51 protein-coding genes, 2 riboswitches and 1 other annotated feature (1 of these 54 running past the window's edge) are annotated in these 57671 nt (G+C 40.7%); of the genes, 42 read left to right on the top strand and 9 right to left on the bottom strand.

The window, feature by feature from the left end; translation table 11 throughout:
- The 14 genes from infC to EDD71_RS06830 all read left to right on the top strand — a co-directional run.
- Positions 1–58 carry the end of a translation initiation factor IF-3 gene (infC, locus tag EDD71_RS06895; protein ID WP_133628015.1) on the top strand. The gene continues 461 nt to the left of window position 1, outside the view, so 58 of the gene's 519 nt are visible here — the last part of the coding sequence; its start codon lies off the left edge, out of view; its stop codon occupies positions 56–58.
- Between the two features lie 25 nt (positions 59–83).
- Positions 84–281 (top strand): 50S ribosomal protein L35, encoded by a 198-nt coding sequence (gene rpmI / locus EDD71_RS06890; RefSeq protein ID WP_133628014.1) that lies wholly within the window; start codon positions 84–86, stop codon positions 279–281.
- Between the two features lie 29 nt (positions 282–310).
- Positions 311–670 carry a 50S ribosomal protein L20 gene (rplT, locus tag EDD71_RS06885; RefSeq protein WP_133628013.1) on the top strand — a complete coding sequence of 120 codons (360 nt, stop codon included), beginning with the start codon at positions 311–313 and terminating at the stop codon, positions 668–670.
- Between the two features lie 137 nt (positions 671–807).
- Entirely contained in the window at positions 808–2169 is a 1362-nt protein-coding gene (locus EDD71_RS06880) for a TrkH family potassium uptake protein (RefSeq protein ID WP_133628012.1), read from the top strand.
- 26 nt (positions 2170–2195) lie between these two features.
- A complete protein-coding gene (locus tag EDD71_RS06875; protein WP_133628011.1) occupies positions 2196–2858 on the top strand; it encodes a potassium channel family protein in 663 nt (220 codons plus the stop codon).
- 11 nt (positions 2859–2869) lie between these two features.
- Positions 2870–3640: a TrmH family RNA methyltransferase gene (locus tag EDD71_RS06870; protein WP_133628010.1), complete on the top strand. Its 771-nt coding sequence runs from the start codon at positions 2870–2872 to the stop codon at positions 3638–3640.
- Positions 3641–3738: 98 nt separating this feature from the next.
- Positions 3739–3999 (top strand) — a binding site (T-box leader).
- A gap of 45 nt (positions 4000–4044) precedes the next feature.
- Complete coding sequence (gene pheS / locus EDD71_RS06865; RefSeq protein WP_133628009.1) at positions 4045–5064, top strand: phenylalanine--tRNA ligase subunit alpha; 1020 nt, start codon at positions 4045–4047, stop codon at positions 5062–5064.
- 16 nt (positions 5065–5080) lie between these two features.
- Positions 5081–7447, top strand: a complete 2367-nt coding sequence (gene pheT / locus EDD71_RS06860; protein ID WP_133628008.1) for a phenylalanine--tRNA ligase subunit beta — start codon at positions 5081–5083, stop codon at positions 7445–7447.
- Positions 7448–8014: 567 nt separating this feature from the next.
- Positions 8015–8626, top strand: coding sequence for a cell division protein ZapA (gene zapA / locus EDD71_RS06855; protein WP_166636377.1), 612 nt, complete (start codon positions 8015–8017; stop codon positions 8624–8626).
- 71 nt (positions 8627–8697) lie between these two features.
- A complete protein-coding gene (locus EDD71_RS06850; RefSeq protein ID WP_133628006.1) occupies positions 8698–9612 on the top strand; it encodes a hypothetical protein in 915 nt (304 codons plus the stop codon).
- A 117-nt stretch (positions 9613–9729) separates the two neighbouring features.
- Positions 9730–10158: a hypothetical protein gene (locus tag EDD71_RS06845; RefSeq protein WP_133628005.1), complete on the top strand. Its 429-nt coding sequence runs from the start codon at positions 9730–9732 to the stop codon at positions 10156–10158.
- Between the two features lie 75 nt (positions 10159–10233).
- Positions 10234–10980 (top strand): hypothetical protein, encoded by a 747-nt coding sequence (locus tag EDD71_RS06840; RefSeq protein WP_133628004.1) that lies wholly within the window; start codon positions 10234–10236, stop codon positions 10978–10980.
- A 389-nt stretch (positions 10981–11369) separates the two neighbouring features.
- Complete coding sequence (locus tag EDD71_RS06835) at positions 11370–13748, top strand: U32 family peptidase (protein WP_133628003.1); 2379 nt, start codon at positions 11370–11372, stop codon at positions 13746–13748.
- 16 nt (positions 13749–13764) lie between these two features.
- Positions 13765–16137, top strand: a complete 2373-nt coding sequence (locus EDD71_RS06830) for an endonuclease MutS2 (protein WP_133628002.1) — start codon at positions 13765–13767, stop codon at positions 16135–16137.
- 142 nt (positions 16138–16279) lie between these two features.
- On the opposite strand, the gene EDD71_RS06825 is transcribed toward EDD71_RS06830, so the two are convergent.
- Positions 16280–18082 (bottom strand): glycosyltransferase, encoded by a 1803-nt coding sequence (locus EDD71_RS06825; protein WP_166636376.1) that lies wholly within the window; start codon positions 18080–18082, stop codon positions 16280–16282.
- A gap of 170 nt (positions 18083–18252) precedes the next feature.
- Between EDD71_RS06825 and EDD71_RS06820 the strand changes: the two genes are divergently transcribed.
- From EDD71_RS06820 to EDD71_RS06755, 14 genes are all read left to right on the top strand, one after another.
- A complete protein-coding gene (locus EDD71_RS06820; RefSeq protein WP_133628000.1) occupies positions 18253–19533 on the top strand; it encodes a glycosyltransferase family 4 protein in 1281 nt (426 codons plus the stop codon).
- Positions 19523–20950, top strand: a complete 1428-nt coding sequence (locus EDD71_RS06815) for a glycosyltransferase family 2 protein (RefSeq protein ID WP_133627999.1) — start codon at positions 19523–19525, stop codon at positions 20948–20950. Before EDD71_RS06820 ends, EDD71_RS06815 begins: the two co-directional genes overlap by 11 nt.
- An 86-nt stretch (positions 20951–21036) precedes the next feature.
- Positions 21037–21816 carry a glucose-1-phosphate cytidylyltransferase gene (gene rfbF, locus EDD71_RS06810; RefSeq protein ID WP_133627998.1) on the top strand — a complete coding sequence of 260 codons (780 nt, stop codon included), beginning with the start codon at positions 21037–21039 and terminating at the stop codon, positions 21814–21816.
- Positions 21809–22912 carry a CDP-glucose 4,6-dehydratase gene (rfbG, locus tag EDD71_RS06805; protein ID WP_133627997.1) on the top strand — a complete coding sequence of 368 codons (1104 nt, stop codon included), beginning with the start codon at positions 21809–21811 and terminating at the stop codon, positions 22910–22912. Before rfbF ends, rfbG begins: the two co-directional genes overlap by 8 nt.
- Positions 22905–23849, top strand: a complete 945-nt coding sequence (locus EDD71_RS06800; protein WP_133627996.1) for an NAD-dependent epimerase/dehydratase family protein — start codon at positions 22905–22907, stop codon at positions 23847–23849. The genes rfbG and EDD71_RS06800 overlap by 8 nt, the downstream gene beginning before the upstream one ends.
- The gene (locus tag EDD71_RS06795; protein ID WP_133627995.1) at positions 23850–24668 is read left to right on the top strand and encodes a transketolase; all 819 of its coding nucleotides are present in this window, start codon (positions 23850–23852) and stop codon (positions 24666–24668) included. It abuts the gene before it with no gap.
- Positions 24669–25595, top strand: a complete 927-nt coding sequence (locus EDD71_RS06790; protein WP_133627994.1) for a transketolase family protein — start codon at positions 24669–24671, stop codon at positions 25593–25595.
- Between the two features lie 151 nt (positions 25596–25746).
- Positions 25747–27066, top strand: coding sequence for a lipopolysaccharide biosynthesis protein RfbH (gene rfbH / locus EDD71_RS06785; protein ID WP_133627993.1), 1320 nt, complete (start codon positions 25747–25749; stop codon positions 27064–27066).
- 118 nt (positions 27067–27184) lie between these two features.
- The gene (locus tag EDD71_RS15515) at positions 27185–29203 is read left to right on the top strand and encodes a glycosyltransferase family protein (protein ID WP_207669297.1); all 2019 of its coding nucleotides are present in this window, start codon (positions 27185–27187) and stop codon (positions 29201–29203) included.
- Between the two features lie 28 nt (positions 29204–29231).
- On the top strand, positions 29232–30257 hold the full coding sequence (gene gmd, locus EDD71_RS06770; RefSeq protein ID WP_133627992.1) for a GDP-mannose 4,6-dehydratase: 1026 nt from the start codon (positions 29232–29234) through the stop codon (positions 30255–30257).
- Positions 30258–30309: 52 nt separating this feature from the next.
- Positions 30310–31242 carry a GDP-L-fucose synthase family protein gene (locus tag EDD71_RS06765; protein ID WP_133627991.1) on the top strand — a complete coding sequence of 311 codons (933 nt, stop codon included), beginning with the start codon at positions 30310–30312 and terminating at the stop codon, positions 31240–31242.
- Between the two features lie 21 nt (positions 31243–31263).
- Positions 31264–32454 carry a DegT/DnrJ/EryC1/StrS family aminotransferase gene (locus EDD71_RS06760; protein WP_133627990.1) on the top strand — a complete coding sequence of 397 codons (1191 nt, stop codon included), beginning with the start codon at positions 31264–31266 and terminating at the stop codon, positions 32452–32454.
- Between the two features lie 369 nt (positions 32455–32823).
- Positions 32824–33552, top strand: coding sequence for a DUF6385 domain-containing protein (locus tag EDD71_RS15265; protein WP_166636374.1), 729 nt, complete (start codon positions 32824–32826; stop codon positions 33550–33552).
- A 61-nt stretch (positions 33553–33613) separates the two neighbouring features.
- Positions 33614–35419 (top strand): TPR domain-containing glycosyltransferase, encoded by a 1806-nt coding sequence (locus EDD71_RS06755; protein WP_166636373.1) that lies wholly within the window; start codon positions 33614–33616, stop codon positions 35417–35419.
- Between the two features lie 47 nt (positions 35420–35466).
- Here EDD71_RS06755 and EDD71_RS06750 read toward each other — a convergent pair whose 3' ends face one another.
- A complete protein-coding gene (locus EDD71_RS06750) occupies positions 35467–35823 on the bottom strand; it encodes a DUF6385 domain-containing protein (RefSeq protein ID WP_243116418.1) in 357 nt (118 codons plus the stop codon).
- Between the two features lie 118 nt (positions 35824–35941).
- Entirely contained in the window at positions 35942–36781 is an 840-nt protein-coding gene (locus EDD71_RS06745) for a DNRLRE domain-containing protein (protein WP_133627987.1), read from the bottom strand.
- Positions 36782–37136: 355 nt separating this feature from the next.
- Here EDD71_RS06745 and EDD71_RS06740 point away from each other — a divergent pair, with 355 nt between their 5' ends.
- Both EDD71_RS06740 and EDD71_RS06735 read left to right on the top strand, forming a co-directional pair.
- Entirely contained in the window at positions 37137–37580 is a 444-nt protein-coding gene (locus tag EDD71_RS06740) for a 2-thiouracil desulfurase family protein (RefSeq protein WP_133627986.1), read from the top strand.
- A 137-nt stretch (positions 37581–37717) separates the two neighbouring features.
- Complete coding sequence (locus EDD71_RS06735) at positions 37718–38716, top strand: M42 family metallopeptidase (protein ID WP_133627985.1); 999 nt, start codon at positions 37718–37720, stop codon at positions 38714–38716.
- A gap of 40 nt (positions 38717–38756) precedes the next feature.
- On the opposite strand, the gene EDD71_RS06730 is transcribed toward EDD71_RS06735, so the two are convergent.
- Genes EDD71_RS06730 through EDD71_RS06720 form a run of 3 tightly spaced genes read right to left on the bottom strand, consistent with a single transcriptional unit; the run spans position 38757 to position 41304 of the window.
- On the bottom strand, positions 38757–39584 hold the full coding sequence (locus EDD71_RS06730; protein WP_133627984.1) for a MetQ/NlpA family ABC transporter substrate-binding protein: 828 nt from the start codon (positions 39582–39584) through the stop codon (positions 38757–38759).
- Between the two features lie 12 nt (positions 39585–39596).
- Positions 39597–40277, bottom strand: a complete 681-nt coding sequence (locus EDD71_RS06725) for a methionine ABC transporter permease (RefSeq protein ID WP_133627983.1) — start codon at positions 40275–40277, stop codon at positions 39597–39599.
- Positions 40225–41304 (bottom strand): methionine ABC transporter ATP-binding protein, encoded by a 1080-nt coding sequence (locus tag EDD71_RS06720; protein ID WP_133627982.1) that lies wholly within the window; start codon positions 41302–41304, stop codon positions 40225–40227. Before EDD71_RS06720 ends, EDD71_RS06725 begins: the two co-directional genes overlap by 53 nt.
- A 168-nt stretch (positions 41305–41472) precedes the next feature.
- A riboswitch (SAM riboswitch) is annotated at positions 41473–41577 on the bottom strand.
- 180 nt (positions 41578–41757) lie between these two features.
- A riboswitch (SAM riboswitch) is annotated at positions 41758–41862 on the top strand.
- Positions 41863–41986: 124 nt separating this feature from the next.
- Between EDD71_RS06720 and EDD71_RS06715 the strand changes: the two genes are divergently transcribed.
- From EDD71_RS06715 to pflA, 6 genes are all read left to right on the top strand, one after another.
- Entirely contained in the window at positions 41987–43204 is a 1218-nt protein-coding gene (locus EDD71_RS06715) for a M20 family metallopeptidase (RefSeq protein WP_133627981.1), read from the top strand.
- A 127-nt stretch (positions 43205–43331) separates the two neighbouring features.
- The gene (locus tag EDD71_RS06710) at positions 43332–43853 is read left to right on the top strand and encodes a GNAT family N-acetyltransferase (protein ID WP_133627980.1); all 522 of its coding nucleotides are present in this window, start codon (positions 43332–43334) and stop codon (positions 43851–43853) included.
- Positions 43850–44398 carry a phosphodiesterase gene (yfcE, locus tag EDD71_RS06705; RefSeq protein ID WP_133627979.1) on the top strand — a complete coding sequence of 183 codons (549 nt, stop codon included), beginning with the start codon at positions 43850–43852 and terminating at the stop codon, positions 44396–44398. Before EDD71_RS06710 ends, yfcE begins: the two co-directional genes overlap by 4 nt.
- A gap of 91 nt (positions 44399–44489) precedes the next feature.
- Positions 44490–45506, top strand: a complete 1017-nt coding sequence (locus EDD71_RS06700; RefSeq protein WP_133627978.1) for an alpha-hydroxy-acid oxidizing protein — start codon at positions 44490–44492, stop codon at positions 45504–45506.
- A 321-nt stretch (positions 45507–45827) separates the two neighbouring features.
- Positions 45828–48053 (top strand): formate C-acetyltransferase, encoded by a 2226-nt coding sequence (gene pflB, locus EDD71_RS06695; protein ID WP_133627977.1) that lies wholly within the window; start codon positions 45828–45830, stop codon positions 48051–48053.
- Between the two features lie 4 nt (positions 48054–48057).
- Positions 48058–48840 carry a pyruvate formate-lyase-activating protein gene (gene pflA, locus EDD71_RS06690; protein WP_133627976.1) on the top strand — a complete coding sequence of 261 codons (783 nt, stop codon included), beginning with the start codon at positions 48058–48060 and terminating at the stop codon, positions 48838–48840.
- Positions 48841–48906: 66 nt separating this feature from the next.
- Here the strand turns inward: pflA and EDD71_RS06685 are convergent, their stop codons facing one another.
- Positions 48907–49047, bottom strand: a complete 141-nt coding sequence (locus tag EDD71_RS06685) for a 50S ribosomal protein L40e (RefSeq protein WP_133627975.1) — start codon at positions 49045–49047, stop codon at positions 48907–48909.
- Between the two features lie 265 nt (positions 49048–49312).
- Between EDD71_RS06685 and EDD71_RS06680 the strand changes: the two genes are divergently transcribed.
- The gene (locus EDD71_RS06680; RefSeq protein WP_133627974.1) at positions 49313–51664 is read left to right on the top strand and encodes an immune inhibitor A domain-containing protein; all 2352 of its coding nucleotides are present in this window, start codon (positions 49313–49315) and stop codon (positions 51662–51664) included.
- Positions 51665–51728: 64 nt separating this feature from the next.
- Here EDD71_RS06680 and EDD71_RS06675 read toward each other — a convergent pair whose 3' ends face one another.
- The gene (locus EDD71_RS06675; RefSeq protein ID WP_133627973.1) at positions 51729–51914 is read right to left on the bottom strand and encodes an FmdB family zinc ribbon protein; all 186 of its coding nucleotides are present in this window, start codon (positions 51912–51914) and stop codon (positions 51729–51731) included.
- Between the two features lie 231 nt (positions 51915–52145).
- Between EDD71_RS06675 and EDD71_RS06670 the strand changes: the two genes are divergently transcribed.
- From EDD71_RS06670 to EDD71_RS06650, 5 genes are all read left to right on the top strand, one after another.
- Entirely contained in the window at positions 52146–52532 is a 387-nt protein-coding gene (locus EDD71_RS06670; protein ID WP_133627972.1) for a hypothetical protein, read from the top strand.
- Between the two features lie 125 nt (positions 52533–52657).
- Positions 52658–53557, top strand: a complete 900-nt coding sequence (locus EDD71_RS06665) for a phosphate butyryltransferase (protein ID WP_133628060.1) — start codon at positions 52658–52660, stop codon at positions 53555–53557.
- A gap of 133 nt (positions 53558–53690) precedes the next feature.
- Positions 53691–53996: a hypothetical protein gene (locus tag EDD71_RS06660; RefSeq protein WP_133627971.1), complete on the top strand. Its 306-nt coding sequence runs from the start codon at positions 53691–53693 to the stop codon at positions 53994–53996.
- 143 nt (positions 53997–54139) lie between these two features.
- A complete protein-coding gene (locus EDD71_RS06655) occupies positions 54140–54547 on the top strand; it encodes a hypothetical protein (RefSeq protein WP_133627970.1) in 408 nt (135 codons plus the stop codon).
- Between the two features lie 20 nt (positions 54548–54567).
- Positions 54568–55404 carry a hypothetical protein gene (locus EDD71_RS06650; RefSeq protein WP_133627969.1) on the top strand — a complete coding sequence of 279 codons (837 nt, stop codon included), beginning with the start codon at positions 54568–54570 and terminating at the stop codon, positions 55402–55404.
- 27 nt (positions 55405–55431) lie between these two features.
- On the opposite strand, the gene EDD71_RS06645 is transcribed toward EDD71_RS06650, so the two are convergent.
- A complete protein-coding gene (locus EDD71_RS06645) occupies positions 55432–56895 on the bottom strand; it encodes an aminotransferase class I/II-fold pyridoxal phosphate-dependent enzyme (RefSeq protein WP_133627968.1) in 1464 nt (487 codons plus the stop codon).
- Positions 56896–57671: the final 776 nt, after the last annotated feature.

Genomic DNA, 57671 nt, shown 5'->3' with positions numbered 1-57671 from the left:
AAAGGAACCAAAACTTGAAGGAAAAAACATGATAATGGTCCTGGCACCAAAGAAGTGATGAGTAAAAGAGGGGAGGAATTAACATGCCAAAAATGAAAACACATAAAGGTGCATCAAAAAGATATAGAAAGACTGGAACAGGTAAGTTCAAGAGGGCGCATGCCTTTAAGAGACACATATTAAACAAGAAAACATCAAAGAGAAAGAGACACCTTAGAAAGGGTACCTATGTTCATGTTGCAGAGCAGAAGAAAGTAATGAAGCTTTTACCATATGCATAAAGAAGAAGGATTGAAAAGGAGGTCGTAATATGGCAAGAGTAAAGAGAGCCGTTCATGCTCATAAAAAACGCAGAAAGATAATGAAGTTGGCTAAGGGATACTATGGTGGAAAGAGTAAGCTTTACAGAATAGCAAAGCAGGCTGTAATGAAGAGTCTGCAGTACGCATATGTTGGAAGGAAGCAGAAGAAGAGAGACTTTAGAAAGCTATGGATAGCAAGAATAAATGCAGCTGCAAGGGCAAATGGTTTATCATACTCAAAGTTTATCAACGGGCTTAAACTTGCAGGGATAGATATAAACAGAAAGATGCTTGCTGAAATTGCTGTAAACGATGAGGCAGCATTTACTGAGCTTGTAAACATAGCTAAGGAAAAAGTAAACGCATAACTTAATATGAAAATAATCCAAAGAGACCGGAGAAGGTCTCTTTATTTCTTAACGCAGTTTATAATTTATTTAAAGTTGTATAAAATAGCCATTATGATATAATTTATTTAAATCATACCTTTTTAGGAGGTTTTATCATGGAGTCGGGTGAAAGGGATGGAAAATTGAGTCTTAAAAGGATTCAACCCGTCCAGGTACTTGCACTTGGGTTCGCAGGGGTTATACTTGTAGGTGCACTTTTGCTTATGCTTCCAATATCATCTAGAAGCGGAGTAGTTACCCCCTTTGTGGATGCGCTTTTTACAGCCACTTCAGCTGTATGCGTAACTGGGCTTGTAGTGGTTGATACTGGAACTTACTGGAGCACCTTCGGTCAGATAGTTATAATCAGTTTAATTCAAATCGGCGGCCTTGGCTTTATGACCTTTGCAACCATGTTTTTTGTACTCCTGGGTAAGAGAATTACCCTTAAGGAAAGGCTCATAATGCAGGAGGCATATAATGCATTTAACCTTCAGGGAGTTGTAAAGCTTGCGCTTTATGTTATGGGAATAACCTTTACCATAGAAGGAATAGGGGCAGTTCTTTTATCAACCCAGTTTATTAAGGATTATGGATTATTAAAAGGTATATATTATGGAATATTCCACTCCATATCGGCCTTCTGCAACGCAGGGTTTGACCTTATAGGTGGATTTAGAAGCATAACCCCCTATGTTGAAAATGCAACCGTAACCCTGACAATAGGAGGGCTTATAGCAGTTGGTGGAATAGGCTTTGCGGTGATAACCGAGCTTTTACATATAAGGAAGACAAAGAGGCTTTCACTGCATACTAAAGTTGTACTCATAGTGACGGCAATACTTATATTGGGAGGAGCAGTGCTCTTTTTCATTCTGGAGTACGCAAACCCAAAAACGATGGGCAATTTATCAATGAAAGGGAAGATACTTGCAAGCCTTTTTGCATCTATAACCCCAAGAACTGCTGGATATAACAGTATTCCAACGGATGGAATGACGACTGCAGGACAGTTCCTTACAATTATACTTATGTTTATCGGAGCCTCTCCGGGTTCAACTGGAGGAGGTATAAAAACATCTACAGCTACATTGATATTTATGACTGTAATTGCTGTTGTTCGAGGCAGGGAAGACACTGAAATATTCAAAAAAAGGATAAATAAAGCTATGGTTTATAGAGCACTTGCAATATCAGTAATAAGCTTTACACTGGTTATGGTTGTAACCTTTATACTTTCCATAACTGAGCAGGGTAAATTCATTGAATTCCTGTATGAGGCTACATCAGCCTTTGGAACCGTTGGGCTTACGCTTGGAATCACACCAAAGCTTACTACCATTGGGAAGGTTGCAGTACTGCTGACTATGTACGCGGGAAGGGTAGGCCCATTAACGCTGGCTCTGGCATTTGCCAGCAGGCAGCAGTTGGAAAGTTCGTCTATAAAATATCCTGAAGATAAAATACTTGTTGGTTAATAATGGGGGTTAAAGGAGGAATTAAAATGTCTTTTAGACAATTTGTTGTTATAGGACTTGGAAGATTTGGCTCAAGCGTTGCAAAAACTCTTTATTCTCTTGGAAATGAGGTTCTTGTAATTGACAAGGATGAGGAAAAGGTCCAGGAAATGGCCGATTTTGCAACTCATGCCGTTCAGGCGGATGCAACGGATGAGGCAGCCCTCAGATCCCTTGGAATAAGAAACTTCGATGTTGCTGTAATAGCAATAGGAGATGACGTTCAATCAAGCATCATGGTAACTCTGCTTGCAAAGGAGTATGGAATAAAATACGTTATTGCAAAGGCACAGAACGAACTTCATGCGAAGGTTCTGTACAAAATAGGAGCAGACAGGGTGGTATTCCCTGAAAGGGAAATGGGCGTAAGGGTTGGACACAATCTTTGCTCATCCAATATACTTGAATACATAGAACTTTCACCGGATTACAGTATAATGGAAGTTACGCCCCTTGAAGAATGGCATGGAAAATCCCTTAGTGAATTGAATATGAGAAGCAAGTACGGAATCAATATAATGGCTATAAAGAGGGGTAACGATATAAACATATCGCCAACTGCCGATGACGTTCTGCAGGAAGGCGACATACTGGTGGTTGTTGGAGCAACCGATGACCTTAAGAACATCGAAAGAAGAAAAATGCGATAAGGGATGAATATATGTTAAGCAGGGATAACAGGCTTGTAAAAAACGCTTTAAAGCTTAAACAGAGAAAATACAGGGAGCAGCAGGGAAGGTTTCTTGTTGAAGGCATTCGCTTTATTGAGGAAGGCCTTAAAGAGGGTGTTGTGGATTATATACTATACAGCCGTAAACTTTACAGGGTCAATGGAAGCGAGTCCATACTGTCAAGTGAAGTGGATAAGTTTGAAATAGATGAACCACTTATAAAAGAGCTTTCCGAAACTGAAAATCCCCAGGGGGCCGTTGCAGTTGTTAGAAAGCAGAGCTATGCTTTAGAGGATATTGAAGGCGACTTTATAGTTATAGCCGATGGGGTTCAGGATCCAGGAAACCTTGGAACCATAATAAGAACCAGCGATGCGGCGGGGGCCAGTGCTGTTATATTGATAAAGGGAACGGTTGATGTGTATAACAGCAAGACGTTAAGGGCCACCATGGGCTCAGTGTTTCACATGCCGATACTTCATTTTGATGATTTTGAAGGCCTCTGCAGCATTCTTAAGAATAGGGGCTTTAACATATATGCCTCAAGCCTTGATGTGGAAGATTATATCTACGCCAGCGATTTCAAAGGGAAAACAGCCATCATTATAGGAAACGAAGCCAACGGAATACCTGAAGAGCATATAAACCTTGCAACCCACAAAATAAAAATACCCATGCAGGGCAGGGCGGAATCCTTAAACGCTGCCTCTGCCGCTGCCATTATAATTTACGAGGTAGTGAGGCAGAGGTTGTATAAATAGAGATTCAAAGGGTATTTACCACAAAATATGCATAAGCCATTGACAGTTCTATTTGAAAACTGTATTATTTTATGCTATAATACACCTTAAAATATATGGAAAAAACTGCGAAGGAGGCCAGTAACATAATACCCTGCACAGGGAGGATGGGCCGTGGATTGAGAGCTCATCTGCAGAAGGGTTATGCGAAGTTTCCCTCCGGAGTTCCCCATCTGAAAAACAAAGGTTAAATGCGGTGACTTGCCGTAATTATAACTTTTGAAAGTAGGTTGGGGCGGCACAGCCGTTATTCTAATTAAGTGGACATTTATTGTCAATTAGGGTGGTACCGCGAAGAGTGCAAAGCCTTCGTCCCTTTTCAGGGATGAGGGCTTTTTTACTATGGTTTTGAAAGGAGTATGGTTATGAGGGAACAGCTTGAGAAAATAAAAATTGAAGCCCTTGAAGAAGTAGGAAAGGCTTCAAACAGCCAGGAACTCGATGAAGTAAGGGTTAAATATCTCGGTAAAAAGGGCCTTTTAACGTCAATCCTAAGAGGAATGGGCTCCCTTTCCCCTGAGGAAAGGCCTGTAATAGGCAAAACAGCCAATGAGGTGAGGGAGGAAATAGAGGGAGCCCTTGAAGAGGCTAAAAGAAAAATTAAGGATAGAGAAAAGAATATAAGGCTTTCACAGGAAAAGATAGACGTTACAATGCCAGGAAGAGCAAACGTTATAGGAGGCCTTCATCCGGTTACCAAGGTTTTGGACGAAATAAGAGAGATATTCTTTGGAATGGGATTCTCAGTTGCAGAGGGTCCTGAAGTGGAACTTGACTACTACAATTTTGAGGCTTTAAATATTCCAAAGAACCATCCTGCAAGGGATGAACAGGATACATTCTATATAAATGACAGGGTAGTTTTAAGAACACAGACTTCCCCTGTGCAGGTAAGAACGATGGAAAAAACGAAACCTCCTATAAGGGTAATAGTTCCGGGAAAGGTTTACCGCTCAGATGCCTCAGATGCAACGCATTCCCCAATATTTTTCCAGATAGAAGGCCTGGTTGTTGATAAGGGGATAACAATGGCAAACCTTAAGGGTACCCTTGATACCTTTGCAAAGAGATTTTTTGGGGAGAAAACAAAAACAAAATTCAGGCCCCACCATTTCCCGTTTACAGAGCCATCATGCGAAGTTGACGTATCATGCTTTGTATGCGGAGGAGATGGATGCAGAGTCTGCAAAGGCTCCGGATGGGTTGAAATCCTTGGAGGAGGAATGGTTCACCCCGACGTTTTAAGGGCTGGGGGGATAGATCCGGAAGTTTACAGCGGCTTTGCCTTTGGAATGGGGCTTGATAGAATCGTTATGGCGAAGTACGGGATTGATGATATAAGGCTTTTATATGAAAATGATGTGAGATTTTTGAAACAGTTCTAGAAACAGGAGGGATAACATGAAGGTTCCGTATAAATGGCTTCTGGATTACGTTGATTTAGATAAGGATATAAGGGAGGTGGCAGATGCATTAACCCTTTCAGGCTCAAAGGTTGAGGAGGTTGAGGAGTTCGGAAGAGAAATAAGCAGGGGGGTTACGGGAAAAATAATAAAAAGGGAAAAGCATCCAGATGCAGATAAGCTTCAGGTATGCCAGGTAGACGTTAAGGATGAGGTTATTCAAATAGTAACAGGGGCAACAAACATAAAGGAAGGGGATATTGTTCCTGTTGCGCTTCACGGCTCTACCCTTCCAGGGGGGATTAAAATTAAAAGGGGAAAGCTCAGGGGAGTTGAATCCAACGGAATGATGTGCTCTGAGTTTGAACTTGGAATTGCGAATGAGGATTCAGTTCATGGGATTATGATACTTCCAGAGGATACCCCGATAGGTGTAGATGTTAAGGACGTACTCGGATTAACAGGTGGAGTTATAGATTTTGAGATAACTTCAAACAGGCCTGACTGTTTTGGAGTTTACGGAATTGCAAGGGAAGCCGCTGCAACCTTTAAAGCAGCTTTAAAGCCCGTTGAAACTTCCTTTAAAGAGGATGAGGATACGATAAGGAACTATCTTTCCGTTGAAATACAGGATCCACTTTGCAGAAGATATATTGCAAAGATGATTAAAAATGTAAAAGTAGGGCCGTCTCCCGAGTGGATGAAGCAGAGGCTTGAGGAGGCAGGAGTGAGGTCCATAAACAATATAGTTGACATTACAAACTATGTCATGCTGGAGCTCGGACAGCCAATGCATGCCTTCGACTATAGATATATAGATGGAAAGAAGATAATAGTAAGAAGGGCAGAGGACAATGAAAGGTTTATAACATTGGACGGCGTTGAACGCAGCCTTGACTCATCAATGCTTGTAATTGCCGACGGTGCAAAGGCGGTTGGAATAGCAGGTGTTATGGGAGGACAGAACTCCGAGGTTAAGGATGACACAAACACAATAGTATTTGAAATAGCAAACTTCAACGGCTCAAATATAAGAATAACCTCCAAAAAGCTTGGCTTGAGGACAGAGGCATCTACAAGATTTGAAAAGGATATAGACCCAAACCTTGCTGAAATTGCTATGAAACGTGCATGCCACCTTGTTGAACTCATTGGAGCAGGGGAAGTAGTTGGAGGAGTAATAGATGTATATCCTAAAAGATTAGAACCACACAGGCTTGAGGTGTCGCCTGAGTGGATAAACAGCTTCCTTGGAACGGATGTGGAAGTTTCAAGGATGAAGGAGATACTTGAAAGCCTTGAAATGAAGGTTGAAGGAGAAGAAATCCTAAAAATTGAAGTGCCAACCTTCAGGCAGGATGTGAGAATAAAGGAGGACATAGCCGAGGAGATAGCAAGGATATATGGCTATAACAACATACCTTCTGTTAAAATCAAGGGCGAGGCAGTAGAGGCCATAAAAACAACTGAACAAAAGCTCATTGAAACCGTTAAAAACACTATGGTCTCTTCAGGGCTTTATGAAGGGATAACTTACTCCTTCACAAGCCCAAAGGTATTCGATTCAATAAGGCTTAAGGAGGATGATCCCCTAAGAAAGGCCGTTGTTATATCAAATCCCCTGGGGGAAGACTTCAGCATAATGAGAACCACAGGAATTCCATCTATGATGGAGGTTCTTGGAAGAAACTATGCGAGGGGTATAAAGGAGGCAGGCATTTTTGAAATAGCAAGGGTATACCTTCCACAGGATGACATTCTTCCAGATGAGAGGGATCGCCTTGTAATAGGAATGTATGGAAATGTAGATTTCTACAGCCTAAAGGGCGTAATTGAAAACCTTTTATCGGTGCTTGGAGTTGACAGGGTAGACTTTGAAAGTGAAGGCGAAAACCCAACCTTCCACCCTGGAAGATGTGCAAGGCTTATGGTTAGAAGAAAGCCTGCGGGCTTCCTCGGAGAGGTTCATCCCGATGTTTCGGAAAACTACGGATTTGAGGATGAGAGGGTATATGTTGCTGAAATAGACCTTAAAACCATATTTGAAGCGTCAAGGCTTGAAAGAAAGTATAGGGCCCTTCCAAAGTTCCCATCGGTTACAAGGGACATAGCAATGCTCATTTCAGATGATGTAACAGTTGGTGAGATAGAAAACGTGATCATGAGGGCCGGCAGGGAGCTTATAGAATCGATTAAGCTGTTTGACGTATACAAGGGCAAACAGATACCGGAGGGTTTAAAGAGCGTTGCATACTCAATTGTATATAGAAAAGAAAACGGTACCCTTAAGGATGAGGAAGTAAACAGAGTTCACGAAAAGATAGTTAAGGCCCTTTCAGAAAAGCTTAAAGCACAGCTAAGATGATAATAGATGAGGCCCGGCTCAGCCGGGCCTGTATATTTATTCTACTGATCTGAAAAAAACATTGAAATAAAAGTAGAAAATATCTACAGGCCGACGCTGCGATAAAAAATATATTTCATTCACCAGAAAGCTTAGCAAAGAAGTTCTAAGGCTCGGGATTTGAAAAATCAAGAACTTTCGTTAAACTCGCTTCTCTTAAGTCACGAAAGTTCCAGGATTTTTCTGCATCCCTTCGCCTAGAACTTCTAGTTGCACGCCTTATGTGAATTTCATATATTTTTTATCGACCCTTAGATACTGCAAAACGTTAATGTAAATATAAAAGCTTTCTTAACTTAAGCTTAGATTATTACTATTGAAACTGTTTTCATAATCTTATGGTGAATTTTATTTCATTCGAAGCGTAGCAGCGACCGAAATATATTTTTTATCGCAGCGCCGATCTGTAAATTTATCTAGCACAACAAGCAAAATTAATGATAAAATATAAATAAAATGCAGGATTTTTCTATTCCGTGTAGAATGATTAATGGAGTAAGTTTGAATAATATTGAGAGGGTGCTTGCTATGACAAAAAACAAGGTTACTGTTAAAATAAACGGAGCTGAATATACTTTAACCGGCGATGAATCAGAAGACTACCTCTTCTCCATAGCCAATTTTGTGGATAAGAAGGTTAAAGAAATATTATATGGTAATCCTAAGCACAGTAACACGTCATCAGCAGTACTTTCTGCTCTTACCATAACGGATGAACTATTTAAAACCCGCAGGGAAGTTGAGGTTTTAAAAAGATCCCTCAGTGAGCCTGAGGAAAAGATTAAGAAATTAAAACGCGATTATGAAGAACTGAAGGAAGCATATGATAGGCTTAAGGAAGAGTATGAAAGTTACGTGAAGCTTCAGCAGGAAAAGGAAGCTGATGTAAATACGCTTAAAAAGGATTACGATGAATTGTATGAAAATTATATAAAAAACAATTCCGAATACGAAAAACTCATCAAAGAAAATGCTTATCTCAGAGAGCAAAACGAAAAGTTGGAGAAGGAAATATCCCAGACCCATGAAAACATTGCAAATCTTAAGGATCAGCTCCTTGAAAGCCAGATTGAGCTTGTAAGGGTAAAAAAGGACTTAAAGGATCTTAAGGAGCTTCAGAGTAAAAAAAGAGGCATCTAGGGCATAAAGCCCTTATTTTTTTGAAACTTGCAACATATATATAAGTAAAGCCATTTTATTGGGGTTAAAGCATGCCTGTAATCGTTGAAAAGGTAGTTAAATCGAGGTATAGAGGAAACCATAAGATTTTTACAAAAACGATAAAATTTGATGCTGAAAAAGGAATCAACATAAAAAATGTAATAGATCATAAAGAAAGGATTTTTAACATATCCTGTACGCCGGCGTATAAATATGTAGATGTAACTGCAAGGCTTGATATATATTTTACATATTATCTTGAAGAAAAGGGTGAGGTATCGACCTATTCTTCTATACTTGAGGAAGAGGTTTTTGTAAGAATTTTTAAGGACAGCTTTAATCCAATGCCCTATTCAGATGAATTCCGCCAGGGGAATTTTGTGGCATATATAAGGAGACTGACGGGGAAATTTGATATTGATCTAACGGGCAGCACTTTAAGCATAGCTGTGTCATCATTTCTTGTTGTCAACCTTTTAAAGGAGAGGTGTATTTACTTGGAGGATAAGAAAAGGATAAATTTTGATGAATTGAGCTTGAATCAGGTGGCTGTAAGCAGCGAAAATTCAAGTTCAGATATAAGAAATTATATTAATCACCTTGATGACATTACAAGGGCCCTTTCCAAAAGGCTTGATTGGCTGGAGGAGGAAAACAGCAGATTGAAGGAAGAGATAGAGAGAAAAGAAAACGATATAAATGCCCTTACTATGCAGTATCTCGATGAAAAAAGAAAGAATGATTTATTGTCAAAAGAGTGTACAAGACTCCTTGAAAGGTTAAAGGAAATGGAGGAAAAATATGAAAAGGAACAAAAAAGGGTAAATCTTCTTGAGGTTGAAAATTCAAGAAATATGGATGAGATTAAGTCGCTAAAAAAGGAAAGAAATGAGCTTTTATTAAGGGTTGATAAGGAAAAAAACACATGGAAGGATAAAATTAAGAAGTTTATGAATAAAGGTTAGGGTATGTAAATTACATATCCTAATTTTTTTACTTTAATGTTAAAAGTAATAAATATGAAGAACCCAATTTATTCTTCATGAATATTATATTATAGAATTATCCCAGAGGTGAACAATATGAAGGTTTTTGAAATAAAGCCTGAAAATTATGAATATAGCAGCGGGTGGAAAAAAGTTATTAGAGATGGTGGAAATTATGCAGCGGAAACCGGGTTTAATGGTAACACAACCAGGACCCTGGATCAGATGCCAAAATTAAGGAGTCAGGTACAAAATAAAATCGAAAGCAGAGATGGAGGTGAAACGGAAAATTTAAAGGATTTGCAGGATATTTATTCTGATTTGGAAAGGCTAAAGGAAGAAGTGGATTTGATAAAAAACAATCTCGAGGAAATAAAACAAAATACTAGAGAGTACAAGGCAGTAATTGATAGTCAGATTTCCCTTCTTGTTGGAATGGTTGATCTGATAAAAGAAAAGGTATTGGTTACTTCCAATTTTGAAGGAGGATTTTTATCAGGCATATTTAAAAAGAAGCAGTCGTAGTAACATAATCAATATAAACTGCATAGTATGCATTAGATATCAAACATAGCCGAAATAAGTTTAGGAGGTAGAAAAATGAGCGTTAGCTGTGACTGCGATCAGAATTTTGTACCAATTTGTGACAATGCAAATCCTGAGCCCCTTGAAATTTATGCTAAAAGAATAATTGCTAAATGGGGACCGGAGGGATCAGAGGAAATACTTTTTTTAGTGAACACAAATGGAACAGAAGAAAAAGTTCCACTCCGACTCTGCATTCACGACCAGGATGAAAAAAAGCTTCAATGTTTTAACATGAAAAAACTTATAAACATCGACACAGAGCAGTTAATTATATGCAAACACAAAGTAAGACTTATGATAAGATTCAAACTTTTCATGGTTGCACAATTTGGTGATGATACCTTCGATGTAATTGTACTACCGCAGGACGTCCCAGCAAAGGCATGCCTACTTGATTTGGACGATAACCCGACGGATAAAAGTGTTTTGTTCCCAATTTCCTTTGGAGACAACGAGAAGCTTGAAATTGTAACAGTTGGCGGACAGGAATTCTTCCAGTGGACCAAGGATGTTCCATTAGACGATCCAAACTGGGTTGGAGTAATTCCATGCAAGGTATTTGATGATCCAACATTGCAGTCTGTAATTGTTATTAAGTCCACGGATATTGATACTGATGTTTTGGGGACATGCAACTGCGGTGATCTTGCAAATCCAATTTCAGGAACCAAGGCGCTCATTTCAGTATTCGCCGATATTATCGATAAGATTGGAATACATCAGGATATCTGCATTACCGGAACAGTACTTGACTGTTAACATCAAAGCTCAGCACTGCTGGGCTTTTTTTAATTTTAAACCTTGTTTTTGTATTTTTTATATATTTGTGTATAATTTAATTGTATGATAACTGATTATAAAATTAATCCGTTGTGCTGGTTCAGGGGCTGAGCGAAGATAAAAAATATATGAAATTCACATAAAGCTTAGAGATAGAAGTTCTTGGCGAAGGGATGCAGAAAAATCCTGGAACTTTCGTGACTTAAGCAAGGCGAGTTTAACGAAAGTTCTTGATTTTTCAAATCGCGAGCCTTAGAACTTCTTCGCTAAGCGTGTTGGTGAATGAAATATATTTTTTATCGCAGCGCCGATCTGTAAATTTATCTGGCACAACGAGTAAAATTAACTTGTTTCAGGGAGAGATATGGATGGTTGAACTCTTAGCCCCTGCAGGTGATTTTGAAAGCCTCAGGGCAGCTGTTTTAAATGGAGCAAATGCAGTATATATAGGCGGAAAGGAATTTTCAGCAAGGGCGTCTGCAGGCAACTTCGACAGGAAAGAGATGATAGAGGCGGTTAAATTCTGCCATGCATATAACGTTAAGGTTTATGTTACAATGAATACACTGCTTAGAAATGATGAAATTGAAAGTGCCCTTGAATATGCATCATTTTTATATTCTCAGGGAGTTGATGCCCTTATAATTCAGGATACAGGCTTTTTAAAGGCATTAAGGGAACACCTTCCTGACTTTGAGCTGCACGGAAGCACCCAGATGACAGCCCATAACCTCGATTCAGTGAATACTCTCTATGAAATGGGGTTAAAAAGGGTTGTGCTGTCAAGGGAACTGAGCTTAGATGAAATAGATAATATCGTAAAAAATACAAAGGCTGAAATTGAGGTCTTTATACACGGCGCCCTCTGCATAAGCTTTTCAGGGCAGTGCCTCTTTAGCAGCATGATAGGCGGGCGAAGCGGAAACAGGGGAAGGTGTGCCCAGCCCTGCAGAATGCAGTATTCAATCGACAATAAAAGTGAAAGGCTTCATTATTTAAGCCCAAAGGACCTTTCAACCCTTGAATTTATAGAAAAACTCGTTGGAACTGGGGTTCACTCCCTTAAAATAGAGGGAAGAATGAAAAGGCCTGAATATGTTTCAACGGTGGTATCAGCCTATAGAAGGGCTTTGGATAATAATAGGCGTGAAGATGATTTGGAGAGGGTGACCCAGGCCTTTAACAGAGGGGGCTTTACAACTGCCTTTCTTTTTGGAAGACAGGGCAGGGACATGATGTCCTATGAGAGGCCTAAAAACTGGGGAACCTATCTTGGAAGGGTGGTATCCTCAAGGGGCAAGTTTGCTTCAATACTTCTTAAAAAGCCCCTAAGAGTTGGCGATGGAGTTGAGATATTCAACAAAAACACAGGTGCTCCTGTAGGCTCCATAAAGGTAAATGGAAAGGACGTAGAGGAAGCAAAGGCCGGTGAAACTGCTGTTATCTACCTTGAAGGTGCAAATAAGGGCGATGTACTATATAAATCCCTCGACATAAAGCTTGTTCGTGAGGCGGAGGAAAGCTTCAAAGGTAAAAACATAAGGAAGGTACCAATATATGGAAGGTTTACAGCCCATAAGGGTCAGAGGATTAAGTTTGAGATATATCACCTGTCCGAGGCATCCTCACAGTCGGTGTCAGACGAGCCTGAAAGGGCATTAAAAGCACCGTTATCGGTGGAAAGGGCTTTGGATGCCCTTTCAAAAACAGGGGATACGCCCTTTTACTTTGAAAACATAGACGTTGATATGGATGACGATATAGCTATACCTGTATCAAAGCTCAACGGCCTTAGAAGGGATGCAATAAATTCCCTTTTGGATGAGCTTCAGGGAAGAAGGGAATATAAAAAAATACACTTTAAATTAAATGCTGCAGCCAAAAAAGTTAAGCCAGAGATTGCGGTTCAAACGGGAAGGATAGAAATTGCAGAGGCCGCCTCCCTGGCAGGATGCGATATCGTTTTCTTTGGAGGCGACAGGCTTAGGATAAACTCCGGAAGCTTTGAAGAGGTATTAAACACAGTTGGCAGAAGGACTGCAGTTTACCCCTGGTATTCGGAGATTATAATGGAGGAATACAAGAAGCTTGAAAAGGAAGCTGAAGGGATTAAAGGTATGGGAGTAGACAGGGCCCTTTGTGGAAACATGGGATTTTACTCGGCGCTTAAATCTATGGGCTTTGATGTTTACCTTGATAAGGGCTTTAACGTATTTAACTCCCAAGCATGTGAAACCTTTAAAAACTGTGGAGCGCTGCTTTCTCCAGAGTTAAACATTAATCAGCTAAAAAATACGGTACTTAAGACGAATAATAAAACCATGGTTTATTCCTATGGAAGGGTAAAGCTTATGGTGAGCAGGCACTGCCCAATTGGAAGTTCAAGGGGACATGGAAGGGAAGGCTGCCCTGACCTCTGTGAAAATAAAATACACTACCTTAAGGACAGAACAGGGGAGGATTTTCCTGTTGTTACAGACTGGTACTGCAGAAGCCACATATATAATTCCAAAATACTCTGTTCCTTAGAGCACATTAAGGATATAATGGATGTTAATGCGGATTATATGCTTTTAAGCTTTTTAGATGAAACTCCTGAGGAGGCGGAGCTTGTTGTAAAGGCATACAGAGAAGCCATAGATGCTGCATGGGAAGGGGACTTCAATCTTACGCATTCAGGTGAAAGGCTTCTTGAAAGTTTGAAGGGCAAAATTACTAAGGGACACCTCTACAGAGGAGTCCTGTAGGAAGGATGGGTATTATATGAACGAAAGAACCCTGAAGGTGCTGGAATACGATAAGATAATTGAAATGCTGTCACAGAGGGCAGAGTCCTCTCTTGGTAAGAAGATGTGCCTTGAGCTCATGCCCTCTTCAATGATGTATGAGGTAAGGGAAAGGCTTAATGAAACGAGGGAAGCCATAGATGTTGTGCTGAGGTGGGGAAGCATGCCCCTTGGAGGTATTAAAGACATAGGGGAGACCGTTAAAAGGGCTAAGATGGGATTTACTTTAACCCCGGGTGAGCTTCTCGGGGTGTGTGATATATTAAGATGCACAAAAAGGCTCAAGGGTTTTATGAAGGAAGGAAGCAAATCGGAGCTTTACCCCATCATATATGAAACAGTTGAATCCCTTGTATATATAAAAAATCTTCAGGATGCCATAGAGCTTGCCATAGTTTCAGAGGACGAAATCTCCGACAGGGCAAGCGAAAAGCTCTACAGCATAAGAAGGGCTATAAGGGATAAAAACTCGAGGATAAGGGAAAAGCTTCAGTCAATGCTTTCAACCTACTCAAAATATCTTCAGGACCCGATTATAACCATAAGGGGGGACAGGTACGTTATCCCCGTTAAGGCCGAGCACAAGGGAAACGTGCCGGGGCTTGTGCATGACCAGTCCTCAAGCGGCTCAACCCTTTTTATCGAGCCTATGGCTGTTGTCGAGCTCAACAACGAAATAAAGGAGCTTACCTTAAAAGAGAAGGCCGAGATAGAGAGGATCCTGTCGGAGCTTTCGGAGAGGGTTGCAGCCTCTGCAGACGACTTGAAATACGACAACGAAAGTATTGCCTACCTTGACTTTTTAATGGCAAAGGCGAAGTTTGGGCTGGATTTAGATGGAACCATTCCTGAAGTTAATGACGATGGAATACTAAACATAAAGGCAGCAAGGCATCCTTTAATAGATAAGGAAAAGGTTGTCCCAATAGATATAAGGCTCGGTGAGAGGTATAACGCCCTTGTAATTACAGGGCCAAATACCGGAGGAAAGACTGTAACATTAAAGACAGCGGGGCTTTTAACCCTTATGGGAATGGCGGGGCTTGCAATACCAGCAAGGGACGGTTCACAAATTTCAATATTTAAAAACGTATTTGCAGATATAGGGGATGAACAGAGCATAGAGCAGAGCCTTTCAACCTTCTCATCCCATATGACAAACATCGTTAAAATAATGGAGAAGGTGGATGAAGGCTCGCTGGTTCTTGTTGATGAGCTCGGCGCCGGAACAGACCCTACAGAGGGTGCAGCCCTTGCAATGTCAATACTTGAAAGGCTTTATCAGAGGGGAGCGAAGATAATCGCAACAACCCACTACAGCGAGCTTAAGGTTTTTGCAATGGAAGAGGAGGGTTTTGAAAACGCCAGCGTTGAGTTTGACGTTGATACCTTAAGGCCAACCTACAGGCTTTTAATTGGAATCCCTGGAAAGTCAAATGCCTTTGAAATATCAAAGAGGCTTGGACTGGATGAAGGCGTAATTGAAAGGGCCAGGGAAATGATTGCAAAGGATGCAATTAAATTTGAAGATGTAATTCAAAACCTTCAAAGCAAAACAACCCTTGTTGAAAGGGAGCTTGATGAAGCCCAGAGGGCAAGGCGTGAGGCAAACGAGCTTAAAAAGGAGCTTTCAGAAAAGAAGTATAAGTTTGACAGCCAGAGGGATAAGCTTATTATGAAGGCCCAGGAGGAGGCAAGAAGCCTTATCAGGCAGGCCAAGGAAGAGGCAGATAGAATATTGAAGGAATTAAATGAGCTTAGAAGGAGGGCGGCAGAATCTGCAGCCATACAGGAAGCAGAAGAGGCGAGGAAGAAGCTTAAGGAAAAACTTGAGGGTATGGAAATAAAGGATGCAGACACCCTTGAGATTAAGGAAGGAATGGTGCCGGTTGATGAGGTTAAACCGGGAGACGAGGTTTATGTAACAACCCTGTCCCAGAAGGGAGTTGTATTATCTGGACCCGATTCCAGGGGTGAGGTTCAGATCCAGATCGGCGTGATGAAGATGAACGTTCCCATTAAAAAGCTTATGAGGGATGTAAATAAGAAGCAGGAAAGGAAAAAAACAGGAGCTGCAGCAATAGTAAGGCAGAAGGCAAACAACGTTCAAACATCAATAGACCTTAGAGGCCAGACAATAGACGAGGCCCTTTATAACCTTGACAAATACCTTGACGATGCATTCCTGGCGGGCTTTGAATATGTAACTATCATTCACGGAAAGGGTACAGGAGCCCTCAGAGAAGGAATAAAAGCAGCTCTGAAGCGCCATCATCACGTAAGGAGCCAGAGGATGGGGGATATAACCGAAGGAGGAAGCGGAGTTACCATTGTGGAGCTTAAAAAGTAGGATTTTTAAAATTAAACTATAGGGCAGGTTTCTGTGCCCGCCGGGCTGCCATAACATCCAGCGGACGGGCATGGAAACTCTCAGCCCTTTGTTTCAAAAAATTGAGAAATGCCCTTTTGATGGTATAAGCTGGCATTAATATTTAAACCTTTAATACAATTTTCTTCATCATATCAAGCCCTTCAATATCGATTTTATCAAATACCTTTATTGATCTAATGAATTCCTTAAAGGCCATTTCCTGAAAACCATTTACATAATAAATCTTTGCAAGCCTGAGCAGCACCTCATCGCTTTCAATGAGGTTTAGAAGCTGAAGGGATTTTTCAAATATTTCAAACTCTGACACCTTAAGAAGGGTATTAAGCAAATCGCAAATTATATTCAAATACACTGTAGATTCTACTCTGTCAGAACTTATAGTTTTACACATCTTGCCCTCAACCAGGCTTTTAAATGTTTTATAAACATGCCTAACCCTATCGTTAGTAAACTCCTTTGCTTTATTAAGAAGATTTTCAGCAGCGTTCATTTTATTTTCAAAAACCTCGCACATAACCATTTTATATAGGGCTTTCTCATAAAATTCTCCTGATTTAACTTTCTTAAAATATTTTAGAGCTTCTCGATAGTTTCTCATATGAAACAAACACATACCCTTGTAAAAAGATATTGTTTCTGTTTCCTCCAGAAATTCTCCGGCCTTGATTATATAGTCGTAAGCAATGTCATACCTCCCATGGCTGAAAAAAACATCCCCAAGGGTGAGATAGGCCGGACCATCCAGATTCCCATTAAATAAGCTTTCAAGCTGTCTTTTTATATAATCCATCTCCTTATTTCTATCGTCTGCCTTAAAATATATTTGAGCAATTTTTTCGAAGCATGGATAGAAATCAGGCTTTATTTTTAAACACTTTATGCAGCAATTATAGGCTTCCTGATAATCACCCATATCAAAATAAATTTCAGCAAGCGCATGATATGGCTTAAAGGTTCCAACGCCTACAATAAAGTTTAAATAGGATTTAGGCTCTCCAAGGTTTATACATTTTTCAAGGGACTTGATGGCAAGGGTATACCTTCCCAACCTGTGAAATAAGCAAGCCCTTAAATATTCAAGGTCAGTAAAGTCTGGAAAATATTTAAGGCCCTTTTCAATCATATCCAGTTCTTCATCATATTTCTTAAGCTCATGAAGGGTCATTACCATCCTTATGATAAGCTTTGGACTGTATCCCAGATCGGGTTTAAAGTTTTCATAGGCTTTATTATAATATTCAAGGGCCTTCTCAAAGTTGTGAAGGGCAAAATACTCATTGCCCATACCAAAAAGTAAAAAGCCGTTATTATTGTCATTTTCAAGCTCTTTTTCAAGGATCTCTATATTTCTTCTTCTCTTATTCTTATCTACTACATTCTTATTTAAATATCCATAATGGTTAAACCTTATCCTTTCAGACCTCATCTTTAAATCTTCAACAGTTCCACCCGAGCCTGGGCCTATTTGCTCATGTATGGCACCTGAAAACTTAATTCCCTTTCCATTTCTTATAAGCCTTACGTTTATATTCATAACGATGTCGTTTCCCGGCCTATCTCCAACGAAACTTAAAGTATCCATGAAATACACATCATAATCCGCATTTTTTAGTAAATCCAGAAGCTTTTGTTTATCTTCCCTTACCAGTTCATCATCGGCATCCATCAGCAAAATCCAGTCTCCCGCTGCTTTTTCAAGGGCAAAATTCTTTGCATCGCTGAAGTTGTTATTCCATTCATAATAATATACCTTTGCGCCATAGCTTTCTGCAATTTTAACCGTTGAATCCGTTGAACCCGTATCTACTACAATCATTTCGTCAACGATATCCTTAACGCTCTCTAGAGCCCTTCCTATATTTTCTTCCTCGTTTTTTGCGATCATGCATAAACTTAAAGACACTCCAATCGCCCCCTTTATATTAGAACACACCCTATCCAAACCCTTATACATAATATGACAATTTTTGTTTATTTGTTTTTGTCGTATAAAGTCTACACAAAAAAAATCCCAGCATATTATATAAAGGAGAATGTACGATGTAATTTTGACACAGGTAAGGATGTGGTGGCATGATTGACTATCAGAAATTGAAGGAAGAATATGCAAGCAAAAGAATGGGCGAGCTTCTAAGTATTTGTAATAATAGACACCCTATTTATGATTTAAACACAGGTTTAATAGATAAGGATGAAGGAAAAATTAATTCCAGCATAAAAAAGCTGGAATCCATGGGATATAGACATTCCTTCATAAAATTTGAATATCTTAAAGAAAAAAAACACTTAAATATTGGATACCTTCTTCCACATAATCTGATTACCGGCGGATACAAAATTCTTATAGAACAGGCTAACAATCTCTATACCAGGGGGCACAACGTTGTGCTCTACAGCCACTTTCCAAGACCGGAGTGGCTTGATGTTAAATGCAGATATTTTAAGGTACCATCTGACAGAGACCTCTATGAAATGGTATCCGGAATTGATTTAATAATTGCAGGCTACTGGGATTTGATTGCAGATGTCATGAAAGCAGAAGCCCCAATGAAATATTATATAGCCCAGGGTGATATAGATATATTTGAATATGACACCCTGCCCGATTATTTTAAAAATGCTGTGACAACAGCCCATTCTCTCCCTGTAAAAATCCTAACAGTGTCGAAGATCATGCAAAAAAGGCTGAAGGAGCTGTATGGCAGAGAGTCTGTACTGATACCAAATGCAATTGATGAAGGCATTTTTTACGCAGGGAAAAACAGGGGCAACAACCCTCCTGAAATACTCCTGGTTGGAAGCGATGCGCTGAAATTCAAAGGTCATGAGGATATAATTAAAGCCCTCTACCATTTGAAAAAGGAAGGGTATAAATTTAAAGTAAAATGGATTATTCCAGTACTCCCTGAAAAGGACTTTAGAGGGACAGGGATTAATATTGCATATCATGTCTGCCCAACACAGGATGAAATTGGCTGGCTCTACAGACATTCGGAAATATATATTTCAGGGTCATACTACGAGGCCTTCTCACTTCCTCCACTTGAAGCAATGGCATGTGGTACGGCAGTTATTACAACATCAAATGAGGGGGTAAAGGAATACGCTGTGGATAATGAAAACTGCCTCATGTATCAGGCAGGAAATGTTGATCAGCTAATTGAAAAGATAAAGATGCTTTTAAAATCCAGAAACCTCAGGAAGAGATTAATTGAAAAAGGGCTTGAAACTGCAAAGATGTACACCTGGAAGAATTCTATAGATCTCCTTGAGAAGGAGTTTATGGAGTATAAGGATAACATGGTGATCGGGGCCTTTGAAGCCCTTGATGTTTTGAAAGGCGGTGGAAGATGAAATGGAAGCCTCTATGGGTAATGGTAAAAAGAAGAAACCTCTGGTAAGCATTATTGTACTTGCATATAATCACCTTGAATACACAAAGCTCTGTATAGAAAGCATATATAAATACACATCACACATTGATTTTGAGTTAATTGCAGTAAATAATGGCTCAAGTGACGGAACTAAAGAGTATTTTGAATCCCTACCCGGTGCAAAGGTGATTAATTTTGAAAAAAACGTTGGACAGTGGAATGGGTTTAATGCAGGCGTTAAAGCCTCCCGGGGAAGGTATATATCCATAGTTGGAAATGACACAATACTTACAACGAACTGGATGGATAATCTTCTAAAATGTATTAAATCGGACAAAAAGATAGGAATGGCAGCTGCAGGGGCTAATGTAATAGATAACCATCAAATGATCAGCGCAGATTACAGCAATTTGGAAGAAATGCAGCAGTTTGCAAAGGAATATAACAAATCCAATCCTAAAAAGTGGGAGGAAAGAATCAGAATTATCCCTACTGTATGCATCATTAGACCTGAGGTATTTAAAAAGGCAGGCTACTTTGATCCAACATTTCGCTTCGGTGAATATGGCGATGATGACTTTTGCTTCAGGGTTAGAAGGGCTGGATATAAGTTAATATTTGCAGGGGATACCTTTATTCATCATTTCGGATCAGTAACAACGGATATAGAGCATAAAAAGTTCAACTCCCTTGCAATAAGCAGACAGCTTTTTATGGATAAATATGGCCTTGATATTATAAGGGATGGGTTTTACAATGCCATGCTGGTGGATGCAATTGAGTATCGTAAAAAACAGGCCGTTAAAATACTTGGAATAAACACCTTCTGTGGCTGTACACCCCTCCAGATTAAAAACAGATTTAAGACAATAGATGTAGAGGACGTTTACATCTCAACCTTTACAGAAGATCCAAAATATATTACGGATTTAAAAACCATTTCAGAAAGCGTTTTTTGCGGCAGCCTGGATAACATCAGGCAATTTTATAGGCAGGAAAGGTTCGATTATATCGTTTTGGAAGAGGGGCTTGAAAGGCACCAGAATATAGAGTTCATTTTTAGGGATTTAAAAAACCTTTTAAATGATAGGGGACAGTTAATTTTTATAATGGAAAATGAGTCCTATTTTAGAAATATTATAAAGCTCATAAACGGAGGCACTCTGTGCAGCGAAAATGATTTCTTCTATCCCTGCTATAACAAGGATAAACTTATAAAGCTATTTGAAACCCTGGGCTATAAAAATATAACTCCTGTTGGGTGTCAAATAATGGCTTCAGAGGATGATAAAAAGATAATTGATAGCATGATTGATTTACCCGGGATAAAAAATAAAGAAATAAGTAGATGTGCACTTTCTATCGCATATTTCGTATTCAGCCTCGAGGTTGACTGAAAGGATAAAAAGGTTAACTGGCTTGATGGTTTTGAATTTTAAACAAAGAAGTTCAAAGGTCTTTGATTTAAATTGGGGGGACGACGATGAAAGCAGTAATTCTTGCAGGAGGATATGGAAGCAGGTTAAGCGAAGAAACCTTAATTAAACCCAAACCAATGGTTGAAATAGGTGGGCGCCCTATTCTATGGCATATTATGAAGATATATTCCCACTATGGAATAAACGACTTCATAATATGCCTTGGATATAAAGGATATATGATTAAGGAATATTTTGCAAACTACTTTTTAAACCAGTCAGGAGTTACATTCGATATGAAGGAAAACAAAATGGATATCCACAGCCACAGATGTGAGCCATGGAAGGTAACGTTAATAGATACAGGTAAAGACACCTTAACGGGAGGAAGGCTGAAAAGGGTGCAGAGCTATGTAGGCAGTGAAACCTTTTGTTTGACATATGGTGATGGAGTTAGCGATGTTGATATATCAAAGCTGATAGAATTTCACAGGCTTCAAGGAACATGGGCTACACTTACCGCCGTTAAACCGCCGGAGAGGTTCGGGGTTTTGGAGCTTGAAGGAAATAAGGTTAGAAGGTTTAAAGAAAAACCCCAGGGGGAAGGCAGCTGGATTAACGGAGGATTTTTTGTACTTGAACCCCAAATCTTCGGCCTCATAGATGGTGATAAAACGGCATGGGAAAGGGAACCCCTTGAGAGGCTCGCAGGGATGGGGCAGCTTTCAGCCTATAAGCATGAAGGCTTCTGGATGCCTATGGATACCCTCAGGGACAAAATGAAGCTTGAGGAGCTTTACACTTCCGGAAGGGCCCCATGGGAGGTATGGAAACAAAATGAATAGGCTGTTTAACAATATATATGAAGGCAGAAGGGTGCTAATTACAGGGCATACGGGCTTCAAAGGTTCATGGCTTTCGATCTTTCTTATGGAACTCGGGGCATATGTTATAGGCTATGGGCTTAATCCCTGTACCGATAAGGACAATTTTTTGGTTTCAAACCTTAAGGATAGGATGATAGATGTCAGGGGGGACATAAGGGACGATAAAGGGCTGATGGAGGTATTTGAAAGGTTTAGTCCTGAAATAGTGTTCCATCTTGCAGCTCAGCCGCTTGTAAGAAAGTCCTATGAAATCCCAAAGGAAACCTATGAAGTGAATGTAATGGGAACCCTTAACGTACTTGAATGTATAAGAAAAACGGACTCAGTTCGGGCAGGAATCATCGTAACTACTGACAAATGCTATGAAAACAGGGAACAGATATGGGGGTACCGGGAAGATGACCCCCTGGGAGGATATGACCCATATAGCTCCAGCAAAGCCTGTGTAGAACTTTTAACTGCATCATACAGAAGCTCATTTATGAACCCGAAGGATTTCTCATGTCATGGTAAGGCCTTGGCCACTGCCAGAGCGGGAAATGTAATAGGAGGGGGAGACTGGTCAAAGGATAGGATTATACCTGACTGTATAAGGGCCCTGATGGAGGGCAGGCCCATTAAGATAAGAAACCCGATGGCCATACGCCCCTTTCAGCACGTTTTAGAGGCATTATACGGGTATTTGCTTCTCGCATCTAAAATGTGTGAAGAAGGCATAAGCTACAGCGGGCCATGGAACTTCGGCCCTGATTTCAACTCTGTGGTAACTGTTGAAAGGATTGTAAACATTATAATAGAAAAATGGGGAAATGGAGGATATATATGTCTGAATGATGAAAAGGCTCCACATGAATCACAACTTCTGATGCTTGACTGTACAAAGGCAAAAACCTGTCTTAATTGGAATCCGGTTCTAAACATAGATGAGGCAGCTGATCTAACTGTTGAGTGGTACAAAGGACTTATTCAAAGGGCTGATATTTATAAGCTGTGCTGCAGCCAGATAAAAAGATATTGTGAAAAAATTGAGGGTAAGGGGGAGGGACATGTCTAAAAAAGCGTTGATAACCGGAGCTGCCGGTTTTGCAGGTGCATGTTTGGCTGAAAACCTTGTTAAGGAAGGCTATGAGGTAAACATAATCGCAAGAAGTACCTCTAATATGTGGAGACTGAAAAGGATTATAAAGGAAATAAGGGTTTTCGAGGCCGATATTTGTGATGAATACAGCATAGATAAGGCACTAAGTAAAATAAAACCCGAATATATTTTTCATTTAGCTGCATACGGAGCATATTACTATCAGGAGGATGCAAAAAAAATTATAAACACAAACATAATTGGAACCGTTAATTTGGTAAACGCATGTTTAAAAGTTGATTTCAAATCCTTTATAAACTTTGGAAGCTCCTCAGAATATGGCATAAAAAATGAGCCTATGAAAGAGACGGATGTCCTTGAGCCCGTAAACACCTATGGGTTTGCAAAGGCTTCTCAATCTTTATATTGTCAGATGGCTGCAAGAACTTTTAATCTGCCCATTGCAACCATAAGGCCCTTCTCACTTTTTGGATATTATGAGGATAAAACCAGGCTCGTTCCGAGTGTAGTGCTTTCATGCCTTAGGGGAAGGAATCCAAAGCTTTCAAATAAAAATGCCGTTCGTGATTTTATTTTCATAGAGGATTTGATTGAACTTACAAAAATACTAAGTGAATGTAAAAGTTTAAGTGGAAAAATATATAACTGTGGCTTAGGCAAGCAGCACACCGTTGAAGAAATGGCAAGTACGATAATTCAGGAGTCAGGTTCCAAGGTGACCCCCATATGGGGAGCTTTACCGGACAGGAAAGTTCAGGCAAGCAAATGGGAGGCGGATATGAGCCTTGTAAAAAAGGAGCTCAACTGGGAGCCAAAGTTCACCCTAAGGGAAGGAGTCAGGAAAACCATTGAATGGTTTAAAAACAATATTGATTTGTATGAGGGAATGTAAATGAGGGATAGGGAAATAGAATTTTTAAAAAATAAGGCCAGTGAGTTAAGAAAGGCCGTCGTGACAATGGCACATAAATCAGGAAGTTCCCACGTGGCATCGGCGCTATCAATGATGGATATACTTACAGTTCTATATTTTAAGATATTGAATATAGCCCCTGAAACTGCAAAAAGCCCTTTGAGGGATAAATTCATACTGAGCAAGGGACATGGGGCTTCAGGCCTCTATGCTGTCCTTGCAGAAAGGGGCTTTTTCGATAAAGGCATCCTTGATTCATACTGCAGGGATGGTTCCGCCCTTTCAGGACACCCAAAAAAGGACAGCCTCCCCGGCATAGAATGCTCTACGGGATCCCTTGGACATGGACTTTCAATGGGGTGTGGGATTGCCCTGGGGGATAAGCATTCAAATATAAATGCCAGAACTGTTGTTTTAATGGGGGATGGGGAATGTAATGAAGGCTCGGTATGGGAATCAGCTATGTTTGCAGCACAAAAAAGGCTTAACAACCTTATAGCTGTAATCGACAACAACAAACTCCAGGGCCTTGGAAAAGTGGATGAAATAACAGCCCTTGAACCTATAGGGGAGAAATGGAAAGCCTTTGGATGGAACGTAATTGAGATAGATGGACACAACGTAAGTGAAATATATGACGCACTAATCACGGCATATGGGAGTTTAGATTTTCCAACTGCAATCATTGCCAGAACCATAAAAGGAAGAGGGGTTTCATTTATGGAAAACAGGCTTGAATGGCACTACAGGTCCACAAATGAAGAGCAGTTTCAAAGGGCCCTAAAGGAGTTGGATTAAATGAGAAGTACCTTTATAAATACATTAACGAAAATGGCAAGGCAGGATAAAGAGCTTTATTTAATTACAGGGGACCTTGGCTTTTCAGTATTTGAAGGGTTTCAGAAGGAGTTTGGAGAGAGGTTTATAAACGCCGGAATAAGCGAGGCCAATATGATAGGCACTGCAGCGGGCCTTGCAATGGTTGGGAAAAGGGTTTTCGTATACTCAATAATACCATTTCTGACAATGAGATGTTTTGAACAGATAAGAAACGATCTTTGTTATCAAAATTTAAACGTATGCCTCGTTGGAGTCGGAGGAGGATTAAGCTACGGAAGCTCCGGAGCAACCCACCATGCCATAGAGGACATTTCGATTATGAGGTCGCTTCCAAACATGAAGGTTATATGCCCCGGAGACCCATTTGAAGTTCAAAGGGCGGTTGAGCAGGTGATTTCCCTCTCAGGGCCGTCATACATCAGGCTTAGCAAAAATGGGGAGCCAAGGCTCCACAGTGACGATGCAGACTTTAAAATCGGAAAAGCCATAAAGATGATGGAGGGAAGGGATATATCAATAATAGCCACAGGAAACATGCTGGAGGAGGCGATTGAGGTTTCCAGGGAATTAATAGGAATTGGATATGGAGTAAAACTTATAAGCATGCACACCATAAAGCCCATAGATGAACAAATTATAAAGGAATGCATCCATGAAACAAGGGCTATTTTTACTATTGAGGAACACAGTATAATAGGTGGGCTTGGAGGAGCTGTTTCGGAGGTTGTTGCAGGGAATATAACAAAACCCTTTATCTTTAAGCCATTTGGAATTCCCGATGTATATGCCGATTCGGCCGGAAGCAGCTCTTATTTCAGGAAGAAATATGGGATAAACAGGGATGGAGTATTGAAGAGCATAATAGAAACTATGAAGTCAGTATAATAGTCGTAATACTCCTTCGCCTGGAACTTCCAATTGCATGCTTTATGTGAATTTCATATATTTTTTATCTCCGATTGTTTGCAGCAAAACAGAACAGGTTAGATTAATGGCTCTGTAAGAATTAAATCAGTAATTTTAAAGGTGATATGAAATGAAAACTGAAAGTGAGATAAGAAAGGAAATTTTGGATTTGGTACATGAGCTTTACAGGATAAGGGAACAAAATAAAAAGTTTATTCCCGGCAAAACAAGGATCCACTATTCAGGCAGGGTATTTGATGAAAAGGAAATGAAAGCTGCTGTGGATTCTGTTCTTGACTTCTGGCTCACCCTGGGAAAAAGGGGAAGGGAGTTTATAAAGGATTTCACAGAGTATATGGGAATGAAATACGGGGTTGTAACGAACTCCGGCTCCTCTGCGAACCTGCTTGCCTTAAGCGCCCTTTGCTCCAAAAATATCCGAAAACCTCTAAGGATGGGGGATGAAGTAATAACAACAGCTTTAACCTTTCCAACTACCCTTAACCCCATCCTTCAAAATGGGCTGACACCCGTATTTGTGGATGTTGAAGAGGGTACGTACAACATTGACACGGAAATGATAGAAAGGGCAATCTCCCAAAAAACAAGGGCCATTTTCTTTGCTCATACCCTGGGAAACCCTGCGGATATGGACAAAATAATGGACATAGCAGGAAAATACAATCTTTATGTCATTGAGGATACCTGCGATGCCCTGGACTCAAGGTTTAAGGGAAAGCTCTGCGGAACCTTCGGCGATATGTCAACCTTCAGCTTCTATGCCGCCCATCACATTACGATGGGTGAAGGGGGAGCTGTCCTTACCAATAATTATGAGCTTTACAAACAGGTACTTTCTATAAGGGACTGGGGCCGGGCATGCTTCTGTCAGACCGGGGAGGAAAATCCAAGCGGTGCCTGCGGCCACAGGTTTGATTATAAATTTGAAGGGCTTCCGGAAGGATACGATCATAAATATGTCTACAGCAACGTAGGATACAACCTTAAACCCCTTGATATCCAATGCGCCATGGGAATAGAGCAGTTAAAAAAGCTTCCCTCCTTTACGGAAAGAAGGAAGCACAACTTTAACCATCTCTACAACCTTTTCAAAAAATATGAGAGTAAATTTATACTTCCAAGGTGGTTAAAGGAAGCCGAGCCCTCATGGTTTGCGCTGCCCCTTACCATACGGGAAGATGCAGGCTTTACAAGAAAGGAGTTTATCGCCTATCTTGAATCGAAGCTTATAGAAACAAGGATGCTCTTTGCAGGAAATATATTAAAGCATCCTGCCTATAAGAATATAAACTGCAGGATAGAGGGAGAGCTTAACAACACAAACGCCATACTCGAGAGGGCCTTCTTCATAGGAGTCTACCCGGGATTAACCGAAGAAATGCTGGATTATATGTCAAGTGCAGTTGACGAGTTTATGAATTTGCGTTGAAGCAGATGAAAGTGAAGGAAATATTTTTCCCATTGGAAGCGGCGTGTTCTTTTCAGTACCCTAAAACCACATTCGGCATATACTGAATAGAGGGCAGCGCGCTTTTGGAGGGGTATATATGAAAATAGTTCCCGTAATGCTTAAATACGACTATGGAATAGCCGAAAGGGGAGAATCCCTTGAAAAGAGGGGGTTTCTTCCGGCTTTAAAAAATATAGGAGAGGAGGTTGTCCCCTTCTGGCTTGAGGAGCACGGTTTTCCAAATGATAAGGAATCACTTCAAAGGGAGATAATAAGTTTTGTTAAAAGGGAGAACCCTGACATAGTTTTTTTTGTGCTGATGAGGGATGAGGTTGCCCTTGAAACCATAGAAAAACTTTCGAAGAAATATATCACAATCAACTGGTTTTGTGATGACAACTGGAGGTTTGACAGCTTTACAAAATACACAGCACCCAGGCTGCGATGGTCCATAACCACTGATAAATACAGCCTTGACAAATACAGTGAAATAGGATACAGCAATGTAGTCCTTTCTCAATGGGCCTCCTACGACTATGTAGATAATATAGACTTTGAAAATATAGATTATAAATACGACATCTCATTTATAGGAGGTATAAGCAGTTCAAGGGCCTGGGCCGTTAATTACTTAAGGAGAAGGGGCTACAACGTTGAATGTTTTGGTGCAGGGTGGCCAAATGGAAGGGTATCCTACGAGGACATAAAACAAATAATACTGCACTCAAAGATAAACCTTAACCTGTCAAACTCCGTATCAAAGGACATAAGGTACATCCTTGATGACGAGAAAAACATCGATGAATACATGAGAAGCAGCAAGAGGGTGGAACAAATAAAGGCCAGGAATTTTGAAATTCCATGCTTTGGAGGCTTCCAGCTATCTCAGTACGCTCCGGGCCTTGAGGATTATTTTGATATAGGAAAGGAAATTGCAATATTTAGCAGCATCGATGAACTGGAGTTAAATATAAGATATTATCTCAAAAATGAAAATAAGAGGATGGAAATTTTAAAAGCATCCCATAAGAGGGCAAGGGATTACACATATACTTCGGTTTTGAAAAAAGCATTTGAAACAATTATGAATAATAGCAAAAAGCACAGAACGAGGAGAAAAAAGGCAGCAGATGCCGATAAACCTGCCCTTAAAAAGGCAGCTATCCAAACGGTTGATTTTTTCTGCAGGAACAGAATGTTCGATTTAAATGATAAAATATCCAACAGAGACAATTGTCTCTATCACTGGTATCTCTTGAGGGAAAAGCTTAAAGAAAAAGGTTATGAACTAAATACTCACGACATAAACGATATTGCAGCTTCAGAATTTGTAATATACAGCGACATGCCTCAAAGCCTGCAGAGGCTTGATAATAACTTTTTGATTCTCTTTGAAACAAGTCTTATACGCCCCGATAACTGGCTTGTGGAAAATCATAAATACTTTAAAAAGATATTTGTATGGCATGACGACTATGTGGACGGTAAAAAATACATCAAATACTTCTGGCCAAACAAAATTCCTGATACGATTGATTTCAATATAGAAGACAAAAGGGGATTTTGCACCCTAATTGCAGGGCATAAGCTTGTATTCCATGAACAGGAACTATATAGCGAAAGGATTAAAGCCATCCGATGGTTTGAAAATAACCATCCCGAAGAATTCGATTTATACGGGATGGACTGGGATAAAAGCATATATTCAAGGGACGGAAGGATTATAGATGGTAATGATTACCCTTCGTATAAAGGAAGAATAGAATCAAAATACGATGTATTAAAGAAATATAAGTTTTCCATATGCTATGAAAACGTCAGGGATATAAGAGGATATATAACAGAAAAAATCTTTGACTGCTTCTTCGCAGGCTGTGTCCCAATCTATCTTGGAGCGCCCAACATAACCGATTATGTTCCTGAAAACACATTCATCGACAGGCGAAAATTTGCAACCTACGAAGAGCTCTACAGCCATATTAAAAACATGCCAGACGATGAATACATGGGATACATTGAAGCAATAAAAAACTACCTCAAAAGTGAAAAAATACGCCTCTTTAGCGCAGAGAATTTTGTAAATACAGTTGTAGAAGGAATTATAAGCTCAATTTAACATAAATATATTCATCGGAGGCATAAATATGAAAAGAGCACTAATCACAGGAATTACAGGTCAGGACGGATCATATCTTGCCGAACTGCTTCTTGAGAAGGGTTATGAAGTACACGGAATAATCAGGCGTTCAAGTTCCTTTAACACTGGAAGAATAGAACATCTATATCAGGATATACACGAAAAGAACCTGAAACTCATTCTCCATTATGGAGACATGACGGACTCCAGCAATCTAAGCAGGTTGATTTATAGTATAAACCCTGATGAAATATATAATCTAGCTGCACAGAGCCATGTTAAGGTGTCCTTTGATATACCGGAATACACGGCTGAAGTTGATGCACTTGGTACCCTCAGGATACTTGACGCCATAAAGGATACCAAAATAAAAACAAGGTTTTATCAGGCCTCAACCAGCGAACTCTATGGAAAGGCTTTGGAAATCCCCCAGAAGGAGACGACACCCTTTTACCCAAGGAGCCCCTATGCAGCGGCAAAACTTTATGCCTTCTGGATAACCAAAAACTACAGGGAAGCCTACGGCCTGTATGCATGTAATGGAATACTCTTCAACCACGAATCTCCAAGGCGCGGTGAAACCTTTGTAACGAGGAAGATTACAAAGGCAGCATGCAGAATTGCAAAGGGAAAGCAGGAAAAGCTCTACCTTGGCAACTTAAACGCCATGCGTGACTGGGGTTATGCAAAGGATTACGTTGAAGCTATGTGGCTTATGCTTCAGCAGGAAAAGGCAGAAGACTATGTAATTGCCACAGGGGAAACCCATACTGTAAGGGAATTCTGTGAAAAGGCCTTTAAATACGTTGGTATCGATATTGAGTGGAGGGGAAAGGAGGAAGACGAAAAGGGTTATGATTCTAAAACGGGTAAAGTGGTGGTTGAGATTGACCCGAGGTATTTTAGACCCACTGAAGTAGACCTGCTAATAGGGGATCCATCAAAGGCCAGGAAGGAACTTGGCTGGCAGCCCAGGGTTACCTTCGAGGAGCTTGTAAAAATAATGATGGAGGCAGACCTGAAGAAAGTATGAATTCATATATTTTTATCGCAGCGTCTTAAATCAATTTCAGGAGTTGCATTCTATGAAAGATTTCAGATGGGACAATTTAAACGTTTTAGTAACCGGAGGCAGCGGATTTATAGGCTCCTACGTAGTTGAAAAACTCCTTCAGCGCGGTGCAAAGGAAAGCAATATATTAATCCCCCGCAGCTTTCAATATGACCTTACGGAAATGAAAAACTGTCTGGAGGTTGTAAAGGATATGGATATGGTAATCCATCTGGCGGCAGTGGTAGGCGGAATAGGGTATACAAAGAAGCATCCCGGCACTTCATTCTACAAAAATATGATTATGAACGTACAGCTCATGGAAGCTGCACGGATAAAAGGGGTTAAAAAATTTGTTTCTATAGGCTCGGCATGTTCATATCCTAAACACGCACCGGTACCCTTTAAGGAAGAGGATCTTTTTAACGGGTATCCTGAAGAAACCAATGCAAGCTACGGTTACACAAAGCTTATGATGCTGGTGCAGTCCCAGGCATACAGACAGGAATTCGGAATGAACGCTGTTGTGGTTGTTCCATTTAATGCATATGGGCCGCGGGATAACTTTGACAGGGATACTTCCCACGTTATTCCAGCTCTTATTAGAAAATGCCTTGAAAACCAGGATGAAATCGTCGTATGGGGGGACGGTTCACCATCAAGAAGCTTTATCTATGCAGAGGATTTTGCAGAAGGCGTAGTTTTAGCTGCAGAAAAGCTAAATGAACCAATACCTGTTAATATCGGAACGGATGAGGAGATTACAATAAAAGACCTCCTTGAGAAGATAATAAGGTTAACGGGCTTTAAGGGAAGAATCGTCTACGATACCAGCAAACCAAACGGTCAGCCAAGAAGATGCGCGAGCATCAAAAGGGCCAGGGAGCTTTTGGGATTTACTCCAAAATGGACATTGGAGGAAGGGCTGAAAAGGACCATAGAATGGTATAAGGAAAATTACATGTAAGCAATTTAAAGGAGCGTTTCAATGAATAAAATAGGAGTTGGCTGTGCATCTATAACAGAGCTTGAAAAAAAATACGTAATGGATGCCCTTGAAAGTGAGAGGCTGTCACAGGGCAGCTACGTGGCAAAATTTGAAAAGGAGTTTGCAAGGCTGCACAATCAAAAATATGGAATCATGTGCAGCAGTGGCACTGCAGCACTTCATGTGGCCCTTGAGATATTAAAGGAAGTGGAAAACTGGAATTCAAATACGGAGGTACTGGTTCCTGCAGTAACATTTATAGCCACCTCAAACGCCTGTATTCAGGCAGGGCTTAAACCCGTTTTTGTAGATGTGGATGAAAAAACTTACAATATAAACCCTGCAGAAATCGAAAAACACATAAACGAAAACACTAGGGCCATTATTCCTGTACACACCTTCGGGCAGCCCTGTGAAATGGATGAAATAATGGAAATCGCTAAAAAATACAATTTAAAGGTGATTGAAGACTGTGCCGAAGCCCATTTTGCAAAATACAAAAATCAGCCTGTTGGAAGTTTTGGAAGTCTAGCAGCATCCAGCACCTATGTGGCCCACACCATAACTACAGGCATTGGTGGAATAATCATAACCAATGACAGGACATATATGGAAATAGCCAGATCCTTAATTGCCCACGGCAGGGACTGTACATGTGAAAAGTGCATTGCTTCAGATCCCAGGATGGTTTGTCCAAAGAGAATGAATACGGAAATGGATAGAAGGTTTTTGTTTGTAAGGCTTGGCTACAGCTACAGGATAGGGGAGATTGAAGGAGCCCTGGGCCTTGCGCAGCTTGAAAGGGTAGGTGAAATTATGTCCAAAAGAAAAGAAAACGCCCGCTATCTGACAGAAGCCCTTAAAAAATACTCCGACGTGCTGCAGCTTCCGGAATTCAATGACTATATAGACCATACCTTTATGATGTATCCAATCGTTGTGAGAAAAAACAGTACCTTTACAAGGGATGAGCTTACGAGATTTTTGGAAAAAAACAATATCGAGACAAGGCCTATGCTTCCGCTTTTAAATCAACCGGTATATAAAAGGATTTTCGGAAATATTGAGGATGACTATCCCGTCGCAAAATGGATTAACAGAAGCGGTTTTTATATTGGATGCCACCACGGCCTGGGAAAGGATGAACTGAACAAAATAAAGGATGTTTTTGACAGTTTCTTTAAGAGATGATAAAAGAGCAGGGGTTCTAAAAAGGTGAAATGATTAAGGGATGGCTGCAAAATCACAGTGTATTTCGTTGTGTTTAACCGAAGCTTATTAAACGAAATCACTTGGCTTTACAGCCATCTTAAGTTTAGAATTTCTTTTTAGAGACCGGCAGTGAATGGAATACATTTTGCCTACATAAATACTTTTTAGACAACATCGTTTTTTGCGGCAGTTTAAAGGCGAGAAAAATGTCTGAATTAATATATCTTTTGCTGAAAATTTATATGCATTTAAGCAATTTTGTCGTATATATCATATTATATACTGAACAAAGGATGACTGGGCTTGAGTTGATTGTAAGAAATAAAGAATTTTTGGGGGGAGATTTCCATGCCTAATAATCTAGTCTTTAATGATGTCGCCAGTCAGTTAAAAGTACTGGTGTATGGATTAAACGGTGCAAATCTGCAGTCTCTTAGTTTGGATGCAAACGGTGCAGTAAGCGTAAGCGCAAACAACTTCAGCATAAGAAGCCTGTCGGTAAGTACCGATACAGTAAGCGTTAGTGCAAACAGCTTTGATATCAGGCCTCTTACAGTAAGCACCGATACGGTAAGCGTAAGCGCAAACAGCTTTGATATCAGGCCTCTTACAGTAAGCACTGACACAGTAAGTGTGAGCGCAAACAACTTCAGCATAAGAAGCTTGTCAGTAAGTACCGATACTGTAAGCGTAAGTGCAAACAACTTCAATATCAGAAGCCTTACACAGGGTACAGACACTGTAGGTACTATTTCCAGCGGTGCAGTATTTACTTCAGCAAGTGCAGTTATAACTTCAACAGGTACCGGTATTGCCTTTACAATTGACAACTCCCAGGATGTAATATATTCCTTCTATGTAAGGAACACCGGCGCAGGAGCAGTTTCAGTAAAACTTCAAATAGCTCCCGTTAACACTGAGGATTACTTTGTAGATGACAGCACAGAAACTCTTGTTGCAGCATCTACTGGAAAGGTTACACTGGCAACTGTTAAATATCTTAGATACACGAGGCTGTATTTCGACACCGGATCCACAGCAGGAAGCTTTGAAGTATTTTACAATGCCCATAGATAATGATATTGGGCTATCGATTAAAACCGATAGCCCAAACATACCATATAAGGGGGTATGGGGGATGTCAATAAGCCTTTGTATGATTGCAAAGGATGAAGAAGAAAATATAGGAAGAGCCCTTGAAAGCATCAAAGACGTCGTTGATGAAATGATAGTAGTTGATACCGGTTCAACGGATTCAACGGTTAAAATCGCTGAAAGCTATGGTGCAAAGGTATATTATTTTGAATGGAACAACAATTTTAGTGACGCAAGAAATTTTTCTCTTGAAAAGGCATCAGGGGACTGGATTTTAATAATGGATGCCGATGATGAGTTTGTAAGGGAGGATGCTCAAAAACTTATCGATCTTACAAAAAAGGATGGCGTTGACGCATATTTCATGGAAACCCTGAGCTTTGTAGGGGATAGGCCGGGATATGATATCGTTATGAACCTGAATGTAAGGCTTATAAAGAACAAGAAGGAATACAGATTTTTGGGGACAGTTCATGAACAAATAGCATGCAATATAATGGCTGTTAACAAAGATGCCAGGATTGAAACGGCAAGGATAAAGTTTTATCACTATGGATACCTAAATAAAACTGTATCGGAAAAAAATAAGCGTAGAAGGAATATTGAGCTTCTTGAAAAGTCATTGGAGCTTGAAAAGGATAACAAGTTTTTATTTTTCTGCATGGGAAATGAGTACCTGGCACTAAAAGATTTTTCAAAGGCCCTTGAATATTACATGAAAACCTATGAAAACTTCAACCCTGACACAGGGTACAGCCCCCATTTGCTTGCAAGGATGGCAATATGTTTTGATGAACTTGAAATGTACGATAAAGAAATGGAAATAATCAATTTAGGGCTCGGGATTTATGAGAATTTCACCGACCTTGAATTTTTAAAGGCATGCCTGTACCACAGGCAAAACAAATTTACACTTGCAATTAAATCATTTAAAAGATGTATTGAAATGGGGGAACCACCTTCGAATTTAGCCCTCATGGCCGGCGTAGGAAGCTTTAAAGCCTGCTGCGCATTATCTGAAATATACCTGGATATGAAGGACTATGATGAAGCCTACAAATGCTGCATCGAAGCCTTGAAATTAAATCCAGGATATACTCCATGCCTTTATATAATCGCTGAGGCACTCTTTAAAAAGTATGAGAGAAACATGGATATTGACTATATAAAATCTGCCCTTGAAGATTTGTTTGGAGGAAGGTTGGACGGCAGAGCCTGCATGGCTCTCTCCAATGTGTTTTATAAACAGAGAAAATATGACATAGCATATGAATATATAACAAAGGCTGAAAAACTCATGGGCCAGTCACCGGAAATTTTATACTACAAGGGAACCTGTCTCTTTTATTTGAAGAACTTTAACAAAGCCATAGAGTGTTATAAAAAAATAAAATCCGGGGAATTTTATCAAAGAGCTATAAACAAACTTTTTTTAAGCCATATACTAACAAACAATACAAGAAGGGCTGCAAGGCTTCTAAGCAAAGATAAAGAGATTATAGGAAATAAAACAGTACTTGTCTATAAAACCTTCAAAGAAATTATGGAAGGGAAAAACTGCAAACCCGTTAGCGCTGATAAGGATGAATCCAGAGAATACTTAAGCATAATTTTAGACCTTTTAAACATTCTGCTTAAAATATCCGAATTCGATATATTTGAAAAAGCACTTCAATTTTTAAACCTTATAGAAAGTGATGAAGTGCTTTTAGGCCTTGCGAAGCTTTATTATGTGAACGGCTTCTACCAGATGGCATACAATGAGCTGATAAGATCCATAAAAATTTTCGACAGGATTGATGCTGAGGGGATAGAAATGATGAGAAACATCCTGGCAGGGACCGTATAGATGCAAAGCTCTTTGTTACTTTTCGGTAGCAAAGAGCTTTGCATCTGTTAACTATAAATCTGATATGAAAAAATTATAGTTGCATTTCCGACGCCGCCAGCGGTACATACCACATGATAATACTTCCCATACATTATAGGTACCAACACTTCAACGTTTCCTGCCGGAACATTTTTAACCGTATCCGGTACCCAGCTTATACCGTCTCCGCTTACCTCAAGTGTTGCAGTTATCGGAATGGCTCCTGTGTTTTTTACGAAGAAGGTTCCCTTAACTAATTTGCTTGCGTCTATCGATGGGGTTGTGGCAGTACCAGGAATGGGAAGTACAAATGTTTGTTCTTGAAATTCCACGTTTATGGTCGCAGCAACTGCTATTTCATCAATAGGATTGTTAAACTTCACTGTAATCAACCCTGTCCCCCTCCTAAACATCAAGAATTGTTTTACATTTTCCAAGCTTGCTCCATGTTTCCTTCAGCATACCACATAAGAACCAGAGCTGAATGCAAATTTGCCATTTTTATCTGTATACTTGATAAATAAATTTTATATCTACAGCGGTTGAGCCCGCAGAAGTAAACCTTACCCTGTAGAACTTTCCATAGTACTGGGGCGCCATTGCTGCAGTGGTACCTGGAGGAATTACCCTCTCCGTATCCTTTGACCAGTTTGATCCATCGTAACTTACTTCTATATTTGCCTTAACTTGATTGGGACCGAGGTTTTTAATAAAGAAGGTCCCCTCTATAATGGCGCTTACATCAATATCAGGTGTTACTGCTGAACCACTAAAACTTAAATACCAGGTGAAGGTTTTAATTTCTATATTTCCAAGAATCGATGGGGGTTCTGGGATTGTGTATTGAAGCTTTAGTTTGGGTATCAAATTGTAATTCATATTATGGGCTGATCCAAGGGTTATAAGGGATGGCCTTCTTTCATCCCCCCTTAAAAGAATACCTTTATTTATAAGATTTCCGTTCCTCCATTTTCTAACGATGTCTGTAACATCTATTTGCATAGGTCCTGAAGATCTGATATTCATATTGAATTTTACATACCGTGATTCGGTACGGGGCTGGAAGCTGTAGGTAGTAAAGTGCCCAAAGTCATCTAGAAGTCCGTATATATACAGTTTTTTTCCTGTAAATTTATAGAGATCTTCAATTAAATAAATTACAAGCCTTGCTGAAACAACATTAATATTAAACGGTAAGTTCATTATATCAAAAAACATAAAACTCCGATAATTGTAGGCCCCGTCGGTTCCAGCTTGAAAGGTTTCATCTTTAAAATTCTGATCCGGAAATTTACTGTTTACTGAGACCTGCCGTGTACACAATAAAAGTGTTTCATTCATTTATACCACTCCTTGCATTCATCCCCCATTATCTGTATATTCATTATATAATGAAATGGTTCGACAATTTTGTGTAAAAGGGGGGCGGTTAATAACTTTTAACCATCCCCCTTAGCCACTCAGTGTAGACAATTTTTACGAAGTGCTAAATGTTATTAACCGTCCCCATTGGGAAACAGGGGACAGTTAAGAGTTTTTTGCAAACCGGGAAAAAGGGGGGACAGTTCTCAATTGTTTGCAGTATCCTTCAGAAATTGGGATGGGTTCTTTATTTGAGAATTAAATGTTCTTAACCGTCCCCACTGGTGTATTTTAAAGCACATAACCATATAATATAAGTTGGGAGATGATTTTAATGTATATAGTAAGTGCGTGTTTATGCGGGGTTAACTGCAAATATAACGGAGGGAACAATTACAACGAGAAAATCGATAAACTTGTTAGGGAGGGAAAGGCAGTACTTATTTGTCCTGAACAGCTGGGCGGCCTTCCAACTCCAAGGGTTCCTGCGGAAATTTCAGGCGGAAGTGCAGCGGATGTGTTAAAGGGAAAGGCCAGGGTTATAAATAAGGATGGGGAGGATGTAACGAAGCATTTTATAAAGGGGGCGGAGGAAAGCCTCAAAATAGCAAAGGCTGCCGGTTGCAAAATTGCAATATTGAAATCTAAAAGCCCATCCTGCGGCTGCGGAAAAGTATATGATGGAACCTTTAGCGGAAGCCTGAAGAAAGGAAACGGAGTAACAGCTGAATTGTTTTTGAAAAATGGCATCAAGGTCATAACCGAGGAGGAGATTTGATGAATTGAAACGCAACATTTAAGCGTTTACAACAGCACAATATAGTGATATTATTTATTTAATACGCAGCTGTTTGACGGACAAGTACTTTGCTAATTCTTTTTTTGAAATTATCTTAAAATGAAAGGGGAGTAAATATGTTACTTGAAAGGATTACACAGGCCTTCGGAGTAAGTGGATACGAGAAGGAAGTCAGGGAGATCATACGTGAGGAGGTAAAGCCCTATGCAGATGAGATAACCGTTGATGCCCTTGGAAACCTCATCGTTTATAAGAAGGGAACAGGAGAAAACAAAAAGAAGATAATGGCAGCAGCCCATATGGATGAGATAGGCTTTCAGGTTATAAAGATCGAGGATAAGGGGCTTTTAAAGGTCAGGGGCCTTGGAGGAATTCCGGTTCAGGCAGCGCCAATGAGCAGAGTGAAATTTAGAAATGGAACAGTTGGCATAATTTCAAGCACTTCAAAGATTGAGGATGTCAAGACGGATATTACAAAGCTCTACATAGATATAGGCGCCAAGTCAAAGGATGAGGCGGTGAAGCATGTAAAGGTTGGCGATGTGGCGGCATACGTAGGTGACTATGTTGAACTTAAGGACAACAACATAACATCAAAGGCAATAGACGATAGAATAGGGTGCTACATCATGATTGAAGCTTTAAAAAAGATTGAAAATCCGTACAATGACATTTACTTCGTATTCACAGTTCAAGAGGAAGTGGGATTAAGGGGAGCTGCTGTTGCAGCAAACAGAATTAGCCCCGACATTGGAATTGCAGTTGATGTTACCGTTGCACACGACTTCCCAAATTCAGGCGAAGGAAGCAACACCCTTGGAGGAGGAACTGCAGTAAAGATTTCGGATGCTTCGGTTATATGCGATGAGTATCTTGTTGAAGAAATGATAAAGTGCTGTGAAGAAAACGAAATCAAGTATCAGAGGGATGTTATCTACGCCGGAGGGACTGACGCAGGCGCCATAAACAGGTCAAACTTTGGGGTTAGGGCAGCTGGAATATCGGTTGCAACAAGGTATGTCCACGGCCCAAACTGTGTTGTAAGCATGGATGATGTAAACGCTTCAGTTGAGCTTCTCAGCAAGTTCGTAAACAGAGTATTTGACTTTGAATGATTGATAAGCAGCACCCCGGATATATCCGGGGTGCTAAACCTTAAAATGCAGGTATTACAGCACCTTTATAGATTTCTTCTATAAGCTTTTTCGTTTCATCCGTCTGATATACCTCTATTAACCTCTTAAGGGTTGGGTTATCCTTATCCTTTGTTCTAACGGCAATGATGTTGAAGTAATTCTTTGTGCTCTCCTTTTTAGTATCCTCCAGATAGATGGAATCCTTTATTGGATTATATCCTGCATCTACAGCAACTCCATTGTTTATAGCTGCAGCATCAACGTCATCTATGGAGCGGGGAATCTGAGTTGCAACAAGCTCCACGATTTGAAGGTTCTTGGGATTGCTTACTATATCCTTTACAGTTGGAGTAATGCCGGATCCATCCCTAAGCTTTATAAGCCCTGCATCCTGGAGAAGGAGAAGAGCCCTTCCGCCGTTGGTTGCGTCGTTTGGTATAGCTATTTTACCGCCATCCTTAAGCTCCGAGAGGCTTTTTATCTTTTTTGAGTACATCCCCATGGGAGCTAAAACAGTGTAGCCAAGGGATGTAAGGTCGAGGTTGTGGTCTTCCTTAAACTTATTGAAATAAGCTATCGTCTGGAAGGCGTTTGCGTCTATTTCACCCTCGGCAAGGGCCATGTTTGGACGTATATAATCATTGAATGAAACTATTTGAAGATCTATGTTTTCCTTTGCAAGCTTCTTTTTCAATTCATTCCATATCTTAGGGTCGTTTCCCGTAATACCTAATTTAATTACCTTCTTTTCTCCCTGTGATGAAGCGGCAGGCTTTGAAGAAGTACATCCTGCAAGGGTTCCAAGCATTAAAACTAGTGTTAAAAATATTGATACAAATCTTTTCATTTTAGTTCCTCCCTAGTGGTTTAATTTTTTTAGCAATAATTCACCAACGGTTTGTACAAAGTTTACAAGCAAAAGAAGTATTATAATAGTTACAATCATTACATCGGTTTTGAAGTACTGGTAGCCATATCGGATGGCAAAGTCGCCCAATCCACCGCCTCCGACTGTGCCTGCAACTGCGGTGAAGCCTATTAAGCTTACGGTTGTTATTGTAAGGGCATAGACGATGCCTGGAAGGCCTTCAATGAGAATAACCCTGAAAATTATCTCAAGGGGGCTTGATCCCATAGATTTTGCAGCCTCAATAACACCCGGGTCTACCTTTAAAAGTGCCGATTCAATCTGTCTTGATACTGCCGGGGTGGAGCCAAATATTAATGGCACCATGGCTCCCTTTATTCCAATGGTAGTACCAACCAGAAACCTCGTAATAGGTATAATGGCTGTCAACAGTATTACAAAGGGTATCGACCTGAAGATGTTTATTACTTTTCCTACTGCTGTGTATACAACTTTATTTTCCAATATGCCGCCTTCCCTTGTAACAACCAGAGTTACCCCAATGGGTATCCCAAGCGCTGCAGATACAAGTCCCGACACCGAAACCATAATGAGAGTTTCCTTAAGGGACTTTACCATATCAGGAAATAGCTCTATTACGTTTGGCATCAGAGAATTCAATAACTCCATCACTTTTGATCACCTCCACCTTTATACCGCTGTCCTCTAAATATTTTATGGCCCTTTGGATTTTTTCGTTTTCACCGGTAAAGTGTACTATAAGATTTCCAACGGGTACTCCCTGGATGCTCTCAACGTTTCCAAAGAGTATACTTGCATGTATCCTGTATTCAATGGATATTTTTGATATAAATGCCTGTCCGGTATTTTGTCCTACAAAGGATATCTTTGCAACAACGTCATCCTTTGATAAATCCCTGATGAATGGGTCCCTATCAAGGATTTCATATATTTTGTCGTAGTGCATGGCGCTGGCTATGAACTCCCTGGTGATGTTTGCCTTCGGGTTTGAAAATATATCTACAATGTTACCCTCTTCTACTATCTCTCCATTTTCCATCACGGCTATTCTATTACAAATTTCCTTAACAACCTCCATCTGGTGGCTTATTAAAACTATTGTCAGGTTGAGCTTTTCATTTATGTCCTTTAAAAGCCTCAGTATGGACTGGGTTGTCTGAGGGTCCAGTGCAGATGTAGCCTCATCGCACAGCAGCACCTCAGGATCGTTTGCAAGTGCCCTTGCTATGGCAACCCTTTGCTTTTGCCCTCCGCTTAGCTGGGAAGGATAGGAATATGCCTTGTCCTTTAGACCAACCAGCTCTAAAAGACTGAAAACCCTATCCCTTATCTCATCCTTTGATAGGCCCTTTCCCCTTAGAGGATAGGCTACGTTCTTAAAAACGTTTCTGCTGTTCATCAAATTAAAGTGCTGAAATATCATACCTATTTTTTCCCTGCTTTTTCTAAGTTCTTTTTCAGAGAGGGATGTTAACTCTATACCGTTAACAAAAACCTTGCCTGAAGTAGGCCTTTCGAGCAGGTTGATGCATCGAATAAGGGTGCTTTTGCCTGCACCGCTGTAGCCAATTATTCCAAATATTTCACCACGCCTTATATGTAGATTTACTTTCTTCAATGCGTGTACAGTATTATTTTTACTAAAATAGGACTTTTTAACATCCTGTAATAAAATCAATCCATTTCCTCCTTTCAGTGCTACCCCTCATTCAGCAAGGGCATATTATTTTTATAAAAATGCGCGCGCTATTTTTCAGGATATTGGGGAATAAAAAATCCTCTTCGCCCGGGCGAAGAGGATTTGAGCATAAAAAAACCCCTGGAAGGGTATTTTTTTAAGTTACCTTCCTCATCTCCCAGAACTACGTTCTGCTGGAATTAGCACCTGGCATGATACATGCTGGTTGCTGAAACGTCATAGGGCCAGTCCCTCGGTTTCTCTTGATAAGGATATGTATTCACTTTTCTGCCAGCGAACTTGCTGGTTTAGTTGTTATTATAAAGGCTTGTTTTTAGGTTGTCAACAGAAAAATAAAAATTTTTAAACCAAGGGCAGCATTAAATTTTTAAAATTTTTATTGACAACGTTTTAATAAAACTGTATCATCAATTTTAAACAAAGGAATAAACCTTCTTATCAAGAGAGGTGGAGGGACTGGCCCTATGAAGCCTCGGCAGCGGGTTCTTTTTAGAATACTGTGCCAAATCCTGCAGGAGTTTTCTTGGGAGATAAGAAGAGATGCATCATAGGATGTCAACCTCTTCTTATCATGTAAGAAGAGGTTTTTATTATTTAAATTCCAATTACCGGCCGGGAATTTAAATCGTGATTTTCTATCCAATATCAAAGGAGGATTAAAATGGGCGCTTTTGTGTCGAATATAGAGGATTTAAGAGAAAGAATAATATTCGAGATAGATAATAACAGGGAAAAGTATATAGACATAAGCCACAGCATACATGATAATCCAGAGATTGGAAACGAGGAGGTCTTTGCCTCCAATCTGCTTAAGGAGACCCTTGAAAGGGAGGGTTTTCAGGTTGAAGGCGGTGTCGCTGGACATGCCACTGCCTTTATAGCCCGTAAAAAGTCAACTTCAAAGGGAGGTCCAACAATAGGGTTTCTGGCTGAGTATGACGCCCTTCCGGGACTTGGACATGCCTGTGGACACAACATAATAGGCGCTGCAAGCACAGCAGCTGCGATTGCACTCAGCCGCATTTTAGAGGAAACCGGCGGGGAGGTTGTTGTTTTAGGAACGCCTGCAGAGGAAGGAGGCCCAAACGGCAGCGCCAAGGCAAGCTTTGTCAGGCACAACCTTCTTGAGGGAATAGATGCATGCATGATGGTACATCCATCAAACGAAAGCACTTTAACGGGAAACTCCCTGGCAGTTGACCCTCTGGATTTTGAATTTATAGGAAAGCCTGCCCATGCATCGGCATGTCCTGAAGAGGGAATAAATGCCCTTGATGCTGTTATACAGCTTTTTAACGGCATTAATGCCCTGAGGCAGCATGTAACACCCGATGTGCGTATACACGGAATCATAACCCACGGCGGAGATGCACCAAACATCGTTCCTGAGTATGCAAAGGCAAGATTTTTCATCCGTGCCGCAACCAGAGAAAAATTGAATGAGGTAACAAACAGGGTTAAAAACATTGCCCAGGGTGCAGCACTTGCCACAGGGGCAAAGGTAAACATAATCGCCTTCCAGAACCAGGTGGACAATTTACTTCCAGTAAGGAAATTCGATGAGATTTTTAAAGAAAACATCGAGTTATTAGGATCAACCATTGACTTCCCAAATGATAAAAAGGGTATAGGCTCAACCGATGCAGGAAACATAAGCCAGGTTGTGCCAACCATCCACCCCCATATTAAAATAGGCCCAAGCACCCTTGTGGGACACACAGTAGAGTTCTGCCAGGCTGCAAGGTCAAAGGAGGCCGATGAAGCCCTGATATTATCCTCTAAGGCCCTTGCCCTTACAGGCCTTACCCTTCTAACGGATGTGGAAAAGCTCAGGGAGATTAAGGAGGAATTTGAAAAAATTAAAAACCCGGGAAGATAGAATAGGAAACAGGGGACGGTTCTTAATTGTTTAAAATAAAAAACAATTGAGAACCGTCCCCGTTTTTTCCATTCCTGGTTGAGATGCTCCAGATTCGTATTATAATAGAAATGAAGGGAGTGTTTTTATGCTTTGCGGTAAAAAAGTCTTTTTAAGGGCGGTGGAGCTGGAGGATGCAAGGATAATATCCGCCTGGCTAAATGACAGGAAATGCACCGAGCACCTCGATATAATATACCCAATTTCAAAAAGATATGCAGATTCCTTTGTGCTTGAGGCTGATGAGGACAGGTACAAGAAGGTATTCATAATCGACAGCCCTGAGCATAGGCCAATCGGACTTTTTATAATCGATAAAATAAGATGGGAATATAGAAACTGCGAAATTGGAATAGCTATATATGACAAAAATCAGAGGGGAAAGGGCTATGGAAGGGATGCTGTAGAGACGGCCCTTGATTTTATATTCAACAGCATGAACATGCATCTTGTATATTTACATGTTGAGGAGGATAATGGGCCTGCAATAAACCTTTATAAATCACTGGGGTTTGAAGTTGAAGGATTATTAAAGGACAGGACGTTTAAAGAAGGAAAATATAAAAACGTTTATGTAATGAGCAAAACAAAGGGAGGAATGAATATATGAAGATTGGGATTATAAGCGACATTCATGGATATCCTGGGCAGTTTAAAAAGGCCCTGAAATACTTTGAGGGCTGTGATATGATTCTCTGTGCAGGGGATGTTTTGTATCACGGGCCGAGAAATCCGATTCTTGAAGGTTATAACCCTCCAAGGCTTGTGGAGGAGATAAAAAGAAATGAAATTCCAATGCTTATTGCAAGGGGAAACTGCGATGCGGACGTTGACCTCATGGTCCTGAACCTTCCCATCATATCGGAGTACATAGTTTATGAAAGGGATAACATAAGATTTATAGTAACCCATGGCCATAATGTTGATGACGACGCTTTAAGGGATATAGCAAGGGTTTACAGGGCAGATATGGTTATAACGGGCCATACCCACATAAGAAGGTGTGAAGCCTTTTTAGATACGCTTTTTATAAACCCCGGAAGCGTTTCAGTTCCCAAGGGGGACGGCCTTCCATCGGTGGCCCTCTTTGAAAACGGTGAAGTTAAATTTATAAACGTAGAAAATGGTGCTATAATAGAAAAAAGATACCTTTAAGGATTAAATTTTACATTTTAACAGAATATTATAGACAATTTCATCCTTTGATATATAATTTTCTATGAATAAAAAAGGTGGGGGGATCTTTATGGATTATAATGTACTATTAAAAACAGCAAGGGAAAACCTTCAGGGAAGCTGCAGGGTATGCCCTGCGTGCAACGGAAAGGTATGTGCGGGAGAGGTTCCGGGTATGGGAGGAACTGGCACAGGAAAGTCCTTTACAGCAAACTATGAAGCCCTCGAAAGGGTTAAGCTCAACATGAGGACGATCCACGACGCAAAGGACCCGGATATGACAATCGAACTCTTTGGAAAGAAGCTTAGAATACCTGTTTTTGCGGCGCCGGTTTCAGGGACAACCCTTAATATGGGAGGGAAGTTTACTGAAAGGGAATATATATCATGGGTAATTAAAGGATGCCTTGACTCAGGTATTTACCCAATGGTTGGAGATACTGCAGTTGATGCATTTCTTCCAACCAACCTTGAGGAGCTGAAAAAAGCAGGCGGGGAAGGAATTGCATTTATAAAGCCATGGAAGAATGAAGAAGCCATAAGGAAGATAAAAATGGCTGAGGAAGCAGGGGTTTTTGCAGTTGGAATGGATATAGACGCTGCAGGTCTTATAACACTTGCACTCCATGGAAAGCCCGTTGGGCCGAAAACAGTTGAGGAAATAAGGGAGCTTGTTGAAAGCACAAACCTCCCCTTCATACTCAAGGGAATAATGACTGTGGAGGATGCCCTCCTTGCAGTTGAAACAGGAGCAGCGGCCATAGTTGTATCAAACCATGGAGGAAGGGTTCTTGATCAGACACCGGGAGTTGCAGAGGTTCTTCCCGAGATTGCCGCTGCCGTTAAGGGTAAGATTACAATACTTGCCGACGGCGGTGTTAGAAGCGGTGTTGATGTTCTTAAGATGCTGGCCCTTGGAGCAGACGCTGTTCTAATAGGAAGGCCATTTGTAACGGCATCCTTCGGAGGCGGCGATGAAGGCGTTAGGACATACGTTGATAAGATAGCAAATGAACTTAAGTCTGCAATGATACTCACAGGGTGCAGGGACGTAAAGAGCGTTGGAAAAGGTGTGATAAGATATTAACCATAACCCCCGGGTGGTTGCCATCCGGGGATTATTTTTTAATCAACATGAAAGGGAAAAATTGTGAACTGTCCCCCTTTTTCCTTTTGAGGAGTCATGGAAAAATATTCTTATTTGATAATAAATAAACATGAATTCCTATAAAATATTATGAAAAACAGAGTATAACACAGGAAAATAAAATTAATATAACAGCATTAAGACAGTATATAAAAAATAAGTAAATAAAATGTTTAACATATATTGATACAGATAAATAAAACTATTATAATAGAAGTGTAAGGAAAGTTACATATCCTTAAGAGGTAGGGAGGTATATAAATGAAATTTGAACAATGGAATGGTTTTAAAGAAGGAAATTGGACAGAAGAAATTGACGTGAGGGACTTTATTCAGAAAAACTATACACCATACGAAGGAGATTCTTCATTCCTTGAAGGACCAACAGAAAGAACCAGGAAGATATGGGCTCAGTCAGAGGAACTTTTAAGGGAAGAGCTTAAAAAGGGTGTAATAGATATCGATACAGAAACAGTTTCAGGTATAACAGCATATAAGCCAGGATACATGGACAAGGAAAACGAAGTAATAGTTGGATGGCAGACAGACGCTCCACTAAAGAGAATAGTAAATCCATGGGGCGGAATAAGAATGGCAGTTCAGGCTGCAGAAGCCTATGGATATAAAGTAAGCGACGAAATAGTTGAGATCTTTACAAAGTACAGAAAGACACACAACCAGGGAGTATTTGACGCTTACACCGATGAAATGAGAACAGCAAGAAAGGTTGGTATTATAACAGGACTTCCAGATGCATACGGAAGAGGAAGAATAATAGGCGACTACAGAAGGCTTGCCCTCTACGGTGCAGACTTCCTTATAGAAAAGAAAAAGGCTGACAAGAAGGCCCTTGACGGAGCTATGACAGAGGAAGTTATAAGGCTTAGAGAAGAATTAACAGAGCAAATAAACGCTCTTAACGAAATAAAGGAAATGGCAGCATCCTATGGATTTGACGTATCAAAGCCGGCAAAGGACGCTAAGGAAGCAGTTCAGTTTGTATACTTTGCATACCTTGCAGCAGTTAAGCAGCAAAACGGTGCAGCCATGTCACTTGGAAGGGTATCAACATTCCTTGACATCTACATTGAAAGGGACCTCAAAAACGGCGTTATAACAGAAGCAGAGGCTCAGGAACTTATAGACCAGTTCGTTATAAAGCTTAGACTTATGAGACATCTTAGAACTCCAGAATACAACGAGCTCTTTGCAGGGGACCCAACCTGGGTAACTGAATCAATCGGAGGTATGGGCCTTGACGGAAGAACCCTTGTAACAAAGAACAGCTTCAGATTCCTCCACACACTTATAAACCTTGGACCAGCACCGGAACCAAATATGACAGTTCTCTGGTCACAGAACCTTCCAGAAAACTTCAAGAAGTTCTGTGCTGAAATATCAATAAAGACAGACTCAGTTCAGTACGAAAACGACGACGTTATGAGACCGATCTACGGAGATGACTACGGTATAGCATGCTGCGTATCAGCTATGAAGATAGGCAAGCAGATGCAGTTCTTCGGAGCAAGAGCTAACCTTGCAAAGGCACTTCTCTACGCTATAAACGGTGGAGTGGACGAAAAGCTTGGAATTAAGGTAACAGACGTTGTTGAAAGGATAGAAGACGAAGTACTTGACTATGATAAGGTGCTTGCAAACTATGAAAAGGTTATGGAATGGCTTGCTGGCCTCTATGTAAACACAATGAATGTAATTCACTACATGCATGACAAGTATGCTTATGAGTCATCACAGATGGCACTCCATGACACCAACGTTGAAAGGCTTATGGCCTTTGGCATAGCAGGACTTTCAGTTGCTGTTGACTCACTTAGTGCTATTAAATACGCAAAGGTTAAGCCAATAAGAGAAAACGGAATAACAGTTGACTTTGAAGTTGAAGGAGACTTCCCGAAATACGGAAACGACGACGACAGGGTTGACGAAATAGCTGTAAAACTCGTTAACAAGTTCATAACTGAACTTAGAAAGCACCAGACCTACAGAAACGCTATACACACACTTTCAATACTAACAATTACTTCAAACGTTGTTTACGGAAAGAAGACAGGTTCAACACCTGATGGAAGAAAGGCAGGAGAGCCATTTGCACCAGGAGCAAACCCAATGCACGGAAGGGATTCAAGCGGTGCACTTGCTTCACTTAACTCAGTTGCCAAGATACCATACACAAGCTGTCAGGACGGAGTTTCAAACACATTCTCAATTGTTCCTGATTCACTTGGTAAGGACATGGAAGAAAGAAAGAAAAACCTCGTTGGAATAATGGACGGATACTTTGCCCAGGGTGCACACCACCTAAACGTAAACGTTCTTAACAGGGAAACCCTTGAGGATGCTATGGAACATCCTGAAAAATATCCAACACTTACAATAAGAGTTTCAGGATACGCTGTAAACTTCAACAGACTTACAAGAGCTCAGCAGCTTGAGGTTATAAAGAGAACCTTCCACGAAAGGATGTAATATTATGGAAAAGGCAAGGATTCACTCCATAGAAACCATGGGACTTGTCGATGGACCTGGAGTCAGAGTTGTGGTTTTTATGCAGGGTTGTAAGCTGAGATGTGCCTACTGCCACAATCCCGATACCTGGAATTTGGATGGCGGTTATGAGATAACAACAGGGGAGCTTTTAAAAAAAGTTAAAAGATATATGCCTTATTTTAAAAACTCCGGAGGTGGGGTAACCCTCTCCGGGGGAGACCCTCTCCTCCAGCCGGAATTCGTTGCGGAGTTTTTCAGGATGTGCAGGGAGGAGGGAATTCATACAACCCTTGATACTTCAGGATACGGCCTCGGGGAGTATGATGAAATATTGAAATATACAGACCTTGTTCTCCTCGATATAAAGCATATAGATGAAGACGAGCACAAAAAGCTTACAGGACAGGGAAGGCACGGATTTTTGGAGTTTCTTGAGGCCCTTAAGAGAAACAACACCAAACTCTGGATAAGGCATGTTGTGGTTCCTGGTATAACAGATGGAGAAGAGCATATAAGAAGACTTGCCGAATATATAAACACAATACCAAACGTAGAAAAGGTGGAACTTTTACCATACCACACCCATGGTGTGAACAAGTATGAAAAGCTAAATATAAAGTACAGGCTTGAGGGAGTGGAGCCCTTAAGCAGGGAAAGGCTTGAATACCTGTATGAGATATTAAACAAGGTGCTGCATAGAAGAGAGGAAACCCAATCCCGTTTTAAATTTGCGAAGGATACATCAGACAGTTCAAAGGCCATATAAAAAGGAAGCATCCTGTGTACTACACAGGATGCTTCCTTTTTATATGTATACAGCATATTTGCTGTATTAATGGCAGCCACAGCCACATCCACAGCCCTTTTCCCGAGCCTTTGGCCTGTTTTCTTCACCTGAGCAGTGAGGGCAGGATTCTTTAGGTTCATCGAATGTTCTTCCACATCTTGGACATACATACTTGGATTGTGACATAAGTTCACCTCCTGCATCGTTTATAAAAACATTATATGATAGCGTCAAAGAGTTTTCAAGAGGAAATGATAATTATTTTCAATTATAAGGGACGGTTATTAACTTTTTATAATTAAAAAAATTTATGAACCGTCCCTTTAATTTAAAAAATTACCATAAAAGGAAGGAATTTAGTAAAATATAATGAATATATATTTATACTAAAGCATTAAAGCACAATAAAAATCAGTGCTTTAAAATCCTAAAATGAAAGGAAGGAATGAAGATGAACAAAAAAATTCTGGCTGGCGTGACATCACTGCTTTTACTTCTAGGAAGCACCAGCACCTTTGCAGCAAAGGGCCCTTCAGCATATGCCGAAGAAGGCCAAAATGCCCCTTCATACGCTGAAAACCAATTCTATAAAAACGGAGGGCCTGTAGACCTTTCCATTGCAAATGAAGAAAAGATAATCGAAATGCTAAAGATAGAAGGAAAGATCCCAAAGGATGCTGCATATGAAGAAGCCCATAAAGCATACATAAAGTATATGCAGGAGCGCTCCAAAGGAAATCAAAAGCAGAAGCCTTTAAAGATGGAAAGGAATCTTAAGGCAAAACAAAGTCAAAGAGTTCAAAAGTATGTCTTTGAAAAGAGCAAGCCCGATTTAAATCCAAAGAAGGTTAATATTTTAGTGCTCCTCGTTGAATACAGCGACTATAAGCACAACAGCATTCAGGCAAATGAAACGGATATGTACTACAAAGACTACAGCCATGAACATTTCCAGGACATGATATTTGGGGATGATGGTTATACAGGTCCAAACGGCGAGAAGCTGATATCAATGAAGCAATACTATAGGGAACAGTCCGGTGGAAGCCTCGTAGTTGAAGGCAAGGTTGCCGGATGGTACACATTGCCTCAAAGCGCTGCATATTATGGAGGCAACGTTGGAGACAGCGGTAACGATGCAAGGCCTAGAACGGCAGTTGCACAGGCCCTTCAGCTTGCGGCAAAGGACCCGAGCATAAACCTTAACGACTTTGACAAGGAAGACATATATGACCTGGACAACGATGGAAACCTAAACGAGCCCGATGGAATAATCGACTATCTCATGGTTATACATGCAGGCGTTGGAGAGGAAGCAGGCGGTGGAAGCCTTGGAAGCAATGCAATATGGTCCCACAGTTGGAATCTGGGTGGAGTATACCCCATTCCAAATACCAGCACTGAAGTATCATATTGGGGAGGCAAACTTGCTGCATACGCATATACAATAGAGCCTGAGGATGGAGCGTCAGGTGTATTTGCCCATGAATTTGGCCACAACCTTGGCCTTCCGGATGAGTATGACACGATCTACAGCTCAGCCGCTGGAGAGCCCATATCATACTGGTCAATTATGTCCTCCGGAAGCTGGGCAGGAAAGATACCTGGAACAGAGCCTTCCGGCTTCAGTCCATATGCAAAGCAGTTCTTCCAGGCGGTTTATGGAGGCAACTGGCAGAAGGCTGTAAACATCGATTACGACAAACTAACAAGTGCTGGAGCAAGGATAACCCTCAGACAAGCAGATGAGGAGGGACAGGTTGTAAGGATAAGCCTTCCCGATAAGGCTCACAAAATAACCGTTCCTGCAAGCGGAAAATACGCTTACTGGGGTGGAAAGGGAAGCGATGGGACACCAATATTAACAAATATGACTGCCAGCGTTGATTTGACGGGCAAGGCATCAGCAACTCTCAAGTTCAAGACCTGGTATGATATCGAAGAGGGATGGGACTTTGCATCAGTCCAAGCAAGAGAGGTTGGAACAAATGAATGGACATATATTCAGGGAAATATAACAACAACTGAAGGTGTAGAGGGAAGAGATGTTGTTGTACCACACGGTATAACAGGAGCATCAAATGGCTGGGTAGATGGTATATTCGACCTTTCAGCCTTTGCTGGAAAGAATATAGAGCTTAAGTTTGAATATGCTACCGACTCCTATTCCTTTGGAGCAGGCTTCTATGTAGATGACATTCAGGTTGTATCTGAGGGGAGCGTTGTTCTTTCAGATGATGCAGAAGAGGCACCAAAGTTCACATTTAATGGTTTCGAAAAAAGTACAGGAACAGTTTATGCACCACACTACTACCTTGTTGAGTGGAGAAACCACCACGGAGTAGACACTGGCCTTGCACACATATCAACACTTGGACAGGTATTTTCATACGATCCAGGTATGGTCCTTTGGTATGTGGATGAATATTATACAGATAACTGGACAGGATATCATCCTGGAGATGGATACCTTGGAATAGTTGACGCAGACCAGCACAGCGTATTATGGCAGTGGACGGATCCAAAACTAAAACCTGCCCTTACAAGTGGAAAGTATCAGATGCATGACGCTGCCTTCAGCAAGGATAAGGAAGCTGAAGTGAATGTAGACCTTACTGAAACTTATGGAAGAACAGCAGTGGATACCTACCGATTCACAGAATCTAAATTTGATGACAGGCGTGATTATTCAAACCCTGAAATACCGGAGCTTGGGCGTAACATTCCAAAGTATGGTTTAACTATTGAGATAGCCCATCAAGCTTCTGATAACAGCTCAGCTTCAATAATAATTAAGAAGTAATGAAATTTGCAGGCACATAAGTGCCTGCAAATTCTTTAGCAGCAACTGCTGCCCCCTATATTCCTCATCCACAGCCTCTTCCTCCAGCGTTGGCCCCCTCGTCGCTTCCGGCGGAGCATAGCCTTGTAGGAAGCTGCTTTTTCACCTTTTCGCTTTTGCAATTAGGGCAAGAAACCTTCTCACTTGAGGACATAACAAACTCCTCAAACTTTTTGCCGCAGTTTTCGCATTCGTAGTTAAACAATGGCATAAGCTCACCTCCTATACCTCACACGGGTATATTATAAAACAATTAATTAAAACATGCAATAATAAGGGCGGAAAACAGTCAGCAAATGGTGAATCTCCAGCGCCGCAGATGTATAATTGTTCACCAATATGAATGAAAATATTTTTCAGAGTAGAGTAGAACAACGGATGATATTAGAAACCACCTTTCCTGTATCTTAATATTATATATTAAGGGGAGGTGAGAACTTATATGAATAATCTTTTAACTAGAGTTCCACCCGTTAGTGAGCAAACCAGGACTGCGGTAAGGATTGGACAATATCTTTTGCTTTCAGGTACCTTTATAGACGTCACAACAAGAGACGACCAGATTTTAATTTTCGGTGCCTATTTGAAGCTCATTGCAATCGGTCTTTTTATCTATGCGTCATTCAGGGAGGCCCGGGAGCAACAGATAGCTCCTGGAGTTACAACAGCGGCAAACAGAATGAAGATCATAGGGTCCTTAATAACTTTAATAGCAGCTTTGACACTCACCGCTGCACTTTTAAGGGAATCTGTTACAAGAAGGGCAACGGGATTAGTGCAGCCTTCAATCTCTCCGGCAGTTGGTGGGACAGGGGCCTTCGTATCATAGGAGAATCAGGGGGGATCTAAAATATGATGATGTTTAGAGCTCCCCGGTGATTTTTATGGCAATATTTCAAATATGAAGCATGTCTGTTAAAATATACTTGTAGAACTAAAAGGAGCGTGATGCCTTTGGTTAGAAACTTCCATGAGCTTTTAGAGATTGCAAAAAAGAAGGAAAGGATGAAGCTTTCTGTTGCGGCTGCAGAGGATGAAGATGTTCTTCTTGCCGTTGATGCTGCAAGAAAACTCGGTATAATAGAGGCAGTTCTCGTTGGCAACAGGAATAGGATAAGGGAGATCGCAGAGGAAAAGCATATAGACCCTGCAAACTATGAAATCGTAGATTCAAAGGACGTAAGGGAATCTGCAGTAAGGGCTGTTCAAATCGTATCAAGTGGGCAGGCAGATATTCTCATGAAGGGCCTTGTGGCTACATCCGATCTTCTTAGGGCAGCCCTTGACAGGGAAACAGGCCTAAGGAGCGGGGAACTTTTGAGCCATGTTATGGTCTACAGCATACCATCCTACCATAAGCTTTTATTCATGACGGACGGGGGAATGGTTACGTATCCCGACCTAAATCAAAAGGTTCAAATAGTTAAAAACGCAGTTAAGGTTGCAAAGGCCCTTGGTGTAAATCCCATTAAGGTTGCAGCCCTCTGTGCCGTTGAGGCAGTAAACCCAAGTATGCAGTCAACCCTTGATGCTGCAGCCCTGTCAAAGATGAGCCAGAGGGGACAGATAAAGGACTGCATAATAGATGGCCCCCTTGCCCTTGATAATGCCATATCAAGGGCTGCGGCAGAGCACAAGGGAATTAAAAGCCCCGCTGCAGGTGATGCGGACATACTTCTGGTTCCAAACATAGAGGCGGGTAATATACTTGGAAAATCCTTAACCTACTTTGGAGGGGCAAAGTCGGCGGGGGTTGTAATGGGAGCAAAATGCCCGATTGTCCTTGTTTCAAGGGCCGACAGTCACGAATCCAAGCTTTATTCAATAGCCCTTGCCTCAATAATCAAACAATAATCAAAACAGGGACGGTTCATAATTATTTGCAATCCATGACAATTAGGACAAGCATTATCAAAGGCCTTCCTCCGGTAACACATTATTTTTTAAAAACATAGTATATATAAATCATTAAACGGGGGGAGTAAAATTGATAATATTGTCCTGGTTTTGCATAGTTACAGGTGTTTTATTCTGCATTACAGGCTTCTTAACAGCCTTTAACAGAAGGATAGCAGTTTATTCCGACAGGGAAAGAAATAGAATATTGACGCCAGAGGGAGCTGAGGCCGTTGGAACCAATCTTATTATCGCAGGAATAATATCCATATCCGTTGGAGCAGTTAAACTTTTAGTACCGGAGATAGGAAACGGAATATTCCTTTTCCTTGTAGTCGTAATATTCCATCTTGCACTTTTGACATGGTTCGAAAGCACCAAAGATGATGAGGGCTAACGATTTAAAGAGCCCTAAAGGCTTTAAGTGCTAAAATTAAAGGCCCCGATGAGGGCTTATTTTTAAGCAGTCAATGATCGTTACAAGTTTGTTGCCCGACCTTTTATATGATAATATAATATTACAGCAGGAAGGAGGGGAAAATGGCACAAATCATAAAACTTTTATCAAACTTTACAAACGATATACATGACCTTCTTTTGGCCATGTCAAATCAGCTGGGCTACAACTTCAATGACAAGCAGCTCCACTTTATAATTGTAGGACTTATAGGAATTGTATTATATTTCTTTACGGACGTAACCTTTAAGGCGCTGGCTAAATACAGCATATCGATAATATCATTTATTTACACCTTTACCGTTTTAATAGTATTCGTATTTGCCCTTGAAATAGAACAAAAGATAACCGGTAGAGGGAATATGGAGTTTAGCGATATCGTTGCAGGGCTTTGGGGATTTATTGAAGCCTTTGGAATATATTTAGCCATAAAAATCATCATTTATTTAGCAAAGATGGCTTACAAATCCATAAGTGAAAAGGCCAGATAAGGCACACAGGAGGGTTAAACATGCTTGTTTTCATGAAGGCGGAGGGAATTTATAAGGAAGCTGCCGAGAGGTACATGAAGAAGGGGGAAATAGGAAGGGTCTCCTATCCAATAGAGTTTGAGGGGAAAAAATACAGGGAGATAGTTTATAACAGGGTCTTCCTTGGAACCATAAGAAAGGGAATATTAGGTGTGGTTTTCATAACCGAAGATGGAAAAGCCGTTACCGATGGAAGGATAATAAAGGAACTTGCAGCCCTTGCATACAACATGGAGGTTTTCTTCGACGAAACCTATGCCGGAAGCATTCCAAGGGCGATAACTCCCGAGAAGGAAATTCAGAAGGAGGAGAGGGACTTTGCCCAGATGAAAAGGGGACTTGAGATACTTAAAAATGAGAATGTTAAGGGAACGGATGTTGTGGAAAGTATATTGTCAAAGCTTCCGGGTCTTAAAAGGGAAAACAACAGGGTACTTAAGGAGCTTGTTGACAGGGTTAAAAGCTTTGAAAATGACAGCGTGGTTTTCAACAAGTCCATTATGGATGAAATAGCCATATACTACAGAAGGGCCCTGTTAAAGAATTTTCAGCGCGTCAAGCTCATAGCAAAGGGTATAAACTATTACGATGAAATAAAAAGGGAAGCGGCAAGGAGAAAGAAGAAGTTCAAATACAGGTTCATGGGAAGGGACGTTGTTGAGGGCCTTACAAAGCTTGAATATGGAATCAACTATTTAAAGAGGGTAATAAACGTTTATTCAAAGGTTATTGATATGAGTGAAGAGGAATACATGAGGTTTTTAAGGGAAATGGACAGGGAAAACATAAACCATAAAATAAGCATGGTAAGGGCATAAAGCCCTGCCGGCTCTGCGGCGGGGCTTTTATACTTCAACAACCTTAATATATTCAACATCCGGATCCTCAGTACCCTGAACGTAGAGGTTTGCCTCCTTAAGGGCCTTTACGTACTCTATTACCTCGCTGTTTATAACCTCACCGGGGCAGACAATTGGAATTCCGGGAGGATATGCCAGAAGAAACTCTGCAGATATTTTCCCAATGCTCTCGGAAAGAGGGATGCTCTTCTTTTTTCCGTTAAAGGCCTGCCTTGGTGTAAGGGCCCTCTCAGGGATTCCAGGAACGTCCAAAACCTCTCCCTTAACGGGCCTTGTTCCATAGTATTTTGAACTTATTTCCCCGAGGGCATTTATGAAGCTGTCCATCTTTTCCTTCGTATCGCCGAATGAGCCTACGGCAAGGATGTTGTATAGATCTGAAAGCTCCATCTGTATATGGTATTCGTTTGCAAGCATCTGATCAAGCTCATATCCCGTAAGGCCGAGGCCCCTTGCCGTTACCGTAATTTTTGTAGGGTCAAAGGCATATGCCCCCGGCTTTCCAAGGATCTCTTCACCGAAGCAGTAAAGGCCTGGAATTTTGTTTATCTCAGCCCGTGCATACTGGGCAAGCTCAATGGCCCTATCCAAAAGCTCCCTGCCCTTTGTAGCTATCTGCATCCTTGCAACGTCAAGGGATGCCATAAGAGGGTATGATGGGCTTGTTGTCTGAAGAAGGTTCATAACCTGCTGAACCCTGTTTATATCAATCCTTTCCTTTCTAACCTGAAGGAAGGAGCTCTGCGTCATGGATCCTATTATCTTGTGGGTGCTCTGGGCACACATATCAGCTCCTGCCTGCATTGCAGAAATCGGGAGTTTATCGTTAAAACCAAGGTGTGGCCCGTGTGCCTCATCAACGATAAGAGGGATGTTGTAGCTGTGAACAATATCCGCTATCCTTTTGATATCCGTCGCCACCCCGTAATAGGTTGGGTTGATGATTAAAACCGCCTTTGCATCGGGATTGGCCCTTAAAGTTTCCTCAACGGTTTCGGGGGTTACCCCATGGGCTATTCCAATGTTTTTATCTATCTCAGGCTGCATATAAACGGGTATTGCACCGCTTAGAATTATGCCTGCAGTAACGGACTTGTGAACGTTTCTTGGGATTATTATCTTATCCCCTTCCCCAACTACGCTTAAAATCATCGCCTGTATGGCGCCGGAGGTTCCGTGTATTGAAATAAATGCCATATCGGAGCCATAGGCATCCGCCGCAAGCTTCATCGCTTCCTTTATAGGGCCCGTTGGGTGATGAAGGCTGTCAACAAGCTTAAAAACAGTAACGTCTATGGATAAAATGTTGCAGCCAACGAAATTCTTAAACTTGTCATCCATTCCACATCCCTTCTTGTGTCCTGGGACATGAAAGGGAATCGTTTCTCTGTTATAATACTCCATAAGTGCGTCGAAAATAGGCGTTTTAGTTTGATCCATCTTATACAATTTACCTGGCACCCTCTTTCTTATATATCTATCAAGCCCTTGATGTTTCAAGGTTTATATGCATTTTTACAAACAAATTAATTATAGAGCAATAGTATTTAAAATGCAATTGGATGGGATGAAAAAATAAAAATTTTTTGCTTGAGTACAAAAGCTTTTGATAATAATATTTTAACCACATTTATATAAATAGATATTATATATAATGACAGTAAACAGCCTTGACGAAAGGACGACGTTTATATCAACTATATAAAATATGATTAAGAGGTGATACTTTGGAAAATAAGCAATTTGATACTTTACTGGAAGTTATAAATAGATTGAGCTGTGAATTTAACAGCTTTAGGGACGAAGTATCTGAAGGATTTAAAAGGGTTTTTACGAATACCTTTTTTTTATGCAGCTTTCCCATCTAACAAAGCATTACCGTAGTGGCGAACATCGTTCGCCACCATAACGCCAGTTCCATATTAACATAAACATAAATGTAGTGGCGAACACCGTTCGCCACCATAACGCCAGTTCCATATTAACATAAACATAATCGCAGTGGCGAACATCGTTCGCCACCATAACGCCAGTTCCATATTAACATAAACATAAATGTAGTGGCGAACACTGTTCGCCACCATAACGCCAGTTCCATATTAACATAAACATAATCGCAGTGGCGAACACCGTTCGCCACCATAACGCCAGTTCCATATTAACATAAACATAAATGTAGTGGCGAACACCGTTTGCCATCATAACGCCAGTTCCATATTAACATA

Origin of the sequence: Fonticella tunisiensis (assembly GCF_004364155.1) — a bacterium.
GTDB classification, from domain to species: Bacteria; Bacillota; Clostridia; order Clostridiales; family Caloramatoraceae; genus Fonticella; species Fonticella tunisiensis.
The sequence above is the reverse complement of the archived record's forward strand: the minus strand, read 5'-3'. Positions and strand labels throughout refer to the sequence as shown.

Excerpts from the sequence above, each read along its gene's own strand:
- rpmI (WP_133628014.1), top strand. The coding sequence starts at position 84 with ATGCCAAAAATGAAAACACATAAAGGTGCATCAAAAAGATATAGAAAG.
- rplT (WP_133628013.1), top strand. The coding sequence starts at position 311 with ATGGCAAGAGTAAAGAGAGCCGTTCATGCTCATAAAAAACGCAGAAAG.
- EDD71_RS06880 (WP_133628012.1), top strand. The coding sequence starts at position 808 with ATGGAGTCGGGTGAAAGGGATGGAAAATTGAGTCTTAAAAGGATTCAA.
- EDD71_RS06875 (WP_133628011.1), top strand. The coding sequence starts at position 2,196 with ATGTCTTTTAGACAATTTGTTGTTATAGGACTTGGAAGATTTGGCTCA.
- EDD71_RS06870 (WP_133628010.1), top strand. The coding sequence starts at position 2,870 with ATGTTAAGCAGGGATAACAGGCTTGTAAAAAACGCTTTAAAGCTTAAA.
- pheS (WP_133628009.1), top strand. The coding sequence starts at position 4,045 with ATGAGGGAACAGCTTGAGAAAATAAAAATTGAAGCCCTTGAAGAAGTA.
- pheT (WP_133628008.1), top strand. The coding sequence starts at position 5,081 with ATGAAGGTTCCGTATAAATGGCTTCTGGATTACGTTGATTTAGATAAG.
- zapA (WP_166636377.1), top strand. The coding sequence starts at position 8,015 with ATGACAAAAAACAAGGTTACTGTTAAAATAAACGGAGCTGAATATACT.
- EDD71_RS06850 (WP_133628006.1), top strand. The coding sequence starts at position 8,698 with ATGCCTGTAATCGTTGAAAAGGTAGTTAAATCGAGGTATAGAGGAAAC.
- EDD71_RS06845 (WP_133628005.1), top strand. The coding sequence starts at position 9,730 with ATGAAGGTTTTTGAAATAAAGCCTGAAAATTATGAATATAGCAGCGGG.
- EDD71_RS06840 (WP_133628004.1), top strand. The coding sequence starts at position 10,234 with ATGAGCGTTAGCTGTGACTGCGATCAGAATTTTGTACCAATTTGTGAC.
- EDD71_RS06835 (WP_133628003.1), top strand. The coding sequence starts at position 11,370 with ATGGTTGAACTCTTAGCCCCTGCAGGTGATTTTGAAAGCCTCAGGGCA.
- EDD71_RS06830 (WP_133628002.1), top strand. The coding sequence starts at position 13,765 with ATGAACGAAAGAACCCTGAAGGTGCTGGAATACGATAAGATAATTGAA.
- EDD71_RS06820 (WP_133628000.1), top strand. The coding sequence starts at position 18,253 with ATGATTGACTATCAGAAATTGAAGGAAGAATATGCAAGCAAAAGAATG.
- rfbF (WP_133627998.1), top strand. The coding sequence starts at position 21,037 with ATGAAAGCAGTAATTCTTGCAGGAGGATATGGAAGCAGGTTAAGCGAA.
- rfbG (WP_133627997.1), top strand. The coding sequence starts at position 21,809 with ATGAATAGGCTGTTTAACAATATATATGAAGGCAGAAGGGTGCTAATT.
- EDD71_RS06800 (WP_133627996.1), top strand. The coding sequence starts at position 22,905 with ATGTCTAAAAAAGCGTTGATAACCGGAGCTGCCGGTTTTGCAGGTGCA.
- EDD71_RS06795 (WP_133627995.1), top strand. The coding sequence starts at position 23,850 with ATGAGGGATAGGGAAATAGAATTTTTAAAAAATAAGGCCAGTGAGTTA.
- EDD71_RS06790 (WP_133627994.1), top strand. The coding sequence starts at position 24,669 with ATGAGAAGTACCTTTATAAATACATTAACGAAAATGGCAAGGCAGGAT.
- rfbH (WP_133627993.1), top strand. The coding sequence starts at position 25,747 with ATGAAAACTGAAAGTGAGATAAGAAAGGAAATTTTGGATTTGGTACAT.
- EDD71_RS15515 (WP_207669297.1), top strand. The coding sequence starts at position 27,185 with ATGAAAATAGTTCCCGTAATGCTTAAATACGACTATGGAATAGCCGAA.
- gmd (WP_133627992.1), top strand. The coding sequence starts at position 29,232 with ATGAAAAGAGCACTAATCACAGGAATTACAGGTCAGGACGGATCATAT.
- EDD71_RS06765 (WP_133627991.1), top strand. The coding sequence starts at position 30,310 with ATGAAAGATTTCAGATGGGACAATTTAAACGTTTTAGTAACCGGAGGC.
- EDD71_RS06760 (WP_133627990.1), top strand. The coding sequence starts at position 31,264 with ATGAATAAAATAGGAGTTGGCTGTGCATCTATAACAGAGCTTGAAAAA.
- EDD71_RS15265 (WP_166636374.1), top strand. The coding sequence starts at position 32,824 with ATGCCTAATAATCTAGTCTTTAATGATGTCGCCAGTCAGTTAAAAGTA.
- EDD71_RS06755 (WP_166636373.1), top strand. The coding sequence starts at position 33,614 with ATGTCAATAAGCCTTTGTATGATTGCAAAGGATGAAGAAGAAAATATA.
- EDD71_RS06745 (WP_133627987.1), bottom strand. The coding sequence starts at position 36,781 with ATGAATGAAACACTTTTATTGTGTACACGGCAGGTCTCAGTAAACAGT.
- EDD71_RS06740 (WP_133627986.1), top strand. The coding sequence starts at position 37,137 with ATGTATATAGTAAGTGCGTGTTTATGCGGGGTTAACTGCAAATATAAC.
- EDD71_RS06735 (WP_133627985.1), top strand. The coding sequence starts at position 37,718 with ATGTTACTTGAAAGGATTACACAGGCCTTCGGAGTAAGTGGATACGAG.
- EDD71_RS06730 (WP_133627984.1), bottom strand. The coding sequence starts at position 39,584 with ATGAAAAGATTTGTATCAATATTTTTAACACTAGTTTTAATGCTTGGA.
- EDD71_RS06715 (WP_133627981.1), top strand. The coding sequence starts at position 41,987 with ATGGGCGCTTTTGTGTCGAATATAGAGGATTTAAGAGAAAGAATAATA.
- EDD71_RS06710 (WP_133627980.1), top strand. The coding sequence starts at position 43,332 with ATGCTTTGCGGTAAAAAAGTCTTTTTAAGGGCGGTGGAGCTGGAGGAT.
- yfcE (WP_133627979.1), top strand. The coding sequence starts at position 43,850 with ATGAAGATTGGGATTATAAGCGACATTCATGGATATCCTGGGCAGTTT.
- EDD71_RS06700 (WP_133627978.1), top strand. The coding sequence starts at position 44,490 with ATGGATTATAATGTACTATTAAAAACAGCAAGGGAAAACCTTCAGGGA.
- pflB (WP_133627977.1), top strand. The coding sequence starts at position 45,828 with ATGAAATTTGAACAATGGAATGGTTTTAAAGAAGGAAATTGGACAGAA.
- pflA (WP_133627976.1), top strand. The coding sequence starts at position 48,058 with ATGGAAAAGGCAAGGATTCACTCCATAGAAACCATGGGACTTGTCGAT.
- EDD71_RS06685 (WP_133627975.1), bottom strand. The coding sequence starts at position 49,047 with ATGTCACAATCCAAGTATGTATGTCCAAGATGTGGAAGAACATTCGAT.
- EDD71_RS06680 (WP_133627974.1), top strand. The coding sequence starts at position 49,313 with ATGAACAAAAAAATTCTGGCTGGCGTGACATCACTGCTTTTACTTCTA.
- EDD71_RS06675 (WP_133627973.1), bottom strand. The coding sequence starts at position 51,914 with ATGCCATTGTTTAACTACGAATGCGAAAACTGCGGCAAAAAGTTTGAG.
- EDD71_RS06670 (WP_133627972.1), top strand. The coding sequence starts at position 52,146 with ATGAATAATCTTTTAACTAGAGTTCCACCCGTTAGTGAGCAAACCAGG.
- EDD71_RS06655 (WP_133627970.1), top strand. The coding sequence starts at position 54,140 with ATGGCACAAATCATAAAACTTTTATCAAACTTTACAAACGATATACAT.
- EDD71_RS06650 (WP_133627969.1), top strand. The coding sequence starts at position 54,568 with ATGCTTGTTTTCATGAAGGCGGAGGGAATTTATAAGGAAGCTGCCGAG.